This window comes from Propioniferax innocua, from assembly GCF_006716235.1.
In the GTDB taxonomy this organism is placed as follows: Bacteria; Actinomycetota; Actinomycetes; order Propionibacteriales; family Propionibacteriaceae; genus Propioniferax; species Propioniferax innocua.
Genome location: NZ_VFOR01000003.1, coordinates 1 through 57,545 on the forward strand (window position 1 = coordinate 1; position 57,545 = coordinate 57,545).

The following is a 57,545-nucleotide window of genomic DNA, read 5'->3' on the forward strand; positions in this document are numbered from 1 at the left end:
TGGTGATCTGCGGCGTCTGCTCGCGGATGGAGGCGACCACAGAATCGAGGCGTGGATCGCCGTCGGCATCTTGTGCATTCACCTTCTCACCAGAAAGCGGAAGCAACAGCAGAACGCCGCTGCCGTCGTCGGCAGGGATGACCGGGACCACCGCATCTGTGGCCAGGTAGTCACGCAGAGGAATCCCGTCGACATCGATCCCATCGACCACGTCGGAGGCATAGGCGGCCCCGGGCATGCCTCGTGGGGGACCGGCGGGAAGCGCCTCGGAGACGACATCGGCTCCCATGATGGTGACGAAGGCAGGCAGCGCGTCGCTGTCCTGGAATTCCTTCACCGCCTCTCTGGCCTCGATGGATTCCGAAGCCTGCGGCAGGAAGGCGCTCGAGTCGTTCTCGGTGACCTGCGACAGCATGCCGATACTGCGGCCTCCCACAGCGGAAACACCGAGCCAGATGCCCACCAGGGCGATGAGGATGAACGCACGGATGAGCGAGCGACGTGATGGGCGCATGGGGTCTCCTGGAGGGCGTGGACGGCACCATCGACGCTAGGGCCACGATCACCCATGGGCATCAACCAGATGGTTGATGATCAGCCCAGGCTACGGGCGGCGTCTTCGTCGCAGAACCATCGGGTACGCCGCACACCGCGGGCATGTGCACCGGGCAGCTCATCATCGCCGTGATACGAACCTGTCAGGGCCGGAGCCTTGGACGACCCACTGACGATGAACCAGACCTCGTCGCTGGCGGAGATGGTCTGGAGGGTCAGCGAAAGCCGTTCCGGCGGCGGTTTGGGGGAGTTCCGGACCGCAATCACCGGGTCTCCGCTGGCATTCATCGAGGGATGGCCGGGAAATACCGAGGCCACATGCCCATCGGGGCCGAGCCCGAGCAGACAGATATCCATGCGAACACTGCCCAGCTCGGCGGAGTATTGCTGGGCCGCAGCGGTCAGTCCCGGTCCTTCACCTGACGGCATGGGGTGTACCGCGCCGAATCCCATCGGAGCCAACAACTCGAGTGCCGGCTCGGCGTTGCGCTGATCCGAATCGCTCGGAACCCACCGTTCATCGCCCCACCACACTTCGACGCGAGACCAGTCCACCTCGGCGGTTCCGGGGCGGTCGGGCCAGAGACGGTACAGCTCGGTGGCGATGGTTCCACCGGTCAGGGCCACGTGGACGTGACCCTGACCGGCACCGAGGCGGGCAGCGATCGCGTCATTGAATGAATCGGCGACCTTTGCTGCCAGCGCCTTCGGATCGGCGCAACGGACGACGGACATGACTTCCTCCCGAGGGATTACGGGACAACGATGCCATGACCGCGGGCGCAAACGCTCATCGGGCGTCCCGGTGTGCTTCAGGCCTCGTCGAGGGCCGTCCGCACCGTCTCTTCGAGTTCGTTCCAGCTCTTCATGAACTTCTCGACGCCCTCGGTCTCGAGAACCTGCTCCACATCGGAGAAATCGACCCCGGCGTCGGCGACCATCTTCATCGTTCCGTGGGCAGGATCGATCAGGCCGGTCACGCGGTCGCCGCGTACAGTGCCATGATCGGCGAAGGCGTCCATCGTGGCCTGCGGCATGGTGTTGACGGTGTGAGCGGCGATGAGCTCGGTGACGTACAGCGTGTCGGGGTAGGCCGGATTCTTCGTCCCCGTCGACGCCCACAGCGGACGCTGCAGGTTACCGCCGGCCGCGGCGAGAGCCTCCCACCGCGGATCCTCGATCGACTTGAGGAACACCTCGTATGCCAGACGTGCATTGGCGATACCCGAAGCCCCGGTGAGCCCACGCGTCGGCTCGACGCCGAGGGCGGCCAGCCGCTTGTCGACCTCGGTATCCACACGGGAGATGAAGAACGACGCGACCGAGTGGATCGTGGATATATCGATGCCCGCGGCCTTGGCATCCTCCAGGCCGCTGAAGTAGGCGTCGATCACCTCGCCGTAGCGTTTGGTCGAGAAGATCAGGGTGACATTGACGCTGATCCCCGCAGCGATGGTGCGGCGGATGGCAGGGATGCCCGCCTCAGTGGCCGGGATCTTGATCAGGACGTTTTCCCGATCGACGAGCCGATGCAGTTCGGCGGCCTGCGCGACGGTGGCATCGGTGTCATTGGCCAATCCGGGATCGACCTCGATCGAGACCCGGCCGTCCACACCATCGGTGGCCCGGTAGGTCTCCATGAACAGGTCGCAGGCGTCACGGACATCGGTGGTGGTCATGGACGTGATGGCCTCGGCCACCGATGCCCCCGAAGCCTTGAGCTCCTTCATCTGCTGGGCATAGGCCTCACCGTCGGCGAGAGCCGCCGCGAAGATCGTCGGATTGGTGGTGACGCCGGTGACGCTCGAATCGGAGATGAGGGATGCCAGGTTTCCGGAATTGATCCGGTCACGCGACAGATCGTCGAGCCAGATCGAAACACCGGCCCCGGCAAGGGCAGCGAGACGTGTGGTCATGGAATCCTCCTGCGGATGCTGTCTGGGATTGTCGGGGTCGGTGTGTTGATCGGTCCGGTGGATCAGACGGCCGGACCCACCGGGCCGTGGGCATTTCGAGGCAGGGTGGAAGCACTTGTCGAAGCTGCTTCCATCGACTCACGGGCGGCCGAGACCACGGCGTCGGCGTTGAATCCAAAGCGCTCGAAGAGCTCGGTGCCGGGGGCCGAGGCCCCGTAGTGTTCGATGCTCACCGGGCGTCCGGCGCTGCCGAGGAGGTCACGCCAGCTCATGGCGATACCGGCTTCGACGCTCACACGTGCGGTGACAGATGCGGGCAGGACGCTCTCGCGGTACTCGTCGTCCTGGGCGTCGAACCATTCCCGGCAGGGCATGGAGACCACGCGGACCCCGACGCCATCTTCGGCGAGCTTCTCGGCGCCGGCCACGGCGTGCTGGACCTCCGAGCCGGTGGCCATGATGATCACCTGGATGTCGTCGCCGAAATCCTTGAGGACGTAGCCACCACGTGCCACCTGGTCGATGCCGGCGAATCCGTCGGTGTCACGGGGGAGTGTCGGCACGTTCTGGCGTGTAAGCAGCAGGGCTGTGGGGCGGTCGTTGTGCTGCAGCGCCTGTTTCCATGCCGCCACGGTCTCGTTGGCGTCGGCGGGACGCACCACGTCGAGGCCGGGGATGGCGCGCAGTGCGGTGACATGCTCGATCGGCTGGTGCGTCGGGCCGTCTTCGCCGACACCGATGGAGTCGTGTGTCCAGACGTAGACCGCGGGCAGCTTCATCAGCGCGGCGAGACGCGCCGTGGGGCGCATGTAGTCGCTGAAGACTGCGAATGTGCCGCCGTAGACGCGGGTGTTGCCGTGTTGCAGGATGCCGTTCATGATCGCGCCCATGGCGTGCTCGCGGATGCCGAAATGCAACACGCGGCCGTACTCCGAGCCGGAGAACATCGCGCTCTGGCGGTCTTCGGGAAGGAAGCTCGGCTCTCCCTTGGGTGAGGTGTTGTTGGAACCGGCGAGGTCGGCCGAACCGCCCCAGAGTTCGGGGAGTTTCGGTGCGGCAGCGCTCAGGAACTCGCCGCTGGCCTTGCGGGTGGCGACGCCCTTGGCGTCGGCCTCGTACTGCGGGAGGTCGAGATCCCAACCCTGTGGCAGCTCCTGCTTCATCAGGCGATCGAAGAGTGCTGCGTTCTCGGGGTTCGCCGAGCGCCAGGCCTTGGCCGACTCGTTCCAGGCGTCCTCGGCGGCCTGACCGCGATCACGGAGCGAACGGGTGTGCGCGAGAACGTCGTCGGCCACGTCGAAGTGCTTCTCTGGGTCGAAGTTCAGCACACGCTTGGTGGCGGCCACCTCGTCCTCGCCGAGAGCGGCACCGTGGGAGGCCCCGGTTCCCTGCTTGCTGGGAGCAGGCCAGGCGATGATGGTGCGCAGCCGGATGAACGAGGGGCGGTCGGTGACCTTGCGGGCCGCCATCAGGGCGTCGTGGAGGGCTTGGACATCTTCGGTGTAGTCACCGGTACCGACCCAATCAACGGTCTGGACGTGCCAGCCGTAGGCCTCATAGCGGGCGGCGACATCCTCGGTGAAGGCGATGTTGGTGTCATCCTCGATGGAGATGCGGTTGTCATCCCAGATCATCGTGAGGTTGCCCAGACGCTGGGTGCCGGCGAGGGAGGACGCCTCGGCCGAGACGCCTTCCTGCAGGTCGCCGTCGGAGGCGATGGCGTAGATGTGGTGATCGAAGAGGGAGTCCCCGGGGGCGGCGTCGGGGTCGAAGAGGCCGCGCTCACGGCGAGCCGCCATGGCCATGCCCACGGCGTTGCCGACGCCGGTGCCGAGCGGGCCGGTGGTGGTCTCGACGCCGGCGGTGTGGCCGTACTCGGGGTGGCCCGGTGTCGCCGAGCCCCAGGTGCGCAGGGCCTTGAGATCGTCGAGCTCGAGGCCGAAACCGCCGAGGAAGAGCTGGATGTACTGCGTCAGGGAGGAATGCCCGCACGACAGGACGAACCGGTCACGCCCGACCCAGTCGGGGTTGGCCGGGTTGTGCCGCATCACCTTCTGGTACAGCAGGTACGCGGCAGGCGCGAGGCTCATCGCGGTGCCCGGGTGGCCGCTGCCACACTTCTGCACAGCATCCGCAGCGAGGAGTCGCGCGGTGTCGACGGCCCGTTGGTCCAGTTCGGTCCACTCGAGGGCTGCCGTGGTGCTGGGGGTGTCGGTCATCGAGGCGTTCCTTCCGAAAGCAGTGATGGCGGCACACGGACGCGCCGCCGCAGCGGTTCCACTCGCAGGGGCGAGCCTAGCGTGGGAGATCGTCGGCGTCGCGGCTCGGGTGGGTGTTTCCCGACGTGATCGGAACGTGATTGGCGGACATCGAACGAGCGCGTAGACTGTCGGGACGCCGCCCCGAAAGGGGCGCTTTGTCATGTCCCGAGTTTTGTCATGTCCCGATCCGGGCCCGCATCGCGCGTCTGCCCCGGGATTCTGGAACACGCAGGAGTCAGTTTGTCACGCATCGACACCGACACGACGGTGGGGTCTCCCGTGGTGGCCTCTCAGGGTCGGGTTCGGTTCTCCGATGTGGTCAGGGCCTACGTGGCACTGACCAAGCCACGCATCATCGAGCTGCTTCTGGTCACCACGCTGCCCCCCATGTTCATGGCCTCGGGTGGTTGGCCCGACCCTCTGCTCGCGTTGTGGACGCTGATCGGCGGCATGTTCGCGGCGGGTTCGGCCAATGTGTTCAACTGTGTGCTGGACCGCGACATCGATGAGAAGATGCGCCGTACCCGACGCCGACCGATGCCCCGACATCAAGTGGGCCCGGTGGCGGCCACGATCTTCGGGGTCGTGCTGGGGGTCGTCTCCATCCTGATCCTCGGCTTCGGTGCGAACTGGCTCTCGGCGATTCTCGCGACCACGGCGAACGCCTTCTATGTGTTCGTGTACACGATGTGGCTCAAGCGTCGAACCTCACAGAACATCGTGTGGGGTGGCATCGCCGGGTGCTTCCCGCCGCTCATCGGCTGGACGGCGGTGGCCGATGAGGTTGCACTGGCTCCGATCCTCATGTTCGTCATCGTGTTCTTCTGGACGCCTCCGCACACGTGGGCGATGGCTTTCCGGTACCGCGAGGACTACGCGGCGGCCGATGTGCCGATGCTGCCGGTGGTGATGGGGCCGGAACGGGTGGCCGTGCGGATCCTTGTCTACAGCGCGCTGACCGTCGCAACTTCGATATTGCTGTGGCCGGTCGCCGAGACCGGCTGGTTCTATCCGGCGGTGGCCGCAGTCTCGGGGCTGGTGTTCCTTGTCGAGGCCGTGGCCCTGCTGCGTCGCGCACGTGCCGGTCTCACCGACTCGGCGTTGAAGGCCATGCGCCTGTTCCACTACTCGAACAGCTACATCGCGATCTTGTTCCTCGCCATGGCGATCGATCCGTTGCTTCCCCAGGCCTGATCACCTCCCACCCCTGATCACCTCCTACCCCTGATCACCTCCTACACTGCGTGATCGCTGTTCGTCGGAACAGCCGGGCAGGAGGAGAAAAGCATGACAAAGCACATCCTCGCCGTCACAGCATGTCCCACGGGCATCGCTCACACCTTCATGGCGGCCGAGAACCTCGAAAAGGGAGCAAAGGAGCTCGGGTACGAGATATCGGTCGAGACCCATGGGTCCATCGGGGTCGAGAACGAGTTCACCGCCGAGCAGCTCGAGCAGGCCGACGCCGTGGTCATCGCGGCCGACACCCAGATCGACACCTCCCGCTTCGCGGGCATTCCCCTGGTGAGCGCGTCGGTGGCATCGGGCATCAAAGATCCGAAGGGACTGATCAGACGAGCGCTCGAGTCGGCTCCGTCCGCCGGTGAGCACCATGCCGGTGCGGACGCCACCTCCGGGCGAACTGACGCATCGGCTGGTCGGCCGGGTGTCATGCAGGTGGCGTTGAAAGCTCTGCTGAGCGGCGTCTCCCACATGATTCCGTTCGTCGTCGTGGGCGGTCTGCTCATCGCGCTCGCGCTCTCGCTGGGCGGTGAGACCACTGCCGAGGGGATCCAGGTGGCCGAAGGGACCTTCTGGGGACATCTCAATGCGCTGGGCGGGCTGTCGTTCTCGTTGATGGTGCCGATTCTCTCGGCGTACATCGCCTACGCGATCGCCGACCGTCCCGGATTGGCGCCGGGCATGGTGACCGGCATGGTCGCGGTGACCGGTGAACTCTACGGTTCCGAGGCCGGGGCCGGGTTTCTCGGAGGAATCCTGACTGGCTTCCTCTCCGGTGTGGTGGCGCTGGGGATCAAGAAGATCAAGGTGCACAAGTACATCGCGCCGATCATGCCGATCATCATCATCCCGATCCTGACGACGGTGATCGTCGGGCTGTTCTTCATCGTGGTGATCGGTGGGCCGGTGGCGGGCCTGTTCGCGTTCCTCACCGAGTGGCTGTCGGGGATGCAGGGCACCAGCGCCATCGTCCTGGGACTCATCCTCGGTGCCATGGTGGCGTCCGACATGGGAGGCCCGATCAACAAGACCGCCTTCCTCTTCGGCGGCGGGCTCATCGCCACCGGTAACGCGGGCCCCATGGGCATGGTGGCCGCAGCCATCGCTGTTCCGCCCTTGGGGGTGGGGCTCGCGACGATCCTCGGACGGAGCGTCTTCACCAAGCCCGAGAAGGATTCGGGAATCGCGGCCCTGTTCATGGGTTTCTTCGGCATCACCGAAGGGGCCATCCCGTTGGCGGCCGCGCGTCCGCTCCAGGTGATCCCCGCCAACATCCTCGGCGGTGCCGTGGCCGGTGGGCTCGCGGGTGTCCTGGGGGTGGGCGACCATGTCATGCACGGTGGCCCGATCGTCGCGGTGCTGGGTGCGGTCGACAACGTCTTGGGCTTCTTCCTTTCCCTTGCCGTTGGTCTGGTGGTCACCGCCGGGGTGGCGTTGCTGCTCATTCGCCTCTCGGGTCGTGGCCGGGAGCAGGCAGCCGCGACTCCCGAGGCTCCCGAGGCCCCTGTGGCCGAGGATCCGGAACCCGTCACCGCACCGAGCAAGACCATTGCCCTGCGTGAATACATGAAGCCCGAGGCGGTCCTGCTGGACGCAGACGGTCTGGATCGTGATGCCCTGATCCGACGTCTGGCCGAGTGCGGTGTGGGCACCGGGCAGATCGGTGATGTCGACGATGTGGTGACCAGCGCGTTGGCGCGGGAGGCCAAGGGCACCACGGGGGTCGGTGACGGCATCGCGATCCCGCACGCCAAGACCGCCGGGGTCACCGAGCCGTTCATCGCGTTCGCCCGTGTCCCCGCCGGCGTCGAGTGGAACGCACTCGACGGGGAGCCGGTCACCACGATCTTCCTGATCGGGGTTCCCGAGGCGCAGGCGGGCAGCGAGCATCTGCGGATCCTCTCGGCGCTCTCACGGGCGCTGCTGCGCAAGCCGGTCCGGGCGGCCCTGGACGAGGCGACCATGCCGGAGGACGTGATCGACGCGTTGGAGGGCCCCATCGCAAGGCGGTGAGGAACGTCGTGTCGATTCCCCGCTCAGCCTGTTAACGGCGGCTCACTGAGCATGTACAGTGCTGCCCAGGCGAGCGAAGGAGCACACCGACATGGCTGACGCGATCATCTACGATGCGGTCCGCACCCCTCGAGGCAAGGGAAAATCCACCGGTTCACTGCATGAGGTCAAGCCGATCGATCTCGTGACCGGGTTGCTGCATCGGCTGACCGAGCGTAATGAGACGTTCGATCCCGCCGGAGTCGATGACCTGATCATGGGGGTGGTGACGCCGGTCGGCGACCAAGGGGCCGATATTGCACGTACCGCCACCACCGCGGCTGGTTGGCCCGACACCGTGGCAGGCGTGCAGCTGAACAGGTTCTGTGCTTCGGGCCTCGAAGCTGTGAACCAGGCTGCCGCACGGGTGCGTTCGGGATGGGAGGACCTCATCCTCGCCGGCGGCGTCGAATCCATGTCGCGGGTCCCCATGTCCTCCGACGGCGGTGCCTGGGCCAATGATCCGGCCACGGCCTTCGCCAACAGTTTCGTGCCACAGGGCATTGGTGCCGACCTCATCGCGACCCTCGAGGGGTTCACCCGTGATGATGTGGACGCCTATGCCGCTCGTTCCCAGCAGCGTGCCGCCACAGCATGGGCCGAGAAGCGGTTCGCCGCCAGCATCGAGCCGGTCATCGACGCCAACGGTCTCACGATCCTGGACCACGACGAGACCGTGCGCGGGCAGACGACGGCAGAGTCCTTGGCCGCTCTCCCGTCGGCGTTCGAGAAGATCGGCGCGGTCGGATTCGACGCTGTCGCCTTGGAGAAGTACCACTGGGTTGACCGCATCGAGCACGTGCATCATGCCGGCAACTCATCGGGCATCGTCGACGGTGCGGCTGTGATGATGATCGGCAGCCCCGAGGCGGGGGAACGGCATGGGCTGCGTCCGCGCGCGCGGATCCTTGCCACCGCGGTCACCGGTTCCGATCCGGTCATCATGCTCACCGGGCCCACCCCGGCAGTGCACAAGGCCCTCGGCATCGCAGGTCTGCAGGCGTCCGACATCGACCTGTGGGAGATCAACGAGGCCTTCGCAGCCATCCCGATGAAGGTGATGAAGGACTTCGACATCCCCGCCGACCGAGTCAACGTCAACGGCGGAGCGATCGCGATGGGTCACCCACTCGGGGCGACTGGCGCGATGATCCTGGGCACTCTTGTGGACGAGCTCGAACGCACCGGTCAGCGTCTGGGCGTCGTCACCCTGTGCATCGGTGGAGGCATGGGAATCGCCACCGTCGTGGAACGAATCTGACCCGAGCTGACGGAGAACTGAGGAATCATGAACGACACCATCACCGCCACGCACGGCCAGGTGCGCTGGGAGCTCGACGCCGAGCGCATCGTGACCGCCACCATGGATGCCCCCGATGCGGGGGCCAACACGCTGTCGAATGAATGGGCCGCTGACTTCGGCGAATTCGTCGACTGGATCACCGAGCACAAGGACGCCGTCGGGGCCGCCATCCTCACCAGTGCGAAGAAGACGTTCTTCGCGGGGGCGAACCTCAAGGAGTTCTTGAAGTTGGGCCCCGAATCGGCCCAGCAGATCTTTGATGACATCGAGTATCAGAAGAGCGTCATGCGACGCCTGGAGACCTGCGGTGTACCGGTGGTCGCCGCGATCAACGGTGCCGCCATGGGGGGTGGCTGCGAGGTGGCTCTCGCCTGCCACCACCGCATCATCTCCACCCGTGCCCAGATCGGTCTGCCCGAGACGACCCTCGGGCTGCTCCCCGGTGCCGGTGGTGTCACGCGTCTGGTGCGCATGATGGGCATCGAGAAGGCGCTCACCGGAATCATCCTCGAGGGACGCACGATGCGGGCGCAGCAGGCACTGGAGTTCGGCCTGGTGGACGAGGTCTCCGAGCCCGAGAATCTACTCACCGCAGCGCATGCCTGGGCGCTGGCTCACCGGGATGATGCCCGGGCGGCCACGAAACCGTGGGACGTCAAGGGTCACCAGATCCCCGGTGGTACCCCTTCGTCGGCGGAGTTCGCCCGCAACCTGCCCGCGTTCCCCGCGTCGTTGCGCAAGAAGCTCAAGGGTTCGCCCCTGCTGGCGCCGAAGAAGGCGATGGCCGTGGCCGTCGAGGGGGCGCAGGTCGATTTCGACACCGCGCTGCGCATCGAATCGCGTGGCCTGGTGGAACTGGCCGTCCATCCGCAGGCCCGGAACATGATCCAGGCGTTCTTCTTCGACATGCAGGTATCACGATCTGGAGGCCTGCGCCCCGAAGGCGTCGAGCCGCGCCGTTTCACCAAGCTCGGAATGCTCGGAGCCGGGATGATGGGCGCCGGGATCGCCCACGCCTGCGCGAGCGCGGGCATCGAGGTCGTGCTGAAGGATGTGGACACCGAGGCCGCCGAACGCGGCGTCGGGCATGTGCGCAAGTTGCTCGACAAGCAGGTGGAGCGTGGGCGGGCCACCGCCGAGAAGCGCGGCGAGATCCTTGCCCGTATCCACCCCACTGGGGATGCGTCGGATCTGGCCGGCTGCGATCTCATGATCGAGGCCGTCTTCGAGGACGCCGATCTGAAGGCGAAGGTCTATGCCGAGGCCGAGCCGCAGTACGCATCGGATGCACTGCTGTGCTCGAACACCTCGACGCTGCCGATCACCGAGCTCGCCGAACACGTCAGCCGCCCCGAGGACTTCATCGGACTCCATTTCTTCTCCCCGGTCGACAAGATGAAGCTGGTGGAGATCATCCGCGGTGAGCGCACCAGTGACGCCGCACTCGCGGGGGCACTCGATGTGGTCAAGGCCATCGGCAAGCTGCCGATCGTCGTCAACGACGGGCCCGGGTTCTTCACCAGCCGCGTCTGGGCACGGCTCGTCACCGAGGCGCCGGCGCTCCTGGGTGACGGGGTGGACCCGGTGGCGATCGAGCGCGGTGCGCATCTGGCCGGTTTCCCGGGGGCGCCCTTGGCGATGCTCGACGAGGTCTCGCTGACGCTCGTGCAGCACATCAAGGCGGCGAACGAGGGCAAGCTCGATCTGGACACGACCGTCATCGACCGCATGGTGACCGAATTCGGACGCAAGGGTCGTGCTGCCGGCACCGGTGGTTTCTACGACTATGGCGAAGGCCGTGAGAAGCACCTGTGGCCCGGGCTGTACGAGCATTTCGTCCGCGAGGATGCCAAGTCGATCTGTCTGCGTGATGTGAAGGACCGCATGCTCTTCGCGATGGCCCATGAGACGGCCAAATGCTTCGAGGTGGGAGTGCTGACCGACACGGCGTCGGCGAACATCGGCTCGATCTTCGGTATCGGGTTTCCGACCTGGACCGGCGGCGCCGCACAGTTCATGGTCAACTACCACGACGAGGAGGACGCGTCCCTGCCGACCGGTCTGCTCGGCTTCATCGCGCGTGCCGACCAGCTCGCGGACGCCTACGGCGAGCGTTTCCGGCCGTCGCAGTGGCTGCGGGACCGGGCCGAGGCGGGAACAGGGCTGGTGTGACGTCAGTCGATACGGGGGCTGGTCCGGGCGGGTCAGCCCTCTTCGGCGGTGGTACGTTCCACGCATGATCCTGCGCATCAGTGAGGCCGCGGACGTGCTCGGCGTCTCCGACGACACGATTCGACGGTGGATATCCCGGGGCCGGATCGCCCCGGCCACCGACGCATCGGGGCGCCAGGCTGTCGATGGTGCTTCGCTCGCGGTCGTGGCTCAGGAGATCGCGGTGGGCAAGAACCCGTCCGCGCTCGATACCGGTAGCGGACGCCGCTCGGCCCGGAATCATCTGACGGGCCTGGTGACCGACATCGTCTCGGACACGGTGATGAGTCAGGTCGAGCTCCAGTGCGGGCCGTATCGAGTGGTGTCGTTGGTCTCGACCGAGAGTGTGCGGGAGCTGGGGTTGGATGTGGGCTCGGTGGCGACGGCTGTCATCAAGGCCACGAACGTTGCCTTGGAGGGGCGCGCGGACTGACGCTGCGGTGGACTGACGCGGTCGGTCGACTGCTGTTCATCTGGTGTTCACACAAGGCTGGTTCAGTTCGGGCAACCGAACAGCATATTGCAGGAGTGTCATGAACCAGCCCCGCGTCCGTGCCACGGCGACCGCTCTGGTGGCTCTCGGGTTTGCCGCCACATCGGCGCTTCCCGCTGCCGCAGCTTTCCCTGAGCCCGAGCAGCCGGCGTTCAACCGCGTCTCGACCATCCCGGCGTACGAGAACACCGATGTGGGCCAGGAGAGCGTCGCCGAGATCTCCTCGGTGACCAAGGACGGCAACACCGTGGTGTACACCGATGCGGAATCGAAGGTGCTCGGTTTCGTCGACATCTCCGACCCGGCCAACGCGACCGCCGATGGTGTGCTGGAGCTTCCTGGTGAGCCGACATCGGTGTACGTCGCCGACACTCCGCAGGGCGAGTACATCCTTGCGGTGGTCAACACCTCCGAATCCTTCACCGACCCCTCGGGTGTGGTCATGGTGTTCGACGCCGCGACGCGTGAGCAGGTGGGCCAGATCGACCTCGGTGGGCAGCCGGACTCGATCGACGTGAACGCCGATGGCACCCAGGCGGTGATCGCCATCGAGAACGAACGCGACGAGGAGCTCACCCCCGAAGGCGGTGAGGAGGGCGACCTGCCCCAGATGCCCGCGGGTCATGTGGTGCTCATCGACCTCACCGCACCGGTCGCCGACTGGACTCCCGAAACCGTCGATGTCTCGGGTCTGGAAGGACTGGACACTCCGGAGGATCCCGAACCTGAGTACGTGAAGTACTCCCCGAACGGTGAGAAGATCGCGGTCACGCTGCAGGAGAACAACGGCATCGTCATCATCGACGCCGCCTCCGGAACGGTCGAGAACCATTTCTCGGCCGGCGAGGTGACCGTGGACGGCGTCGACACCGTCGACGACGGCCGCATCGACATGTCCGGAAGCATCACGGCGGTCCGCGAGCCGGACGCCATCGGATGGGTGGACGACACCCATGTGGCCACCGCCAACGAGGGCGACTGGAAGGGCGGCAGCCGCGGTTGGTCGATCTTCGACGCCACCACCGGCGAGGTGACCTGGGACGCGGGCAACACCTTCGAGAAGCTTGCCGTCAGCATCGGCCACTACCCGGATGGCCGTTCGGAGAAGAAGGGCACTGAGCCCGAGGGGCTCGCGGTGGGCACCTACAACGGCGTGCCGATGGCCTTCGTCGCCTCCGAACGCGGAAATTTTGTGGCCGTGTACGACGTGAGCGACCCCAGCGAACCGGTGTTCAAGCAGGTGCTGCCCTCCACGATGGGTCCCGAGGGCCTGCTTCCGATCCCGGAGCGGAACCTGCTGGTGGTGTCGTCTGAGGAGGATTCGGCCGATGACGGTGTCCGCGCCACGCTGCAGACCTATGAATTCGGCGACACCCCGGCGTCCTACCCGGAGATCGCCAGCGATCTGGACGATCCGATCGCCTGGAACGCCTTGGGTTCGCTGACCGCCGACCCGGAGGATCCCACGCGGCTGTGGACCTCCAGTGATGACGCGTTGGGTCCCAGCCGCATCCTCGAGATCGACAATTCGGGTGCACCTGCTCAGATCGTGGCGCAGACGCCCATCACCCTGAACGGCTCGGAGGTGACCTTCGACATCGAGGGCATCTGGAAGGACCCGGCCGGTGGTTTCTGGCTGGCCGTCGAAGGTGCCACGGGTGCCGAGAACCAGATCGTGCAGGTCAACGACGACGGAGAGGTGTTGCGTACTTGGCCGCTGCCGTCCGATGTGGCCGAGAAGATGGACAAGTTCGGGATCGAGGGCATCACCGGCCAGGCCGACGGCTCGATCTGGTTCACGCTGCAGCGTGAGCTCGAGGGTGAGGACATCATCCGCATCGGACGCCTGGATCCCGAGTCCGGCGACATGGGCTGGTTCGGTTACACACCCGAGGCTCCCGAGGGTGATGGATGGGTCGGCCTGTCGGAGATCGTGGCCGTCGACGAGGACACCTTCGCCGTCATCGAGCGCGACAACCAGGCCGGCGATCTGGCTGCCATCAAGCGCGTCTACTACGTGCAGGCCACGGGGGAGCCCGGCACATCGGACGCGCCCACCCCGCTGACCAAGGAACTCGCCATCGACGTGCTGCCCATGCTTGGTGACACCAACGGCTGGGAGCAGGAGAAGCTCGAGGGCCTGGCCATCGACGCCGACCGCAACCTGTGGGCCATCACCGACAACGACGCCGTCGACGACAACAGCGGTGAGACCCGGTTCATGAACCTCGGCAATGCCGACGAACTGAACCCCTTCCCCGCAGACGAGCCCACCGCCGAGCCGAGTGACGAGCCCACGGCCGAGCCGAGTGACGAGCCCACGGCCGAGCCGAGCGACGAGCCCACGGCCGAGCCGAGCGACGAGCCCACGGCCGAGCCGAGCGATGAGCCCACCGTCGAGCCGAGTGACGAGCCTTCAGAACCGGAGACCAGCGCGGCACCGACCAGTGACGCTCCGGCGCCGGATCCCGAGCAGGATGAGGGCCGCGGTGGACGCCTGCCTTCGACCGGTTCGGCCCTCGGACTCGGTGCCATCCTCGGTGGTCTGGCAGCGGTGGCCGCCGGTGTCACCATCCTGCGTCGCCGCTGACCTTCCGATGCGTTTCGGTGGTGGCTGAGGCCTCAACCTCAAACCCTCAGCCACCACTGAAAGACTCAAGGTCCGATGGACAGGACCGGCAGGAGCGAAGAGACCCTGTCCAGCCCCGTGCCCTGAGAATGGTGGCTATCACTCGGGCCGTACCGCAGGGATCATCGGTGACGTCGTGCCAGCCGAAGCGTCGGGTCTCGATGCCGAGAGCCGCGCGGAGGTTGTCGATACGCCTGTCGTGGCGAACTCGGTTGCGATGGTAACCCCAGCCATCCAGCTCGATGGCCAGCTTGTATTCCTCGTACCAGACGTCGGCCGCGCAGGTTCCCACCACTACCTGGCGTTGCGGAGTGGGAAGCTCATGCCTTCGTTCCACATCAATGGTGTAGTTGTGTTCGAGCGCTGAATGAACTCCGAGTGCGGCATCTGCGCTCATGTCCGCGAGCAACCGGCGGTGAGTGTGACGGCTCCGTTCGCTCAGAAGCGCCGCGAGGCGAGCGGGATCGGCGAGTCGTTCCTGATGGATCCGTGTGATCAGGGCGATCACTTCAGAGGTCTGAAGTTCCTCGCACACGTCGAGCACTGCGTCGTGACGGTCGATGAGACGTCGCACTTCGGTCGCACGGTCCAGACGGTTGAACTTGTCACGACGGAACAGCCAACGGACGTCGGGGGCTGATGCGGTTGGTGATCGGTGCTCGTCTGCTGGCGTCCAGATCGTGATGTGTGTGGGGGAGACCGGCTGGATGCCGAGTGGTGAGAACGTGGCCATGCCGTGGGCCTCGAGAGCGTGCCAGCCTCCGATGGCAGCTTTCGGCCCGGCGATGAATGCTCCCGCCAAGGCCCATGTGCGGGCCGTGGGTGGTTGAACCGAATAGAGCCCGCGGGTCAGACGTTGGAGCGTTCCGTCCATGATCAGGCGAGCGCGGACCGACTTGGTGACACCTGCGTCTTCGAGTTCCCTGTGGTGGACGATGCCGTGACGCGACATCGCTCGTTGGAACAGTGGATCTGGGACAGTACGTCGGGCGTGCACGCCACACACCATGGACGGGCCGACCATTCATGGTTCCCCCTGCGAAGAATCTGTGGATGAGCGGCCGGACCCGGAGCGCCCTGTGGATATCCGCGGGGTCGGTCTGACGGTGTCCTCTGATGTCGTGGGATTCGTCACGCAGCGGCGCGTTGCCCCTGCAGCCATTGTTGGACGGCGATCTCCCGGGCCGCGGTGGAGTCCAGTGCCCCTGTCATGGGTGGGGCCTGTGCGCCCCGCGAGAGATACCCGGAGAGAAACCCGAGTCGTCCCTGATTCAGGACCCGCTGACCTCGGGGTCGACGCCGAGGGTGAACGCGAGGTTGGCCGACACCGCTGACACCACTGCGACGCCGACGATGTGCAGGGCGATGATCCAGATGGGCAGCCCGGCGAAGTACTGTGCGTAACCGATGCCGGCCTGCCCCAGAACCGTGATGACCAACCACCATGCGGTGCGATGACGGCTGAGTGCCAAGGTCACGATTCCGGCGATCAGCACGGCCCATCCGGACCACGCGTGGAGCTTGGCGACGACCTCCAGGACGAAGCCGGTGCGGATGGCGTCGGCGTCGCCACCATGTGGCGCCGAACCGGTCACGAGAGTGCCCAACACCACCGAGACCATGGTGAGGCCGAAGGTGATGCGGGCCGCCAACCGGGTGCGGTCGTCCACGTCGGCGGGGGCGAGACCGCGGACCCGCCGTACCAGGAGCACCAGGATCACGATGAGGGCCACCGACACGAGCATGTGCATGGCTACGACATAGGGATTGAGCTTCGTCAGCACGGTGATGCCGCCGATGACTCCCTGTGCCGGGATGCCGAGCCCCGCGGCCACCGAGAGCGCGATGAGATCCCGGCGCTTCTCCCCGCTGGCGGTGCGGGCACGGAGGACCGCCACGAAGGTGCCGATCGCGAGGGCGATGAGCACGAAGGTGAGCAGCCGGTTGCCGAACTCGATGGCGCCGTGGAGACCCAGCCCGACGGGGATGATCGACTCGTCGGTGCATTTGGGCCAGGTCGGGCAGCCCAGCCCCGATTTGGTCAACCGGACCAGGGCACCGGTCAGGATGATGCCCATGTTGCCGACCAGGCTCGCGATCGCCCAGCCAGCAGCAGCACCACGACCATGCACCAGTGGGGCCAACCGGGTCGAGGACCCAGAGCGGTTCATGACATCCATCGGAACACCTTTCGTGCCACCAGTACGCCGACGCTCATCCACGCCGCGAGAACCAGAAGTGAGATCCACGGTGCCACGCCGGGGAAGCCAGCGAGTCCACCACGGGTCAGCTCACCGAGCGCAGCGGTCGGCAAGGCGGTGAGAACCGGATGCGCCCAGACGGGGAACACCGCGACCGGAACCACGACACCGGCCACCATTCCCACCAGGTGCAGCAGGTTCGCCACCGCCAACGTCACCTCGGCCCGAGCCACGCCGGCCAGGGCCATGGCCCACGACGCGAAACACGGCACGGCCATCACGATGCCCAGAACGCACGCCAGCGTCGGTATGGGAGACAGCGTCCACCGCATCCCCAGCGCCGAGGCAAGGGCGAGGAGAATGATGACCTGGCCGGTCAGGACCATGGAGGTGGCGCCCGCCTTGCCCAGGACCAGCCCGGTGCGGGTCAGCGGAGTCGCGGCCAGACGCTCCAGCACGCCGTACCGACGCTCGAAGCCCGTGGCGATCGCCAACGAGGTGAACGCCGAGGACCAGATCGCCAGTGCGACCATCGAAGCACCCATGGCGTGGAAGTCCACTCCCATGCGTTCTCCGAGGAATCGTGCACCGACAAGGATCCCCATGGGGATGGCCAGGGCCAACAGGAGTTGTTCACCGTTGCGGATCAGGAGCATTGCCTCGGTGCGGGCCTGACGCCACACGCGTTTCCTCAGCGGGGCGGCGCTCGGAGCGGGGGAGAAGTCCAAGGCGGTCATGCCCCTCCTGCATCGGTGCTGGTCAGGAAGACCGATTCGAGATCACCATCGGTGGTGAGGTCGGAGACGCTGCCGCTGCGCACCACGCGTCCGTGGTTCATGATGTGCACGTCATCGGCGAGATGTTCGGCCTCGTCCATGGCATGGGTGGTGAGCAGCACCGAGACGCCGGCATCGCGCAGCTCGCCGATGAGAGCCCACACCTGGCGTCGGAGATGGGGGTCGAGGCCCGTGGTGGGTTCGTCGAGGTGGACCATCTCAGGGCGGCCGATGAGGGCGCCGGCGAGGTTCAGCACCTGTTGTTGGCCACCGGAGAGTCGGCGGCAGGTGGTGCGTGCGAAGCGGTCGATGCCCAGCCGTTCGGCCAGTGGCGCGACGGGAAGTGGGTTCTGGTGCAGTCCGGCCAGATGGTGGAGGAGTTCCAAGGGCCTGATGCCCGACCACTGGCCCACGGCCTGTGGCATGACGCCGACGCGGCCGCTGGCGATGGCATCGGCCACCGGTTGTCCGAAGACCTCGATGACGCCCGTGTCGGGGCTCATCAACCCGGTGCAGCAACGGATGGTGGTGGTCTTGCCCGCGCCATTGGGGCCAAGCAGGGCGGTGATGCGTCCTGGTCGGGCGGCGAACGTGAGCCCCCGCAGGATCTCGGTGCCGTCCAGAGTCAGGTGCGCATCACGCACGACGAGGGCAGGCGGGGAGGAAGTCACCCGGGCAGTCTACGTCGTCGTGGTGGGTTCCGCCGCCGCAGAGATAGGTGAGCCTCACTTGTGTGGGGAACAAATTACGCAATCATGGCGTTTAAGAAATGGAGATGTTGCCTAAACTGGCAGGGCAAGCCGAAACTGCGAAGGAGTCATGGCTGTGAAGGAGGTGACCGTGTCGCACGAGATTCCCACTCGGGAACTGGTCCAGCGGTCCATTCTGCAGCGGGGCCCGTCGACCGTGGCTGATCTTGCGGAGAGTCTTGATCTGACCCCTGCCGGCGTGCGTCGTCATCTGGCCCAGCTCGTCGAGGACGGCCTGCTCCGTTCGAGGGAGCAGCGCGTCTACGGAGCGCGAGGTCGGGGGCGGCCGGCGAAGGTCTTCGAACTCACCGAAGCGGGCCGTGAGCGATTCCATCAGGCGTACGATGATCTGGCGATCGCCGCACTCGAGCAGTTGGCCGAGTCGGCCGGTGACGTCGCTGTGGAGAAGCTCGCCCAGGAGCGCGTCAGCGTGGTGGAGCAGCGATACCATGCGCTGCGTCACGAGCTTCCCGACGCCGAACCGGCTGAGGTGCTGGCTCGGGCGCTCTCGGCGGACGGTTACGTGGCTTCGACCAGGCCCGCTCCGCGTGGCGTGGGAGGGGCTGGCGTCCAGATCTGCCAGCATCATTGCCCCGTGGCCCATGTAGCCAGCCGTTTCCCGCAGCTCTGCAATGCCGAGACCGAGCTGTTCTCCGAGCTTCTCGGCGTCCATGTGCAACGCTTGGCGACCATCGCCCACGGTGACGGCGTCTGCACCACCCATGTACCCACCGTGATCACCCCATCCGATCAGGAGGCCTGACCATGACCCAGACCGAGCAGACCGCCACTCAGGCCGAGCATCTCGATGCACTCGGCAAGTACGAGTGGGGGTGGCATGACTCCGACGCCGCAGGCGCAGCCGCCAAGCGCGGATTGAACGAAGAGGTGGTCGCTGACATCTCCGACCGCAAGGACGAGCCGGGATGGATGCGCAAGACGCGTATGAAGGGGCTCAAGCTGTTCGAGCGCAAGCCGATGCCCACCTGGGGTGCCGAGCTCGATGACATCGACTTCGACAACATCAAGTACTTCGTGCGTTCCACCGAGAAGCAGGCACAGTCCTGGGAGGACCTGCCCGAGGACATCAAGAACACCTACGACAAGCTCGGTATCCCCGAGGCCGAGAAGGCCCGTCTGGTGGCAGGCGTCGCAGCTCAGTACGAGTCGGAGGTCGTGTACCACCAGATCAACGAGGAGCTCGAGCGTCAGGGTGTGCTTTTCCTCGACACCGACACCGCGCTGCGTGAGCACCCGGAGATCTTCGAGGAGTACTTCGGCACGGTCATTCCGCCCGGCGACAACAAGTTCGCAGCGCTCAACACCGCAGTCTGGTCGGGTGGTTCGTTCATCTATGTGCCGAAGGGTGTGCACGTCGAGATCCCGCTGCAGGCCTACTTCCGCATCAACACCGAGAACATGGGCCAGTTCGAGCGGACACTGATCATCGTCGACGAGGATGCCTACGTCCACTATGTCGAGGGCTGCACCGCGCCGATCTACAAGTCCGACTCGCTGCATTCGGCCGTGGTCGAGATCATCGTGAAGAAGGGCGCTCGCTGCCGCTACACCACGATCCAGAACTGGTCGAGCAATGTGTACAACCTCGTCACCAAGCGCGCCACCTGCGAGGAGGGCGCCACGATGGAATGGATCGACGGCAACATCGGTTCCAAGGTGACCATGAAGTACCCCGCGGTCTACCTGATGGGCGAGCACGCCCGCGGTGAGACGCTCTCGGTCGCCTTCGCCGGAGAGGGGCAGCATCAGGACGCCGGTTCCAAGATGGTGCACTGTGCTCCGCACACGTCGAGCTCGATCGTGTCGAAGTCGGTGGCCCGATCGGGTGGACGATCCTCCTACCGCGGCCTCGTCGAGGTCCAGAAGGGCGCCCGGCACTCGGCGTCGTCGGTGCAGTGTGACGCCCTGCTGGTGGACCAGGTCTCTCGATCCGACACCTACCCCTACGTGGATGTCCGTGAGGACGATGTCTCCATGGCGCACGAGGCCACGGTCTCGAAGGTCTCCGACGACCAGTTGTTCTACCTCATGTCCCGCGGGCTGGAGGAGGACGAGGCGATGGCGATGATCGTGCGCGGCTTCGTCGAGCCGATCGCCAAGGAGCTCCCCATGGAGTACGCGCTGGAGCTGAACCGCCTCATCGAACTCCAGATGGAGGGGTCCGTCGGCTGAGCCGCGGACCCACCTGCTCACGTATCGCAACCTCGCACACCCTGACCATCAGCAAGGAGACCCCGTTGTCAGTGGACACCGACCCCCAGGCGCAGCACGTCGCCGACGCCCTGGAGACCATCGCTTCACATCTTCATCCGGTGCCGTCCTATGACGTGGACCATCACCCGGTGCCCACCGGCCGTGAGGAGGTGTGGCGGTTCACGCCGTTGCAGCGCCTCCGGGGCCTGCTGGAAGCAGAGGGCACCGGTGCGCGTCTCACGTGGGACGTGACCAAGCCTGAGGAAGTGAGCTTGTCACAGGTCGCCACCGAGGAGGCGAGGGAACTTGGCGGGCATGCGCCGGGGGACCGGGTGGCTGCGATGGCGGCTCTCCACGCCCCTGCCGTCGACCTCGTCGAGGTTCCTGCCGATGTCTCGCTCGACGAGCCGGTCGTCATGGACCTGCGGGGGTCCTCGCTGGATGAGGTCGTGCACGGCCACACGGTCGTGCGGATCGGTAACCACGCGAAGGCCACCCTCGTGATGCGACACCGCGGATCGGCCACCCACGCCGCGTTGATGCAGGTGATCGTCGGAGATGGCGCCGATGTCACCTTCGTCGCGGTCGCCGATTGGGAGGACGACGCCGTGCATGCGGGCCAGACATCGTTCACCGTCGGGCGCGATGCGACGGTTCGGACCGTCAGCGTCAGCCTCGGCGGCGACCTGGTGCGGATCGCCGAGACCGCCGAATACGAGGGCCCCGGTGGATCGATCGAGCAGTTCGGGCTGTACTTCGTCGACGCCGGCCAGCACATCGAACATCGCCTGTTCGTGGACCACAACCAGCCACGGACCCGTTCGAACGTTGATTACCGCGGTGCGCTCCAGGGCGAGAAGGCGCACTCGGTGTGGGTCGGTGACGTGCTGATCCGCAAGAACGCCGAGGGCATCGAAACATACGAGTCCAACAAGAACCTGCTCCTCACCGACGGCTGCCAGGCCGATTCGGTGCCGAACCTCGAGATCGAGACCGGTGAGATCGAGGGGGCCGGGCACGCGTCCACCACCGGACGTTTCGACGACGAACAGTTGTTCTACCTGCGAAGCCGAGGAATTCCCGAGAACGAGGCGCGCAAACTCGTCGTGAACGGCTTCTTCCTCGACATCATCCGGCGCATCGGCGTCGCCGAGGTCGAGGAGCCCCTGCGCCGCGCGATCGAAGAGGAGCTGGAAGCCCTCGACACCCCGTCCACCACCGCCGCGACCACGGCGTGAACCCGCCCGAACAATCAGGAGTCTTCACACATGAGCAAGCTTGAGATCAAGAATCTGCACGTCTCGGTCGAGGCCGAGGACGGCCCCAAGGAGATCCTCAAGGGGGTCAACCTCACCATCAACCCCGGCGAGGTGCACGCCGTGATGGGACCCAACGGGTCGGGAAAGTCGACGCTGGCCTACTCGATCGCAGGCCACCCCAAGTACACCGTCACCCAGGGTGAGGTGCTGCTGGACGGCGAGGACATCCTCAGCATGTCGGTGGACGAGCGTGCACGTGCAGGTATGTTCTTGGCCATGCAGTACCCGGTGGAGGTTCCGGGTGTCTCGGTCTCCAACTTCCTGCGTGCCGCCAAGACCGCCATCGACGGCAAGGCCCCGAACCCGCGGCACTTCGTCAAGGAGGTGAACGGTGCCATGGAGGACCTGAACCTCGGTGCATCGTTCACGCGACGCTCGGTCAACGAGGGCTTCTCCGGTGGTGAGAAGAAGCGCAACGAGATTGCCCAGCTGAAATTGTTGGATCCCAAGGTTGCGGTGCTCGACGAGACCGACTCGGGCCTCGACATCGACGCCCTGCGCGTCGTCGCCGACGGCGTCAACCGCTACATGGAGTCCGGCGACCGAGGCCTGCTGCTCATCACGCACTACACGCGCATCCTCAAGCACATCAAGCCGCACTTCGTGCATGTCTTCGTCGACGGACACTTCATCGATGAGGGCGGCCCGGAGCTCGCCGACCAGCTTGAGGCCGAGGGCTATGACAAGTACGTGACCGCCAACAACGCGGCGAAGGCCTGATGTCCACCTTCGACGTCGAGCGTGTCCGCGCCGATTTCCCCATCCTGCAGCGCACGGTGGGGGATCGGCCGCTGGCCTATCTGGATTCGGCGAACACATCGCAGAAACCCCAAGTGGTCATCGACGCGATCGCCGAACACTACGGGCAGCACAATGCCAATGTCGCCCGTGCGATGCACGTGTTGGGCGCCGAGGCGACCGAGGCCTTCGAGAACGGACGTCGACGGGTCGCGCAGTTCCTGGGGGCGGCGCGACCTGAGGAGGTCGTGTTCACCAAGAACGCCTCGGAAGCCCTGAACCTGTGTGCGAACACCCTGGGGTCCCGGTTGGGGCCCGGTGACGAGATCGTCATCTCGGTGATGGAGCATCACTCCAACATCGTTCCGTGGCAGCTGGTGGCCGAACGCACCGGCGCGACGCTGCGGTGGTTCGACATCACCGACGGCTCGGATGGGCGCGAGGCCGGGCGGCTCGATCTCGAGGCTGCCGAGCGTGACGGACTCATCAACGAACGCACCAAGGTCGTCTCGTTGACGCACTGCTCGAACGTGGTCGGCACGATCAATCCGATCAGGAAGATCGCCGACCAGGCCCATGCCGTCGGCGCGATCATGGTGGTCGATGCCTCCCAGAGCGTGCCGCAGATGCCGGTCTCGGTGACCGAACTCGGCGCTGACCTGTTGGTGTTCACCGCGCACAAGGCCGTCGGCCCGACCGGGCTCGGCCTGCTGTGGGGGCGTCATGACCTGCTCAGCGAGTTGCCGCCGTTCCTCGGTGGTGGCGAGATGATCGAGATCGTGCGCATGAGCGGTTCCACCTTCGCGCCGCCGCCGCATCGTTTCGAGGCCGGGACGCCCCCGATCGCGCAGGCCGCGGCCTTCACGACATCGCTGGATTATCTGGATGCTCTCGGCATGGATGCCATCGCCACTCACGAGCGTCAGATCACCGAGTATCTGTTGCAGGGGCTGCAGAGCATCGACGGTGTCCACATCCTCGGTCCGACGCAGATGGTCGATCGCGGGGGAGCGGTGTCGTTCACGATCGCCGATGTCCACCCGCACGATGTCTCGCAGATGATGGACGCCCGCGGCGTCGCGGTGCGGGGCGGGCATCATTGTGCCCGGCCGCTGCACGAGCGTCTGGGCATCCAGAGTTCCACGCGGGCATCGAGTTACCTGTATACGACGCGGGCTGATGTGGACGCCCTGGTCGAGGCACTCACCTGGACCGTCGACTTCTTCACTGGCCGCGCGCGGAAGGGACGAGCATGAACGTCGAAGAGCTGTATCAGGAGATCATCCTCGATCACTACCGCGAGAAGCACCACAGTGGGCTCCGCGAGCCCTACGGCGCAGAGGTTCACCATGTGAACCCCAGCTGTGGGGACGAGCTGACGCTGCGGGTCCACCTCGACGGGGATCAGGTGAAGGACATCTCGTATCACGGCGAGGGCTGTTCGATCTCCCAGGCATCGACCTCGGTGATGACCGATCTGGTGATCGGCCGTGGCGTCGATGATGCCTTCGATCTCTATGAGGACTTCCGTCGCATGATGGACAGCCGCGGCAACTTCGATCCCGACGAGGACCGCTTCGAGGATGCCATCGCGTTCGTCGGCGTGGCCAAGTTCCCCGCACGAATCAAATGCGCGCTCTTGGGTTGGGAGGCGTTCCGCGCCGCCACACTCGAGATCCGGGGCGAGACCGAATCCGATACCACCACAACACAGGAGGCGTGATGACCAACGAGACCGAAACGCCCGAACAGCGCCCGTCCGATCTTGTCCAGGATGACCTTCCGCCCACTCCCGAAGCGGTGCAATCCGATGCACAGCAGTCATCTGCCAAACCCGAGCATGAAGATGTGATCGAGGCGTTGAAGGATGTCGTCGACCCAGAACTCGGTATCAACGTCGTTGACCTCGGCTTGGTGTATGGGGTGCATGTCGACGACGATTCGTCGGTGACGGTCGACATGACACTCACCAGTGCAGCCTGCCCGCTCACCGACGTGATCGAGGATCAGGTGGACAGCAGCCTGGAGGGCCTGGCGACGCGGTCGGCGATCAACTGGGTGTGGATGCCGCCGTGGACCCCGGAGAAGATCACCGACGACGGCCGCGACCAGTTGCGCATGCTCGGTTTCAACGTCTGAGTCGACGAGCTTCCTCTGACCGAGGGAGACCCCCATGACATGGCAGAGCGAACGCATCGAGGTGCCCACCGCCGGTGGCGACGGCGATGAGTACCGGCAGTGGGTTGCCGAGACATCACGGGCCTTCCTCCAGGGCCGACCGAGTGACGGCTGGTTCGACGTCTGGTGTCGGGTGGCTCGCCATGATGGTCAGCGACCGTTCGGAGTCATGGAGGACGGGCGGATCGTCGGCACCTTCTGTGAGTTCCCGTGGACGCTCGATCTGGGTCGTGGCTCAGTGCCTTTCTGGGCGATCACCGACGTGACCGTCCGCCCCACCCATCGGCGTCGGGGCATGCTGCGTGGCATGATGACCGACTCCTTGGAACGAGCGGTCCTTGAGGGAATGCCGCTGGCAGGGCTGACCGTGAGCGAGGGCGGTATCTATCGCCGCTTCGGTTTCGGTATGGCCGGTGACCGATGGAAGGTCGATATCGCGGCCCGTGATTTCCAGTTGGTCAATCCCTGCGGGGGAACCTTTGAGCTCGTCGAGCCGGTGGCTGTGGGCGAGTGGTTCGACGATGTGGCCCGACGCACGCGTGCGGCCTGGCCGGGTGTCCACCCGATGGGGGCCCAACGTGAGATCGCATCGGCCTCCTACGACTTCGACGGGGACAAGGTGCCCACTGACCGTTACGCCGTGGTGCATCGCGCCACTGACGGTGATGTCGACGGGGTTGCGGTGTGGAGGCACGATCGCAGCGCCGATCGTGGAACCCTCGTGGTGGAGAGCCTCTGGGGTGAACCCGGGGCTGTGTTCGGACTGTTGGAATTCTGCTGCCGCATCGACCTGATCGAGGTGGTGAGGCTCGGTTTCGCGCCCCCACCCCAGCAGTTGCGTGCCTCACTCATCGATCCTCGTGCTGTCACCGTCACCCATCAGAGTGACGCGGTGTGGCTGCGCCCGCTGGATGTGCCGGCCTGCGTGGCGGCGCGGCCCTGGGGCGCCGACGGGGTGGTGATGCTGCGCGTCGACGATCCGCTGGGCCATGCCGCCGGCACCTGGCGTATCACCGTCGTCGATGGATGCGGACGAGCCGAACGCGCGGCTGCCGATGAGCCGGCGCTGGGACTCGGCGTCGATGCTCTGGGGTCTCTACTGGGCGAAGGCAGGCTCGCCGATCTGATCATGTCCGGACGCGTCGAGGCCGACGCCGGTGTGGACCGGGCGTCGGCGTCACGGGTATTCGGCTCGGTGCCCTCGACGTGGCACAACGTGTTCTTCTGACAGGTTCCCCCACTGGGTCACAGAAGACGAATGGCTCAGAAGGCGAATATCTTCATGAACGGCAGCAGCGGTGTCATCAGGCCGGTGCTCATGAACCACATGCCGAAGTTCATGGCGAACATCGACAGGGCGCCGAGCCGGAAATCCAGTGGGCCGGTGGGCTTGGCGTGGCACACGGCTTCGCTCGTGTCCCGAGGGCCGCGGACCAACTGGAGGATGTTGCCGATCGCCGCCACGAGCAGGTGGATCATGAACGGGACACCCACGATCGCGGCGGTCCACAGGACACCGTCGTGACCCATGCTTCCGTGATCGTGTTCCATGTGGCCGTGGTGCATCATGGAGTGCTTGACGTGCATCGCCCACAGGTGCCACGTCATCGCCGCGAACATCATTGCGTGACCCAGGTGATGCCAGGGGCCGTGAGGGTCGTCACCTCGAGCGCTGAAGCCCCGGATGCCGAGGAACAGGTACCAGGCGATGCCGACAACCATCGTCACGATGATCACCGGCATCGGGATGATCGACGCGAACGGCATCCACAGGTTCTTGGGAACCATCAAGAGCATGACGATCGCCATCCACAGATGCAGCAGCGTCGATATGAGCTGTGTGGCGGCGGGACGACGAGTCACCTGCACGGTCTCCCACACGGCGCAGAAGGCGAACAGGACGAGCAGGATGAGGAACTTTCCCGGCGTATCGGTGAGCGTGAACATCGGTCTCTTTCATGGCAGCGGGCGTCTCCGCGATGGACGCCTCGGACTCATCGGACCTTAGAACAGCCGATACCCCGGTGGGGTTACGAATTCTTTGATGGTTCGCCGTTTCGTTATAGATCCTCCCGCAAGATTGGCAAGATCCAATAAAATACCCGTACCCTCCAAGGGTATGGGTGGGGCGGTCACGCGAGTGAGATGAGCTCGGCGTAGTCCGGCCCCCAGTGATCCTCATAGCCGTCGGGAAGCATCAGCACACGGTCGGGGTCGAGCGCCTCGGCGGCGCCGTCGTCGTGCGTCACGAGGATGACGGCGCCGGCGTAGGTGCGGATCGCCTCGAGCACCTCGGCCCGTGACGCCGGGTCGAGGTTGTTCGTGGGCTCGTCGAGCAGCAGCACATTGGCCCCCGAGACCACCAGCATCGCAAGGGAGAGCCGCGTCTTCTCGCCTCCGGACAGTACCCGTGCGGGTTTGTCCACATCGTCACCGGAGAACAGGAAGGAGCCAAGGATCTTGCGCACCTCGGTGTCGTTGAGATTCGGCGACGCCGACACCATGTTCTGCAGCACGCTGCGGTCGGGGTCGATCGTGTCGTGTTCCTGGGCGAAGTAGCCGATCTTCAGCCCGTGACCGTGCAGCACCTGGCCGGTGTCGGGCTCCTCGACGCCAGCCAGGATGCGAAGCATCGTGGTCTTTCCGGCGCCGTTGAGGCCGATGATCATCACCTTGTTGCCTTTGTCGATCGCGAGATCGACGCCGGTGAACACCTCCAGCGACCCATAGGACTTGGACAGGTTCTCAGCCGTGAGGGGTGTCTTGCCGCAGGGCTGGGGCGCCGGGAAACGGATCCTGGCCACCTTGTCCTGTGCCCGCTCACCCTCGACGCCGGCCAACAGTTTCTCCGCACGGGCAGCCATCTGGTGGGCGGCGGCGGCCTTGGTGGCTTTCGCGCCCAGCTTGGCCGCCTGCAGCTTCAGCTGTTCGGCCTTGCGTTCGGCGTTGACGCGTTCACGGTGGCGACGCTTCTCGTCGGTGGCGCGCTGGTCCAGGTACTTCTTCCAACCCATCGAGTAGACATCGAGTTCGCCGCGGTTGGCATCCAGGTGGAAGACCTTGTTGACCGTTGCCTCGATCAGATTCACATCGTGGGAGATCAGCAGGACCGCGCCGGAGTAGGACTGCAGGAAGCCGCGCAGCCAGTGGATGGAGTCTGCATCCAGGTGGTTGGTCGGCTCGTCCAGCAACAGTGATTCGGCATCGGAGAACAGGATCCGGGCCAGCTCCACGCGTCGACGTTGGCCGCCCGAAAGTGTGTGCAGGGGCTGGTCGAGCACGCGTTGGGGGAGCGCGAGGTTCGCAGCGATGCGTGCAGCCTCTGCTTCGGCCGCGTACCCGCCGGCGCCGGTGAGTTGGGCCTCTGCGCGTGCGTAGCGGTCCATCGCCTGGTGCCGCACATCGTCATCGGTGGAGGCCATCTCATCCTCGGCGTTGCGCATCCGCCTCAGGATCTGGTCCAGGCCGCGGGCGGCGAGGATGCGGTCACGGGCCAGTTGGTCCAGGTCGCCGGACTTGGTGTCCTGCGGTAGGTAGCCGATCTTGCCGTGACGCGACACCTTCCCGCCCTCGGGCTCGGCCTCACCGGCCAGGATCTTGGTCGTGGTGGTCTTGCCGGCGCCGTTGCGTCCGACGAGTGCCACCTTGTCCCCGGGGTTGACGATGAAGTTGGCATCCTGGAGCAGGACGCGGGCACCGGCACGGACCTCAAGATGGGAGACGCTCAACACAACGAACCATCATCGGGCAAGTCCGGCCCGGCAACCAAACCGCCCGGGCGCCGACATGGGCCGTGGACGGGCTCAGATCGAGGCAGCGTACTGATGGACCCAGTACTCGGTGTCGCTGGTCCACTGGCTGACGATCACATGGAAGTTGTCGAAGGTCGAACCGGGCACGATGAAGCCGCCGTACGGGTTCTTCTGCTGCGCGCCCCCTCGCGGGAAGTGCGAGACGAGCGGGGTGGCCGAGCCCATGGCGTCGAAGATGTTGGAGGTCGGCAGTGCCAGTCGTGCGGCTTTGACCGTGTATCCGGAGGATTTGCGGGTGTCGAACCACGAGAGCGCATAGGCGCCGTTCATGGCGCGCCACTGAATCTCGCCCCATGGCTGGACGGGGCCGACGCTGGTCGCGGCGACTCCCCACCCCCACTGATGGCCGTTCCATCCCCACGGTTCGTAGGCGGCCGGTTCCCCCAGACGCTCCAGCGGGACGCGGTGCAGCAGCAGCTGCGAATCGACACTGCGATTGAAGCGGGAGGAGAGCACGTAGGCGTAGCCATCATCGGCCACAGCGTAGGTCTTCTGCTGGAAGGCGCCGCCCAACATGTCACCAGGCCACTGGCACAGGTAGTGCCACGTCTCACCCTGGTCATCGGATCGCCAGAAGTCGGTGTGATGGGTGTCGTGCAGTCGACCACGCATGAGATGCATGTACAGGGTGTCGCCGACGCGGAACACATCCGAAGGCAGGGCGGTCATGCCGTTGTGGTGGGGCTCATGGACAAGGCCGCGGGCGTGATTGCCGCCGACGGCCGAGTCGATGCGCAGGTTGTACAGATCGGTGCTGGAGGAGCGCAGGCCGATCGGGGAACGCCACGAGCCCTCGAACAGCTTGGCGCCGTCGAAAGTGTCGCCGCCGATGAAGAGCATGCCGCGGTTGGTGTCGACAGGGATGCACAGGTCTGTCCAGGCGGCCCCGAGGTGGCCGGTCTGCTCGGGGCCGGTGAGGCGGCCCAGATGCCGGACGCCGGCGGCCCGGGCTTCTGGGGCCTCCGAGACCGAGACGCCGATGGCGGCGGCTGCGGCTCCCAGTCCGAGGCCGGTCAGCAGAGAACGACGTGACAACTGCATGTTGAGGCTCCTGGGGGTGGTGCTTGTGTGTGCAGTCCCACACTGGCGAATCACACCGGGGCCCGCCACCGCGATGGCCCGGAAGCCTCCGCATCACGACCGGTAGAATCACGCGGGTGACCTTGGAATATCGAACGATCAACTGCTCGCCCGAGGACATCACCATGTCCGCATACCCCGGTGCGCCCGGGCCCGGAGACGTCCCTGATGATTTCCGGCGGTGGCGGCAGGCGGTACAGATCGGTTTTCATCAAAATCGATCCAATGCCCGCTCGCTGCAGCTCTACTACGAAGAGGCCTGCGCAGATGGATGGACTCTGCGGGGGTTCCATGACTCCGAGCAGCCGGCGTCGGCGCTGGGCGCGGATTATCCGGTGGCCACGTACGCCTCCTTGGAGAAGGACATGAACATCGGGGCGCCCGAGCTCATGCCCGCCCACCTGATCACCGAGGTGACGGTGCGCCCCACGCACCGACGCCGCGGCATCCTCCGGCGAATGATGACCGACGACCTCACCGATGCCAAGGAGCGCGGCATTCCGCTGGCGGCGCTCACGGCCACCGAGGCGACCATCTACGGACGTTTCGGATTCGGCCCGACGACGTTCATCAACCGCATTCAGGTCAAGACCGATATTCGCTTCCGGCTCCGCGAGCAGCCCAGCGGCACCATCCACATGACGAGCCGTGACCAGCTCGTGCGGTTGGCTCCCAAGTTCTTCCAGCGGGTCCACGAACGCAATGTGGGTTCGGTGGGACGCTCCCGCAACGACGCCTACATGAGTGCCGGGCACTGGAGCTACAGCGATCAAACAAGTGATGAGACCGTCCGCAACATCGTCCACATGGACGAGAACGGCCAGGTGGACGGGTATGCCAGTTACATGGTGACCGACGACATCACGCGTGCACGGACTCTGACCATCCGTGATCTCTGCGCAGCCAATTCCAACGCCCACATCGCTTTGTTCGCTTATCTGGCGTCCATCGATCTGGTGGAGAAGGTCGAGTGGGACCGGGCTCCGGTCAACGATCCTCTGGAGTGGGCGTTGGTGGACCGCCGCTGCTACCGCGTCACCGAGCGCACCGACCTCATCTGGTGCCGCATCCTCGATCCGGTCCGCATCTTGTCGGCACGTGCCTACCCGGGGGTCGACTCCGAGCTGATCCTGGGCGTGGAGGATCCGATGGGTTTCGCTGATGGTGTCTTTCACCTACGGGCTGTGGATGGAACGGGTACCGTTGAGAGAACCGACTCTCCGGCCGAGATCACCATGGGGGCTGATGCTCTGGCATCGTTGTTCCTGGGTGGCGTCGATGCGCGGACGTTGGAGGCATCAGGACGTTTGTCGGGCTCACCTGAGGCGATCAGCCGCGCACAGCAGCTGTTCACCAGCCTCGGCCAGCCCTATTCGAATACATACTTCTAAGGAGAGGGCATGCCGTCACCGCTGCATCCGGCCAAGCCTTTGGCTGCTGGAGTTCGGATCGTGGGGGACCAACGTGAATCCCTCGCCATGGAGCTTTCACTGCGCTATGCCGCCGGTGAGTCGATCCGCTCTCTGGCCGACAGCACCGGGCGTTCCTACGGGTTCATCCAGTCGCTGTTGAAGGAGTCCGGGGTGGAGTTTCGGCCTCGCGGCGGGGCGACCCGCGGTGAGGCTGCGAGAGCCAGGCAGCAGGCGCACCGTGAGGCTGCGGCAGCGGTGCCACGCATCGCCACGGGGCTGGCCGTCGGCGGTCAGCCTGCGATCGTGGATCCCGAGTCGGCGGTCAAGGCCCGCAAACGAGCCACCAAGGCGGTGAAGCGGACGCCCGGGCTGAGCAGGGCGGCCATCCCGAAGCCGACGCCCGCCGAGGAGGCTGCGATGGCCAAGGACGGCAAGAAGAAGTCCAAGAAGTCCAAGAAGAAGGGCAAGTAGGCCCAGCGGGTGAACAGGCCCACCGGATGAACAGGGGGAGGAACGCATGTCCATGATGGGCGGCGGAGGTGGCCCCCTCCTCAGCGGACTTCGCAAGGATCGCAGCGTCGTTCGCGAGTCCTTGCCGAAGGGTCTCGTGCGTCGCGTCGCGGGCTACGGGCGGCCCTACCGGGGGCTCATTCTTGGATTCCTCGTGGTGCTTGCGGCCTCAAGCGCCGTCGGCGTCGTGCCGCCACTGCTGTTGCAGCGAATCATCGACCGTGGCGTCATCGGCGGAGACCAGCGCCTGGTCATCACCTTGGCCATCGTGGTGGCCGTGATCGCGTTCGTGGACGCTGCCCTCAATCTCGTTGGACGTTGGTGCTCTTCACATCTGGGCGAGAGCCTGATCCGTGACCTGCGTACCCAGGTGTTCGCCCACGTGCAGTCCATGCCGCTGGCATTCTTCACTCGCGCCCAGACCGGAAAACTCGTCTCGCGACTCAACACCGACGTGATCGGTGCACAGCAGGCGTTCACCTCCACCCTCACCAATTCGGTGGCCAACATCCTCACCGTCGGTCTGACACTGGCGGCGATGTTCACACTCTCGATCCGCCTGACGATCGCGGCTCTGGTCATCGTCCCGATCTTTCTCATTCCGGCGAAGATCATGGGGGCACGGTTGGCTGAGCTGACCCGCCAGCAGATGAACCTCAATGCCGAGGTGTCTGGACTGATGACCGAGCGGTTCAGCGTCTCTGGAGCTCTGCTGGTGAAGCTGTTCGGTGATGCCCGCGTCGAGGAGGAGCGTTTCGCCGAGAGCGCCGGGCAGTTGCGCAGTGTCGCGGTGCGGATCGCGATGAACATCCGCTTCTTCATGGTGTCCCTGACGCTGCTCGCGGCCCTGGCCACGGCGCTGGTCTACGGGCTCGGTGGCGTCTGGGCCATTCGTGGAACGTTGACGATCGGGACCCTCACCGCGATGGCCGGATTGTTGGCGCGTCTCTACGCTCCGCTCACGCAGCTCACCAACCTGCGAGTCGACATCATGACGGCTCTGGTGAGTTTCGACCGTGTCTTCGAGGTCCTCGACACCAAGCCGGCCATCACCGATGCCCCTGGCGCCAAGGAGGCCTCCGGGCTGGGGAAGGTGGAGTTCGATCACGTCTCGTTCGGCTATCCCGACACCGTGACGCTGGCGTCCCTGGAGGTCACTGGGAGCGAGGACCAAGCCGAAACCGAGCAGGTCCTCCATGACGTGTCGTTCTCGGTGGAGCCGGGGCGGACGCTTGCGATCGTGGGGCCGTCAGGAGCCGGTAAGACCACGGTCACGCATCTGGTGGCGCGGTTGTACGACGTCGATTCCGGAGCAGTGCGCGTCGGTGGTGACGATGTGCGTGACCTGACGCAGGCGTCATTGCGCCACAGCGTCGGCTATGTGACCCAGGACGCGCACATGTTCCACGACACGGTGCGCCACAATCTCCTGTATGCCAAGCCCGACGCCACCGATGCCGAGCTCTGGAAGGCGCTGGAGTCGGCCCGGATCGACGACCTCGTCCGGCACCTGCCCGACGGTCTTGACACCCTCATCGGCGAGCGCGGCTACCGCCTCTCCGGCGGGGAACGTCAACGACTGGCCATCGCACGACTGCTGCTGAAGTCACCTCCGATCGTGGTGCTCGATGAGGCGACCGCCCACCTGGATGCCGAATCCGAGGCCCGCGTCCAGCAGGCTCTCGACCTGGCCGCGCAGGGCCGTACCGCCATCGTGATCGCGCACCGGCTCTCGACCGTGCGCCGCGCCGATGAGATCTGTGTGCTGGAGAAGGGCCGCGTCACCGAACGGGGGCGGCACGAGGAACTCCTCGCCCTCGACGGGACATACGCGCAGCTGTATCGCACACAGTTCGCAGAATGACCGGTCATCGGCAGAACACCGCCACGCGCACCGCGATCTGAAGTTCCTGAACGTCGGCGTCGTCGATCCGTCCATGGTCGTGGAACGCGTTCGGCCCCATGCCGACGACCGCTGCGGCGATGTCGGCCGGCACGGTGCGTCGGTCGGTGGCCTCAAACACCTGTTTCCGATGCCACCCGGCGTCGGCGGCGCGGGCGTCGATGTCGGAGGACTTGTCATCGTCGATGCCGAGCAGACCGAACCGCGTCCGTAATTCCGCCAGATGCTCCGGCAGGGGAGAGGCCACGATCGCGGTGGACGCGAACCGTGCGAAATCGCCCCAGTTCCGGGGTGCGAATACCGACATGACCACATCGGCCGCCCCTGTGCGTACCGGGAGTCCTGCCCAGGTGTCGGCCACCACCGCGCCGACACCTGGCTTTTTCGCCGCACGTCGACACGCATAGGGGCTCACATCGCACGCGATCCCGCGCCCACCGGTTCGCTCCACCACGGCTGCCAGATGATGTCCCGGGCCGGCACCGGCATCGACGATCGTCGCGGGGTCGACGCGGGCGGCGACCTCGGCCAGAGCGTCGGTGAGCGTGTCGAACAGCCCGGCGCGAAGCACATCGACACGTCGGGCGACCATTTCGGCGGTGTCGGCGTTCCTCCCCGGAGCGTGGCCCAACAGATTCACATGCCCCTGCCGGGCCACGTCGAACACATGCCCTGACGTGCACCGCAGGGAACCGGATGTGAGGGTGAAGGGCTGTCTGCAGTGCGGGCATTGCAGACAGTCGACCACGTGGGTCAGGGTCACGGCATCGGGATGAGGCCGCCGTCGACGGGGATCACGCAGCCGGAGACGTAGGAGGCCGCCGGTGAGAGCAGGAAGGTCGCGATGCGGCCGAACTCCTCGGGTGTGCCGATACGGCCCAACGGGATCTCGTCCTCGGTGGCCTCCTTGGCCGCAGCCGGATCATCGGACAGGCTCCAGAGCTGCTGCATGCGATCGGTGCCGATCTTGCCGGGCATCAGGCCGAACACGCGTGCACCGATCGGCCCAAACGTCGTGGAGTACTGGCTGATGAGTGAGGCCAGCCCAGGGCGCAGGCCGTTGGAGATCGTGAGGTCGTTGATCGGCAGCTTCGCGGACGATGAGAGGACCAAGCCGATCGCTGGGCCGCTGACGCCACGGGGGCCGGCGGTCTCGGGGTATTTGGCGTACCGCAGCACTGCGTCCATGGTTCGGACTGCAGCCAGGAACACCGATTCGAACGCGCCGCGCCATTCGTCGTCGGTATTGGTCGCGGCGGTGCCGGCCGGGGGGCCACCGACGCTGATGAACGCTCCATCGAGGCGGTCCCACGTCTCCATGGCGACCTCACAGGCTCGCACCGGCGTCAGGGGTTCGGCGAGATCGCCCACGACCGCGACGGCTCGGTCCGTGCCGAGCTTGCGGGCGCGCTCCACCAGAACCTCTTCACGTCGGGCGACCAGGACCACGCGTGCACCTTCGGCCACCAGGCTCCTGGCGGTGGCATATCCGAGTCCGCTGCTGGCGGCGGTGACGACGAACACGCGGTCGGTCAGATTGAGGTCCATGGCTCTTCCTATCGGTTGTGGGCGGCTGGCCCCGGCTTCTCGGTCCGCCTCAGCATCTCAGTCAGTGCGGTTGGTGTCGGGCTCGGGGGCCGGATTCGTACTGGTGTCCCGGCCCCTGCGTCGTTCGCGGATATCACCGCGGATGAACACCACCAGTCCAACCAGCGCGATGCCGGTGAACATGAACCACTGCACGGCGTACCAGAAGTGCGGGCCTTCGGAGAGCTCTGGCAGTGCGACCGGCACGAATCCACCCTCCTGCGGAGGCGTCATCTCCAGGACGCTCACGTACCCGTCCTGTACCGGATGGGGGAGAGCCTCGGCCAGGGCGTCGCTGTTGATGAGGCGGATCTGACCGTTGACCGGTTCCAGCGCGTTGCGTCGCCCGTTCTCGGATGGACGCAGGTGCGCGGTGATCGTCACCTCACCGGTCGGTGGTGCAGGGGCGGTCTCGGGCATCGGTTGACCGCGTTCGACGGGGATGAAGCCACGGTCGACCAGCAAGGCCCGCCCGTCGCCGAGCTCCAGGGGAGTGACCACCTCGATGCCGGGGGTCTCGTCGTTGACGCGGTAGCGCGCGATGAACTGGTGCTCGGCATCGAAGGTGCCGGTCACCGTGACGCGTTGCCACTCGTCCTCATCGGTGATGGGCTGATCGGCGACGTCGGAATAGGGGATCGGTGGACGGTTCTGGTTCGCGATCACCACGGCGTTGGCGCTCTGACGCTGCTCGAGCCGACGCAGCTGCCATTGTCCGAGGTTGACGAAGGCGATGCCCAGAACCAGCACGAAGACCAGCAGGCCCAGCCAGCGGAGATAGAGACGTCGCACCACTCCACTCTAGGCGGTCGGTCTTCGGGGCGGTCACTGCTCGATGCTGGCGTCCTGGCCTTCGGTGTCGCCGGAACCCTCGTCACCGGAGCCTTCGGGGGTGGCGTCGTGCATGAGTTGGGTGAGATTGGCCGCGGCCTGACCGAGCGTGGCTCCTTGTCCGACGAGCACTCCAAGGGTGAACACCGTCAGCGGTGAAGCAGGTCGGGTCACGTTGTTCGCGGCATCGCGGGCGAGGTCGAGGATGATGTGCATGGTGTCCTCATCGAGCACGCTTCCGCTCGTCTCCGTCTCGAGGGCCAGCTCCGAATCCAGGGTCTCCAACCAAGATTGAAGGCGGATCTGTTCGGCCATCTTCGTCCTTCCATGCCGGGGTGGGGTTCTTCCCGATGATTGCACGCCGCTTTCCTGACCCTTCGGCGGGGCGGTGCCTGAGCGTCGGAAAAGGTGGGTCGTACACTGGCGCGCATGTCTGATCCGGTCCCCACGCGCCTTCCCCTGGCTGACACTCACGGACGGATCGCCACAGATCTCCGGGTGTCGCTCACCGATAGGTGCAACCTGCGCTGTACCTACTGCATGCCTGCCGAGGGCGTGCCGTGGCAGCCGATCTCCGAGCAGCTCACCTTCGATGAACTGGTGCGTCTGATCGGCATCGGTGTGCGACGCCTTGGTATCCGCACGGTGCGTCTCACCGGTGGGGAGCCTCTGCTGCGCAAGGACCTGGAGGAACTCATCGGTGCCATCGCGGGCCTCGAACCACGCCCGCAGGTGGCCCTGACGACCAACGGCATCGGGCTCGACCGGCGCGCCGAGAAGATCGCCGCAGCCGGACTCGATCGCATCAACATCTCGATCGACACACTCGATCGCCAACGATTCAAGGAACTCACGCGACGCGATCGGCTCGCCGATGTCCTCGCCGGTATCGACGCCGCCGTCGCAGCAGGGCTGCATCCGGTGAAGATCAACACCGTGCCGATGCGAGGCATCAATGATGGCGAGTTCGTTGATCTCGTGCGCTGGGCGATGCGCACCGGCGTCCAACTCCGTTTCATCGAGCAGATGCCGCTCGACGCCCAGCACGGCTGGACACGGGACGGCATGATCACCGCCAACGAGGTGCAGGGCGCGCTGGAGGAGGTCTTCACCCTCACGCCGTTCGGTCAGCGTGGCAGCGCTCCGGCCGAGCGCTTCCGCATCGACGACACCGAGCATGTCGTCGGCATCATCGCCTCGGTGACGCGTCCGTTCTGCGGAGCGTGCGATCGTGTCCGGCTCACCGCCGACGGGCAGATCCGCAACTGCCTGTTCGCGCGAACCGAATCGGACCTCCGGGAGTTGCTGCGCGGGGGAGCCGATGAGGACGCCATCGTGGAACGCTGGGTGGGCGCCGTGCGCGCCAAACTGCCCGGCCACGGCATCAACGACCCCTCGTTCCTCCAGCCGGATCGGCCGATGTCGGCGATCGGTGGCTGACGTCCCGAACACGAGAGGGGTCAGTCGTCGACGGTGATCGTCCGGTGGTCGGTGAGGGCCGGACGCTCCTGAGGGAATCCCTGTTCCACCGGCGCGGTGGCCTGGCGTCGACGATCGACCGCATTGGCGGCCAGTACCGCCATGCCGGGGACGAAACCGGCGATCGCGATCAACACGATGCGCGCCACGGTGTCGTCGATGACGATCATCAGGATGAAACAGACCACGCGCAGGGCCATCGCCAACAGGTAGTTGCGCATGCGGTTGCGGCGGTCGGCCGAACGGCTCCTGCGAGCCGTGGTGATGACCGCCGTACCTGCGGAACCGTTGCGAGTGGGCACTCGATCAGCATAGGTCGGGAGATCTAGTAGCGTGACGCCAACTCCCGGGGCGTGGGCCCGGGGTGGAGTCGAGGAGTGATCAGTGGCAGAACAGACCCGCACCATCGTCGTCACCGGAGCCAGCCGGGGAATCGGTCATGCTCTGGCCGCCCGGTTCGCCGCGGCGGGCCACCGTGTGGCCGGACTGTCCCGCTCGGGGACCGCCCCCGAAGGTGTTCTGGCGATCGCCTGTGACATCACCGACGCCGACGCCATCGATGCCGCCTTCACCCGCGTCGAGGAAGAGCTCGGCAAGGTGGAGGTTCTGGTGGCCAATGCCGGTGTCACCGATGACACCCTGCTGCTGCGGATGACCGATGAACAGTTCGAGAAGGTTCTCGATACCAATCTCACCAGTGGCTTCCGCCTCGCCCGTCGGGCTGCCCGCCCCATGGTGCGGGCGCGTTGGGGGCGCATGATCTTCCTGTCGTCGGTGGTGGGCATGCTCGGCTCCGGTGGCCAGGTGAACTACGCCGCGGCCAAGTCCGGTCTGGTCGGGATGGCCCGGTCGCTGACCCGTGAGCTCGGATCGCGCGGCATCACCGCCAATGTCGTGGCGCCGGGCTTCATCGAGACAGACATGACCGATGCCCTCTCCGAGGATCAGGTCAAGGACTACAAGGCCCGCATCCCCGCCGGGCGTCTCGGCGGTGTCGACGATGTGGCCGGTGCCGTGGAGTTCCTGGCGTCGGACGCCGCCTCCTACATCAGCGGTGCGATCATCCCCGTCGATGGCGGCCTCGGCATGGGCCACTGACCCCTCCAACCCCTCCCGCGAAAGGCAGACCATGGGCATCCTCGAAGGCAAGAACATCCTCGTGGCAGGCGTCACGATGAACACCTCCATCGGTTACGTCGTGGCGAAGATCGCCCAAGAGGAGGGGGCCAACGTGGTCGTCTCCAACTTCGGGCGCGCCATGAGCCTCACCAACCGAGTGATCAAGAAGCTCGATCCCGTGCCGCCGCTGATCGAGCTCGACGTGACCGATGAGGAACATCTGGCTCGACTGCCCGAACAGCTCGGGGAACACATGGACCACCTCGACGGCATCGTCCACTCGATCGCCTTCGCCAACCCCGAGACCGCGCTCGGTGGCAAATTCATGTCGACGCCGTGGGAGGACGTCGGCCCGGCGGTGCAGGTCTCGGCGTATTCACTGGTGAGCCTGACGCGCGCGGTTCAGCCCATGCTCGCCGAGAAATCCTCGGTCGTGGGGCTCACCTTCGATGCGTCCTTCTCCTGGCCCGCCTACGACTGGATGGGCGTGGCGAAGGCCGCCCTCGAATCCACCAACCGTTACCTGGCCCGCTACATGGGGCCCGAGGGCGTCCGCTCCAACCTCGTGGCCGCCGGGCCGCTCGACACCCTCGCGAAGAAGGCCATCCCCGGCGCGGAGGCCTTCAACGAGGTCTGGGGAGAGCGCGCCCCGCTCGGCTGGAACTCCAAGGACGCCGAGCCCACCGCGCGTGCCGTCGTCGCCCTGCTCAGCGACTGGTTCCCCGCCACCACCGGCGAGATCATCCACGTGGACGGTGGATTGCACGCGATGGGGGCGTGACGCCGCCCGGTCATGAATCGTCCTGGCCGGTGGTCGTTTCCGGAGTCATGATCAGGCCCAAGTGGTGTGGAGTCGCTCCTTCATGCGGGTGAAGTAACGGCGTCAGCGCTTCGGTGAGGGCCTTGCTCAACTCGTCAAGCTCCTGGGGCGTCGCGTAGATCTCCGTACGGGTGAGCGTCAGACCGGCTGGGTCGGGGTCGAGTGGTGTCTTGAGATAGGCGAGGACATCGGCTTGGAGAAGGCCGAGCACCAACGCGGCTTGATTCCTGCGACTCTCGGGGGATGGGTCGGAGTCATCGAGGAGGCCGGCCAGAGTGTATGTCTTCTCGACCGCTCCGCGAACGGGTTTCTCATCGGTCACGGCGATCAGGTCGGCGGTGAGGAGCGCCTGCAGGTGCCGGTAGAGCGTGGCGGGCGCGACGTCGGTCAGCTTGGCATTGATTTCTCCGGCTGTGGAAGGGCCACCGGCCAATTGCTGGATGATCCGCCAGCGCAGAGGGTGCATCAGTGCTTTCAGGGACTCTTCCACGACCAACCTTTCTCAATAGTGATAATGTTCGCGTCGGCGATATCAATCCTAGCTGAGGAGTGTCATGACCGAATGGCGAGAAGGCGAAGCTGGCACTGGTGAAGGGGTGTGCGTGGATCGGCTGACCAAGACGTTCAGGCGGCACCATGCATTGCGTGGGGTCTGCCTGGAGGCGCGTCCGGGCAGGGTCACCGGCTTCCTGGGCCCCAATGGGTCCGGTAAGAGCACGACGCTTCGATGCCTTTTAGGACTGCAGCGTCCCGATTCGGGGACCGCCACGATCGAGGGGGTCCGGTATGAACGCCACGAGAACCCCACGTCCGTCGTGGGCGCGGTGTTGGACTCGAGCACCGTGGACCCCGCCATGAGCGGATACGCCCACCTCAAGGTGTATGCGGCGTTCGGCGGTCACCGGGCCGAACGCGTCGATCGTTGTGTCGAAGAGCTGGAGATGGAGTCGTATGTACATCGCTGTGCTGGCGGTTACTCGACCGGTATGCGACAGCGTCTGGGTATCGCCACCGCACTGTTGGGGAATCCCCGCATCGTCGTACTGGATGAACCCACCAACGGTCTTGACCCCGATGGAATCGCTTGGATCCGTGAGCTGGTGCGTGACTTCGCCGCCTCCGGGCGCACAGTGCTGGTCTCGACCCATGTGCTCTCGGAGTTCGAAGGGGTGCTGGACGATGTGGTGATCGTTCGGGAGGGCCGGACTCTGGTGGCCGGGGCTGTCGAGCGGCTCAAGGAAGATCTGGGCGTCGATTCACTCGAAGCGGTCTATGCAAAGGCCGGTGGACGGCGATGAGAAAAGCGATCAGCGCGGAGTTTCTTCGGGCCGCGAGCACCAGGGCCTGGGGGCTCCACGTATTGGCGGGGCTCGCCGTCGGGCTCTTCCTGACCGGCGGCTTGATCGTCATGGGGCCCGACAACATGAATCCGCCCATGCCCGGGCCGGACACCGTGGAAGGTGTGCGTGGGCTCCTCGGCATTCTGGTGCTGAGCGCTCCCATCCCGTTGTTGTTGGGAACGCAACTGATGACCAGGGAGTTCGAGCATCGGACCAGCGTCCCCACATTCCTGGCGGAGCCTCGTCGACACCGCGTCGTGATGGCGAAACTGGTGGTCGGGGTGGCCTTGGGAGCGTCATACGGGCTTGTTCTGGCAGGGGCCGCCACGGTCGGTGTGTTCGCGGGGTGCGCTGTGGCTGGGTTCGATCCTGCTCTTGGATGGCGGCCGGTTTCACTGGCTGCTCTGCGGATGGGGGGAGCCATGGCGATGTACACGCTGGTCGGGGTGGGGATCGGTTCCCTGATCCCTCGGGCAAAGGTCTGCATCGGGATCGCTGTGCTGTGGTTCTATCTGCTGGAGTCGATGCTGACGGCGGCTCCCGGAGTGCAGAACCTGTACCCGTGGCTCCCCGGGGGAGCGGCGAGTGCCATCGCGGGGCAGAGTTTCGTGCTCGATGCGATCTCCCGGACAGCCGGGTCAGGGGCAGTGGTGTTGCTGCCGGTCTGGGCCGGTGGGCTGGTACTGGTCGGATACGCGGCGCTGGCTGCCTCATCGGCGATGGTGACCACTCTGCGGCGTGGGATCACCTGAGGTCAGATCGTGTTCATGGTGTGACACCCGACCCCCACGAGACGGTGGCGCAGATCGCGTCGATCGCGGCGGCGCGCACGGGCGTCAGGGCGGTGATGCGCTGGTGGACCCCGTGGGCATGGAGGATTTCGCTGTGATCATCGAGAGCCGCGTCGCAGGCGGTGAGGATGTTCAGACCGCGCACGACGGCCTTCTGCGAGCGGGCGCCGAATCCCGGCGGAAGCGGCATCTCGGTGGCGTCGGGTCGAGTGCCCGAAGTGAGATCGAGGCCCTCCAACAGGTTCGCGGCCTCGAGGATGGCATGACGCAGCAACTGGTCGGCCTCGGCGGCGCTGGGGAGAAGGCCCGGAGCGGCCGCGTCGAACACCTCCCACTGGAGGGCGGGGCCGACGCGGTGCGGAACGAGCGCCGTGCCGCCGCTGACGCTGATCACCGCCGCGCCGGCGTCCATGGCGGCCCGACTCAGGGGCAGTGGGCCGCGCAGTGGGCCGAGTGCGCCGGGTCGGGGGAGAGCCAGGACCCAACCATCGTCGGGGAGCCTGGCGGTCCGCAGTGCGATCGTGAGTTCGGTGGAGCCGATCCCGTCGGCGTCGATGACGTGATGGGCCACGTCGTCGGCCATGATCCAATCGGTGCTCAGATGCGGGTCGGTGCCATGGACCACTGCATGATTCAGGGTGGCGGTCAGGCGAATGGCGGCGAGTACGGGCACCTCGCCACGGTACCGGTTGATAGTTTGGCAGCCATGGAAACTGTGGTGGATCTTTCGGGCGTCACGGTGCGGCGAGGCACCGCAACCTTGGTCGACAACGTCGACTGGCGCATCGATGCCGCGGACCGGTGGGTCGTCATCGGCCCCAACGGGGCGGGCAAGACCACGCTGCTGCAGGTGCTCGCCGCGCAGATCCATCCCACCGACGGGATCGCCGAGATCCTCGGCGAGATCATGGGCATCGTCGACGTCTTCGAGCTGCGTCCACGCATCGGTGTCACCTCCGCGGCTCTGGCCGATCGCATCCCCAAACGCGAACGTGTCGCCGACGCCGTGGTCTCGGCCGCCTACGCCGTGACCGGGCGGTGGAAGGAGGAATACGACGAGCTCGACCATGAGCGCGCCGTGGAGCTCCTGACGTCGTTGGGCGTCGAGCACTTGGCCGACCGCACGTTCGGCACCCTGAGCGAGGGCGAGAAGAAGCGCGTTCAGATCGCACGGGCACTCATGACCGACCCCGAGCTGCTCCTGCTCGACGAGCCCGCAGCGGGCCTGGACCTGGCCGGACGCGAACTGCTGGTGCGGAGCCTCGCACAGCTGGCGGCAGATGAATTCTCCCCGGCGATGGTCATGATCACCCACCATGTCGAGGAGATCCCTCCGGGTATGACGCATGTTCTGCTGATGTCGGAGGGCCGCGTCGTTGCGGCCGGACCGTTGGAGGAGACACTCACCGCAGCCAACATGTCTGCCACGTTCGGGCTTCCCCTGGAGTTGGAACGTCGTGGCGGACGCTGGACCGCGCGCGCCGTGGGCTGATCTGTGTCTGTGAACCTCGTCGACTGGCTCGGCGACAACGCGTGGGCGTGGTGGCTCACGGCTGTGCTCATGTTCGGTTCGGTCGGGATCCTGACCCGGTCGCGGTGGGCCCATGTGCTCGCGGCAGCCGCTCTGGTGGCTTCTGGGTCCGGTACCGTGGCGATGCTCGGTGACCGGGGCATCGAGATCGCTGTTCCCGCGGTGGTGTTCCTGGTGTCGGCGTCGGTGCTCGTGTGGTGGGTGAAGCCTTGGAAGGGCCAGGCTGAAAGCCCGATCGATGTTCCTTACGACGATCTCGACGACGTGGTGTCCGCCCCTCCGAGGCGGGCACTGTGACGCTGATCGAGATCGACGACCCCGAGGATGACCGGCTGGCCGACTACGTGCGACTACGCGATGTCTCCCTGCGGCGTCGACTCGAGACCGAGAACGGCCTGTTCATCGCCGAGGGGGAGAAAGTCATCCACCGAGCGGTGGCGGCCGGCTACCGACCGAGGTCCTTCCTGCTCGCGGAGCGCTGGCTCGCATCGTTGGAGGATGTGCTGTCCACTCACCCCGGTGTGCCGGTCTATGTGGTGTCCGAGGCGATGGCCGAGCAGGTCACCGGCTTTCACGTGCATCGGGGCGCGTTGGCGTCACTTCATCGCGAGGTGCGCCATGGCGTCGATGACCTGCTGGCGATGAACCGTCTGGTGGTGTGTGAGGACATCGTCGATCACACCAACGTCGGCGCGATCCTGCGTTGCACGGCCGGGCTCGGATGGGACGGTGTGCTCCTGGCGCCCCGTGCCGCCGATCCGTTGTACCGGAGGTCGATCAAGGTGGCCATGGGCGCGGTGTTCGATCTGCCGTGGGCTCGTCTGCCCGATTGGGCCGACGCCGTGCCGACGCTGCAACGGGCCGGATTCACCGTGCTGGCCCTGGCCCTGTCGGACGATGCCCGTGACCTGCCGGAGGTGGCTGCATCGCTCCCCGCCGATGTGAAGGTCGCGCTGTTGCTGGGGACCGAGGGGGCCGGGCTGTCGAGCACGTGGATCGATCAGGCCGATCACGTGGTGAAGATCCCCATGTTCGCGGGCATCGATTCGTTGAACGTCGCGGCTGCTGCGGCGGTGGCGTGTTACTCGCTGGGTCCGGCAGGGCGCCGATCGGCGTAGGTATCTCCTTACGGATTTCCATCCTGCTTGGCACTCACCGGCCAGTCCTCGAGGTAACGGTCAGCGACCTCCTCGTGGCGTCGGTAGAGGTTCTTGCGGGCTCGTGCGGAGAGGCGATCGCCGAAGACCATGCCGTTGAGGTGGTCGGTCTCGTGCTGAAGGCAGCGGGCGAAGTAGCCGGTGCCGTGGATCTCCACGGGATCGCCGTTGAAGTCCTGGCCCACGCAGGTGGCGGTGTCGGGGCGAGCGAGGGCCTGGAACGCGCCGGGCAGTGACAGGCACCCCTCGTCGACGGATTCCAACACACGGTCGCGGCCGGTGGGCAGGGTCACTTCAGGGTTGCAGACGACGCCCACGTGACGCTGGTCATCGGCGTCGGTGCAGTCGTAGACGAAGACCGCAAGGTCGACGCCGACCTGGGTCGCGGCGAGGCCGACACCCTGGGCGGCGCGCATGGTCGCGAACATGTCCCGCAGCAGGGTGTGCAGATCGTCATCGAACTCGGTGACCGGCCGGGTCTTGGCATGCATCACCGGCGTTCCCCAACGAGTGATCGGGCGGACATCTCCGCCGGTGGTGAGGTCATCGAGAGTCGTCATGGCGCTCCAGTGCAGGTGTTGGTCAGGTGGCGTCGGCCGATGATTGTATATCGGTCACGGCGTGGCCACGGTGGCATGCGAGGCCACTGGGCGACCATGGTGGCGTGTCCACTGATCCAAGTCCTGCCACGATGTCGCCTGCCGCCTCTGCGCTGTTGGAGGAATGGGTGCGTCACCTGGAGGTCGAGCGTGGACTCTCATCCAACACGGTGCGGGGTTACCGGAACGATCTCCGGGCAATGCTGGAGCACCTTCATGGGGTGGGTGTCGACGATCTGCAACAGGTTCGGCTTCCCATGGTGCGTGGTTGGTTGGCCCGTGAACAGTCCGCAGGAGCATCGCGTCGGACCGTTCATCGCCGGGCCGCGGCCGCCCGGGGCTTCTTCGCCTGGTGCCGCAGGACCGGCATCATCGACCATGACCCGACCGCCGGATTGCAGACCCCCAAGCTTCCCCGCAGACTGCCCGAGACCATCAGTACCGGTGACGCGATCGAGATGCTCGACGCCGCCCTGGCCGCGGCGGCCGAGGACGAGGGCCCGGGCGGACGCCGGGATGTGGCCATCCTCGAGGTGCTCTACGGCGCAGGCATCCGCGTCGGCGAGTTGACCGCACTCGATCTGGCGGACCTCGACCATGATCGCCGCTCCCTGCGCGTGACCGGCAAGGGCGACAAACAACGCACGGTGCCGCTGGGGGCCCCGGCCTGGCGAGCTCTTGACGCATGGCTCGCGGTGCGGGGCGAACTCGTCGCCGAGACCACCGATGCCGTCTTCATCGGCGACCGGGGCCGCCGGATCGACCCGCGCGTCGTACGTCGCATCGTTCACCGCTGCCTCGCCGCCGTCCCCGACGCCCCCGACCTCGGCCCGCACGGGCTGCGACATGCGATGGCGACCCACCTGCTGGAAGGCGGCGCCGACCTCCGAAGCGTTCAGGAGATGCTCGGGCACGCCTCTGTCGCGACCACGCAGATCTACACCCATGTGACCACCGACCGACTGCGTGCTGCGTTCAACCAGGCCCACCCGCGGGCCTGACCCACGCTCAGAACGGTGGCGGGGGCTCGTCTGGAGACTGGTCCGGGGGCCGCTGTCTGGGGCGACCGCCGGGTGTGGCCGCCGTGGCCCAAGCGTGGTGGTGAGCGTGGCTGGTGGTCTGTTCGATGGCGGGATCGGGTGGATCGGCGTCGAGAAGGTGCGCCACACGCATCGATGTGGACGTGGCAACCCGGTCGATATCGGGGTTGGCGTCGAAATAGCTGCCTGGCTGCGGTGGCGGGTGATCGGTGGTGCCATGGGCGTGGGTCCACCAGGTCTGACCAGCGGGGGTCCGCCACCGGAAGACGCCCGAGCGGACCTGATCGACCCTGTAGCCACCATGGGTGACGGCCCGGTGGGTGGTGCGTGACAACAGCCCCAGATTGTCCAGTTGCGTGGGGCCGATGGGCCAGGCCGTGGTGTGGTCGAGGTCAAGATTGTCGCTCCGCTGATGACGGCCGGTTGTGTCTTTGCAGAGTGTTGCGGCGGCCCGGCGGCTGGACCAGGGGAACACCTCCGCGCCATCGCGGAGTCGGACGGCCAGCCCGAGGCGTTCGCTGGGCCGGTAGGTGGTCACGGCGATGGGCTGATTGAGATCGATGACCGGTTGGATCCGCACCTGCGCGGTCGATTCCCGCCCCAGCAGTTCTTGCAACGCCTGGCGGGTCTGCGGCCCATGGCGTTCCCAGACACCGCCGCTGGCGTGAGGGCCGCCGGCGAAGTCGGAGGCCTTGAGATGGACGACCATCGTCACGGTCGTGGTCGGCGCGCAGATGGTGGATGGCGCAGGGTCGGCGTTGTGGGCGTTGCCCGGCGACCCGGGTGCCTTGTCACTCGACGCTGCTCCTGTCCTGCTCGACTCTGCTCCTGTGCGGACCTGACCGGTAAGGAGACGTGCTGCTGCGGCGGGGTCTGCGAGCAGGCCGAGGGCGCGGGCGCGGCGCACATCACGTGGGACATGCTCCTGGTGGGTGGCGTCGGTGGCCAGGTATTCGGCGAGCGCGTCGAGGGTCCCATCGAGCTGGATCGCATCAATGGTGTCGAGACGGGCGAAGACATCGGTGACACCGGTGGTGGTTCCCTCATTGGAGATCACGGGAGCCAGTTCGACGCGGCGTGCGGCCAGAGCCTCTTGACGCTTGCGTTCGGCGAGTTCGGCATCGGCACGGATGGTCAGGTCTTCGGCAGTGGTGATGAGTTTCCAGGCCGAAGCGCGGTGAGCGACCAGGGGAGCCAGCTGGGCGTCGAGCCAACGGCAGGGCTCGCAGTCCAGAGCGCTGGTTCTGCGAGCGATGGTGCGGGCGGTCCTGACCTCGACGCCATCGTCGAGCACGGCTGCCCACAGCAGTGGTAGACGATGGCGCAGATTCAGGACGTCACGGATCAGGGCGCGGGCGGCGTCGGGGGACATGCGTAGGGCGGGGCCGACCTCGAGACAGATGAACTCGGCCACTTCCGGAGTTCCGTCGGCTCCGAACCTGAGGAGCTGCTCGCCGTGCAGTACCGAGGGGGAACCCGGATCGGCCGCTGGATCGGTGTCGACCCACCCATAGGCATCGGCGGCGGTGGCGATGAGCGCGACCTGATCGATCTCGGCGCGACGTTGGCGCAGACGGGCCTCGGTGAGAGCGGCCATGACATCGGCCCGAGACGGCAGATCGATGACGGACATGGCGAACACCTCCTCACATGAGATGAAACCGGCGATCCAAGAGGGAGACACAGGAGACGGGCTGATGAGAGACGGGCTGAGAGATCGAGCCTGGCTGGATTCGACTCTGGCTGGATTTCGGTGGGGTGAAACCTCCCCTTCAGTATATCGAAACTTTGTTCGTATCCTCAAGGGGTGTTGGCAAGATGTTTGGCTCGCCGTCATGTGTCGTTCTGGGGCAGGGGCGGGCTCTGTCGCTCTGGCCTGGGATCGGATGGCTCACAGCCAGCTCGCCGGGTCGACCAGTTGCCCATCGACCCAGACCATGAAGTGCAGATGGCAGCCGGTGGAATAGCCGGTGGATCCGACGCGGCCGATGACCTGCCCCATGCGGACCTGGTCACCCGGGTTCACCGAGAAGTCGATCGCGTGTGTGTACCTGGTGCGGACCTTTCGGCCGTCCAGGTCATGCTCGATCGTGGCGAGATTGCCGTACCCGGCGTTGAAGTGGGTCTCGATGACCACTCCATCGGCCGACGCGCGGATGGGTGCTCCGCACGGTGCGCCGAAATCGAGGCCGTCGTGCAGCTTCCATACGTTGAGCACCGGGTGGAGCCGCATGCCGAACGGTGACGTGCGCGTCCCCGTCGATGGTGGGGCCAGCTTGCCCGGGGCCGCCGGTGGTGCGGCGCCATCCAGTTCTGGTGGGGCCTGGGCCACCCGTTCGTCCGCCCGCTCGTTCGCCACGACCATGGCGTTCTCGGGCAGCAGGCGCACCCGGGTGTTGGCGCCTTCGGTGGCGTCACCCAGCAGGCTGGTCGGGTCCAGGTAGGTGTCGCCGCGTTTGAGCCCCCAGTGCAGACAGGCTTCGGCGGGGCAGCCGGGGTGTCCTGCCTCAAGCTCTCCGATCACCTGCCCGAGCTCCACGCTTTGGCCGGCATCCACGAGTGAGCGAACCGGTTGGTAGGTGGTGCGCACATCACCGTGGTCGATGGTGACGATGGGAACCCCGTCGATCACCCCGACGAACGCGACGGTGCCAGCGGCTGCGGCCTCGATGCGTTGCCCGGGGTCGCCGGCGATGTCGATGCCTCGGTGCCCCGGTAGCCAATCCGGGTCGGGGGCGCTGAAGCCGCGCACCGGGGATCCGGGGATGGGTGCTGTGGCCGGGTTCGGCAGGGCAGGGTTCGCGCTGGCAGAAGGGGCCGGAGTGATGAGGGCGAGCAGGGTCGTGAGGATGGCGACCGCGCCGATCCGGTGCGGCCGGATGGAGGGAGCGTCGCCGGGGTGGTGGTGGCCCAGGGCCCCACGAATCATGTGGAATGTGGCCGGGCGTGAGCCGAGGAGGGCGCGCAGACAGAACGAGGTAGAGCGAGGAAGGTCCACGTCGTTCACTCTGGAAGGGGTGCGTCGAAAACGAACCGATGGATCCGGGGCCTGTGGATGGAGCTTGGTGACGCGTCGACCCTGTGGACGAAGCCGTGGGTGGATGACGCCGTGGATGGATGACGCCATGAACGGCGTCCACGGGATTCAGCGGTGAGTCGTGTCATCGGCGTGTTGGCGGCGGCGTGAGGTCCGGCATACAATGCCGTCAGCAGTTCTGGATGAACTGACTTCGCATGTGGTCGCTCCGGGGAGCCGGATGGCCGCACCGGGTCCAATGCGTTCACCACGATGTGACGCCACACCTGCGGGTGTTGGAGTTGCGGATGGGTGAGCCGATGGCGTGCGGGCATGGCCACATCAGGAGTGCTTCCCTCACCGGAGGCACATGAACCAAACGGTGCGCATCCGCGTGCCCGAACCAAGGAGGAACGGCCATGGCCGTCGTCACAGCCCGTCAGCTGCTCGAAAATGGTGTCCACTTCGGGCACCAGACGCGTCGGTGGAACCCGAAGATGAAGCGCTTCATCTTCACCGAGCGCAATGGCATCTACATCATCGACCTTCAGCAGTCGCTCCAGTACATCGACCAGGCCTACGCCTTCGTGCGTGAGACCGTCGCCGCGGGAGGGCAGGTCCTGTTCGTCGGCACCAAGAAGCAGGCTCAGGAGTCGATTGCCGAGCAGGCCACCCGCGTCGGCATGCCGTACGTGAATCACCGCTGGCTCGGTGGCATGCTCACCAACTTCCAGACCATCTCGCGACGCATCGCTCGTCTCAAGGAACTCGCGGCCACCGACTTCGACGACGTCGCCGGATCGGGGCTCACGAAGAAGGAGCTCCTCATGCTCCGCCGTGAGAAGGACAAGCTCGAGAAGGATCTCGGTGGCATCCGTGACATGCCGAAGGTCCCCCAGGCGGTGTGGGTCGTCGACACCAAGAAGGAGCATCTCGCAGTCGATGAGGCGCGCAAGCTGCGCATTCCGGTGATCGGCATCCTCGACACCAACTGCGACCCCGACGAGGTCGACTTCGCCATCCCCGGCAACGATGACGCGATTCGTTCGGTCTCGTTGCTCACCCGTGTGATCGCTGACGCCGTTGCCGACGGTCTGCTTGCCCGCTCCGGTGGTGCAGCAGGTGCCGAGGGTGCCGCTGAGGCCGAGCCGATGCCCGACTGGGAACGAGACCTGCTCGCCGGTGGTGAGAAGGCTGAGGCACCTGCAGCCGACCAGGCTGCGAAGCCGACCGAGGGCTCGGTAGAGTCCGACGCGTCCGCCAACTGAGCACGTTCACCAACCCAGAGCACCACACACAGAGAAGGACCTGAAATTCATGGCCAATTTCAAAGCTGCTGACGTCAAGAAGCTCCGAGACGCCACGGGTGCCGGCATGATGGACGCCAAGAAGGCCCTCGTGGAGGCCGATGGCGACTTCGACAAGGCCATCGAGGTGCTCCGCGTCTCGGGCCAGGCCAAAGCCGCCAAGCGTGCCGACCGTGAGGCCTCCAACGGTCTTGTCGCCACCCACGGTGGTGCCCTGATCCAGCTGGGCGCCGAAACCGACTTCGTCGCCAAGAACGCCGAGTTCATGGAGCTCGCCGATGAGGTGGCCAAGGCTGTCGACGCGGCCCGGGCCAACGATCTCGAGTCCGCCAAGGCTGCCCCGCTGGGCGACAGCACCGTTGGCGAGAAGGTCGCCGATCTCGCTGTGAAGATCGGCGAGAAGCTCGAGCTCAAGGAGGCTGCCTGGGTCTCCGGTGAGCCGACTGTCTACCTGCACCGTCGCGCAGCTGACCTGCCCCCGCAGGTCGGCGTCCTCATCGACGCCGAGGGTGACGAGGCTGTGTTGAAGAGCACGGCGATGCACATCGCGGCCATGAGCCCGCAGTACCTCACGCGCGATGATGTTCCGGCCGAGGTCATCGAGCAGGAGCGTCACGTCGCCGAGGAGAAGGCCAAGGAGGAGGGCAAGCCCGAGCAGGCGCTGCCCAAGATCGTGGAGGGGCGCGTCAATGCCTTCTTCAAGGATGTCTGCCTCCTTGACCAGATGTCGGTGTCGGAGGACAAGAAGACCGTCGGTCAGGTGCTCAAGGATGCTGGAGTCGAGATCAAGGGCTTCAAGCGCTTCGAGGCCGGCGAGGCCTGATCCACTCATTGAAGCAAGTGTCCGGCTGACCTGACGTCGAGCGAGACACGAAAAGCCGGGGCGGTGTGAACCGCCCCGGCTTTTTCATGTCCGGATCTGCTTTCTTACCCGGATCTGCTGGGTGACGACGCCTTCGGTGACGCCGTGGGTCAGCGGGTCATCCGTGGGCCGGTTCCGGTTCGACGCGTGCTGGTTCGGCGCCCGGTCGGTCGTCATCGAGGTAGTTGCTCCGGGGCGCGTCGTAGGCTTCCTGGTCGAGGATCCCGTGGCGCTTGGCGACGATGGCGGGGACCAGTGCTTGGCCGGCCACGTTCACGGCGGTGCGCCCCATGTCGACGATCGGCTCGATCGCCAGGAGCAGCCCGACGCCTTCCAGGGGCAGGCCGAGCGTCGAGAGAGTCAGCGTCAACATGACCGTGGCGCCTGTGGTTCCAGCGGTCGCTGCCGAGCCGATCACGGCCACGAAGACGATGAGCACGTAGTGCAGGAGGTTGAGTTCGACGCCGAAGAACTGTGCGACGAATATCGCGGCGATCGACGGGTAGATGGCCGCGCACCCGTCCATCTTCGACGTGGCGCCGAAGGGAACTGCGAAGGACGCGTAACTACGCGGTACGCCGAAATTCCGTTCGGCCACGCGCTGCGTGACCGGCATGGTGCCCATCGACGAGCGGGAGACGAACCCGAGCTGGAAGGCCGGCCACACGCCGTTGAAGTACTGCTTCACCGAGAGTCCATTGAGGCGCGCGAGCACCGGGTACTCGACGGCGAACACCAGAGCAAGACCCACGTAGACTGCAGCCACGAACCAGGCGAGGGACCCCATGGTCGACCACCCGTAGGAGTAGACGGCATTGCCGATGAGTCCCAGGGTGCCGATGGGGGCGATGCGGACGATCCACCACACGAGCTTCTGCACCACGGCGAGGGCAGAATCGACGAAGGCGAGGAACGGTTCGGCCGGCTTCCCGACCTTCACCGCGGCGATGCCCACGGCGCCGGAGGCGACGATCAACTGCAGGATGTTGAACCCGACCTCCGACTCGGCCTGGCCGCTGTCGATCTCGGTGGACACCTCGAGTCCGAGGATGTTCTCCGGCACCAAGCCGGTGAGGAAGGCCAGCCAGCTGCCTTGGCTCGCAGGAGCGGCGGCCTCCACGGCGTTGGCGTCCACGTGGTTACCCGGCTGGACGATCAGCCCCAGAACGATGCCGATCAGGACGGCGATCAGTGCGGTGAACGCGAACCACAGCAGCGTCGACACCGCGAGGCGTGCGGCATTGGTGACCTTCCGAAGATTCCCGACGCTGGCGATGATCGCGGTGATGACCAGGGGGACGACGGCGGTCTTCAGCAGCGTCACATAGGACGAGCCGATCGTGGACAGGGTGGTTCCGAGCCAGTTGTCGGCTCCCTCGTCGCCGGAGTTCATGGCACGCGCGATCAGGCCCAATGCGAGGCCCAGGATCAGCGCGGCGCTCACCTGGACGCCGAAAGAGGATGCCCAGCGGCGCAGCGGTGAGCTGTCCGTGGTGTCGGTGGTGTGTGGGGTGGTCATGGTTTCCTTTCCGGCCACAGCGGCTGGTCGAATCGATCTGACGCTGAGAACAACAAGGCTTATGGTGCCATAATTCCCGCCTATGGGTCGCGTTTGTTGTGACGGTGGCCGGAGTCCATGCGCCGCCGATGCCGAATTGTGCCCACGAAGGTGCTGCGGGATGATGTGTGTCGGTGCCCTGTCCACATCCTGATGAGGAGATCCATGCCTGCATACAAGCGCGTCCTGTTGAAGCTTTCGGGGGAGGCCTTCGGAGGTGGCCAGGTGGGTGTCGATCCCGATGTCGTCATCCAGGTCGCGCAGCAGATCGCGGAGGTGGTCTCGCGAGGCGTTCAGGTGGCGATCGTCGTGGGCGGTGGCAACTTTTTCCGCGGTGCCGAGCTGCAGCAGCGTGGAATGGATCGTGACCGGGCCGATTACATGGGCATGCTCGGAACGGTCATGAACTGTCTGGCCCTGCAGGATTTCTGCGAGAAGGCCGGGCTGGAGACGCGTGTGCAGACCGCGATCTCCATGCAGCAGGTGGCTGAACCATATATTCCGCGCAAGGCCGAGCGTCATCTGGAGAAGGGGCGTGTGGTCATCTTCGGTGCCGGCTCGGGTATGCCGTACTTCTCGACCGACACCGTTGCGGCGCAGCGTGCGTTGGAGATCGGTGCCGAGGTCCTGCTCATGGCCAAGCAGGGTGTGGATGGTGTCTATGATTCCGACCCGCGGATCAATCCGGACGCCAAACTGTTCGATGAACTCAGCTACAACGAATTCCTGGCACGTGGGCTCAAGGTTGCCGACGCGACGGCAATCTCGATGGCCCGGGACTATGATCTGCCCATGATTTTCTTCAAGCTCGACAGTGAGGGCAGCATCGCCCGCGCGGTTTCGGGTGAGAAGATGGGCACGACCGTGCACCGGTGAATCCGGAGCGACCAGACGCCGGCGGAACCAGTCGATGGGCCGAGAAACGGCCACGCAGTGGGCTTCATCAGCCCAGGGAAAGGGACGAAACGTGATTGACGAGATCCTCGCTGAGGGCGAGCTGAAGATGGATGCCGCGGTGGAGCACGTCAAGGAGGAGTTCGCCGCCATCCGTACCGGACGCGCACACCCCGGGATGTTCAACAGCATCATGGCCGAGGTCTACGGGCAGTCGATGCCGATCCAGCAGATTGCGACGGTGCAGATCGTCGATGCGCGGATGGTGACGGTCCAGCCCTATGACGTGTCGACGATGGCTGCCATCGAGAAGGCCATCCGTGATTCCGAGCTGGGCAATCCTGCCTCGGACGGTCATCAGATTCGTGTGGGGCTGCCGCAGCTCACCGAGCAGCGCCGCAAGGACTACATCAAGGTCGCCAAGACCAAGGCCGAGGAAGCGCACATCTCGGTGCGCAATGCCCGACGCGTCACCCGTGATGCGCTCGACAAGCTCGTCAAGGACAAGCAGACCGGCGAGGACGAGGTCCATCACGCCGAGAAGGTTCTCGACGCCGAGACCAAGAAGCGGACTGATGCCATCGACGAACTCCTGAAGAACAAGGAAGCCGAGCTCCTCGAGGTCTGATGACCGAAGGTGGTGAGACCGGAATCGGTCCCAAGGGCTCCACACCCCCCGACTACGGACGCGCTGGACGCAATCTTCCGGTGGCGATCGGAGTCGGGGTGGTTCTTGGTGGCACTTTCTTGGTCACCCTGTTCTGGCTCCAGTGGGCTTTTGCGTTGATGGTGGGTGCCGCTCTTGCGGTGGGGGCGGTCGAAGTCAGCCACGCGCTGCGCCGCGTCGGTATGAACGCGGCCACCGTTCCCATCGTCATCGGGACCGTTGCGATCGTGACGGGGTCGTATTTCGCGGGTCTGCGAGACGTCACGGCGTCGATCCCGTCGAACACACTCATGCTCGCGACGCTGGGTGCCACGGTTCTTGCGGCATTGGTGTGGCGTATGCGCGGTGGCGCCGAAGGGTATGTGAAGGACGCTGCTGCCAGTCTTTTCATCATCGGCTACCTACCCCTGCTGGGAGCATTCGCCGGCCTGATGCTCGCGGGGGAGTCCGGTGGGCAGCGCGTGTTGGCGTTCGTCGCGGTCGTCGCCGCCAGCGACACCGGTGGATATGCCGCCGGCATCCTGTTCGGCACACATCAGATGGCGCCTCGGATCAGCCCCAAGAAGACGTGGGAAGGCTTTGCCGGCTCGTTGTTGAGCGGAGTCGTGGTGGCGACGGCCCTGAGCGTCTTCCTGCTGGATGTGTCGTTCTGGGTCGGTCTCATACTGGGGCCGGCGCTGGTCATCACCGGTGCCTGCGGAGACCTGATCGAATCGCTCATCAAACGTGATGTGGGGATCAAGGACATGTCGTCGGTGCTCCCCGGGCACGGTGGTGTCATGGATCGGCTCGATTCGCTTCTCGTGGCCGCTCCGATCGCGTGGATGGTGATGTATCTGTTCGTGCCGGGAGGTTGATATGTCTGGTGACCGTTCCGATGACATCCGAGTCATCCGTCGTGGGGCCGGGGCGCTGCCGGTGCCAGATGTTTCTCCCGAGGATGGGCGCGGCAAACTGCCGTTGGTGTTCGAAGCGCCTCGTCGGGGCAAGCCTCCGCGGCACTGGTCGGACCTCGATCCCGATGGCCGCGTGGAGGCGATGAAAGAGAACGGTCTTCCGTCGTTCCGCGCCAAACAGATCTCCACCCACTGGTACGAGCATCTTTCCGAGGACCCCGCAGCTTGGACAGATCTGCCCACGAACCTGCGGAACCGCGTTGCGGAAACCTTCTTCCCACAGCTCCTCGAGCCGGTCCGCGCGCTGACCTGTGACGGGGACGCCACCATCAAGGACCTGTGGCGGTTGCACGACGGCACGCTGGTGGAGTCGGTGCTGATGCGTTACGGGCACCACAACCGGGAAGCCCGCACCCGAACGACGATCTGCATCAGCTCCCAGGCCGGTTGCGGTATGGCATGCCCGTTCTGCGCCACTGGGCAAGGAGGGCTGAACCGCAATCTTTCACAGGCGGAGATCGTGGAGCAGGTGCTCGCCGGTGCTCGCCGGACCGCACGTGGTGACCTTCCCGGCGGGCCCGGGCGCATCTCCAATGTGGTTTTCATGGGGATGGGCGAGCCGATGGCGAACTACAAGGCGGTGCTCGGCGCGGTGCGGACGCTTCTGGCCGAGACCCCGAACGGGTACGGCATGTCTGCCCGTGGCATCACCATCTCGACCGTGGGGCTCGTGCCGCAGATCCTCCGGCTCACCGAGGAAGAGCTACCGGTCACACTCGCGGTGAGCCTGCACGCCCCAGATGACGAGCTCCGAGACAACCTCGTGCCGATCAACCAGCGGTACAAGGTTGGAGAACTGCTGGACGCGGCGTGGGGCTATGCCCAGCGGACGAAGCGGCGTGTCTCCATCGAATACGCCCTCATCAAGGACATCAACGATCAGGCACACCGCGCCGACCTCCTCGCCGATGTGTTGACCGCACGTGGCGACTGGGGTTGGGTCCACGTGAACCTCATCCCGCTCAATCCGACCCCCGGTTCCAAATGGACCGCCTCACGGCCCGAGGACGAACGCGAATTCGTGCGGCGTCTCGAAGCCAGAGGCGTGCCGGTGACCGTCCGTGACACCCGTGGCCAGGAGATCGATGGTGCATGCGGTCAGCTGGCCGCTTCGGAGAGCTGACTCGACACCGCAAGCACAAGAGGTGAAGACGCCAGGAAGGCCGCCTCGGGGATCTGCTCCCCGAGGCGGCCTTCTTCATGCGTGAACATGCACGTCAGTCACGGCGACGCAGCAACATCGTTCCTGCTGCCAGGGCCGTGATGCTGAGCACAGCCAGACCCATCACGTCGGCTGCACCGGTGCTCGGCAGCTTGCCGCCGGAAGGCGGATCGGCCTGCACCGGCCCAGTCGATGGGGTGGGGTCCTGCGCCGGAGCACTGGGGTCCTCCGGTGCCGGGTCGCTGGGGTCCTGCGCTGGAGCGCTGGGATCTTCCGGTGCCGGGTCGCTGGGCTTCACCGTCGGGTCAGCACTTGGCGTGGGTTCCGGTGTCGGTTCCGGGGTGGGCTCGGGCGTCGGTTCCGGGGTTGGCTCGGGCGTGGGTTCCGGGGTTGGCTCCGGGGTGGGCTCGGGCGTGGGCTCCGGGGTCGGAGTTGGCGTCGGCTTGGGGAACGTCAGACCCACGACGACGGGGTCGTGGTCCGAGGAGGCGAAGGCGTTGTCCTCGTGGAAGTCGGTGACGTTGTAGTTGCGACGCGAGTACTGGTGGGCGATCGACTCGTCACCGTTGATGTTCCAGACGGCGGCCTGCGTGCCCTCGGTGGCGTTGATCAGATCCATCGCGCTGCCATTGCCGAAGATGTGGTCCAGCGAGCCGAGGCGGCCGCTGAACTGGTACGACGCGTCGTCGGCACCGACGGACTTGGGCGCGTTGACCCAACCGGCGTCCTCCAGCGTCTTCAGCGGGTCCTCCATGGTGTAGGCGTTGAAGTCACCGAGAAGCAGCTGCGGCTTGTCGGTGAACTCATCCATTTCATCCATCCAGGCGGCGAGCGCCTCGGCCTGCGCGATGCGATCGGGGTTCGCATTGCCCTGCCCCGTTCCATCGTCCTCACCGGAACCCTTCGACTTGAAGTGATTCACCACGGCGACGAATTCGTGTTCGGGATCGTCCACGCGTGCGAAGGTCTGAGCCAGCGGATGACGAGCGTTCGAGAACGCGGGGTCCGCGAGCATCAGGGCAGGACCGGTCGGCTCGACGACGTCCTTTTTGTAGATGAAGGCCGTGCGGATCACATCGGTATTGGTCCAGACATCGGGTGAGGGCGAATACGCCCACACCTCGGAACCGGCAGCGGCGTTGAGGGCGTCGACCAGTGCGGCCAACGCCAGATCGGGATTCTTCTTGTGCCCCTGCGACTGCGGCACGTTGAAGGTGTCCTCGATCTCCATCAGACCGACGACGTCGGCGTCGAGCTCGTTGATCGCCTTGACGA

At 65.8% G+C, this 57,545-nt stretch carries 55 protein-coding genes (1 of these 55 running past the window's edge); 32 read left to right on the plus strand and 23 right to left on the minus strand.

What is annotated here, in order from left to right; translation table 11 throughout:
* The 4 genes from FB460_RS11480 to tkt all read right to left on the minus strand — a co-directional run.
* Nucleotides 1-514, minus strand: a 514-nt coding sequence (locus FB460_RS11480) for a hypothetical protein (protein WP_211345983.1), incomplete at its 3' end; no start/stop codon positions are given.
* Nucleotides 515-594: 80 nt separating this feature from the next.
* A complete protein-coding gene (gene pgl / locus FB460_RS11485) occupies nt 595-1,290 on the minus strand; it encodes a 6-phosphogluconolactonase (RefSeq protein ID WP_142094346.1) in 696 nt (231 codons plus the stop codon).
* Nucleotides 1,291-1,367: 77 nt separating this feature from the next.
* Nucleotides 1,368-2,471: a transaldolase gene (gene tal, locus FB460_RS11490; RefSeq protein WP_142094347.1), complete on the minus strand. Its 1,104-nt coding sequence runs from the start codon at nt 2,469-2,471 to the stop codon at nt 1,368-1,370.
* A gap of 62 nt (nt 2,472-2,533) precedes the next feature.
* On the minus strand, nt 2,534-4,690 hold the full coding sequence (gene tkt, locus FB460_RS11495) for a transketolase (protein ID WP_142094348.1): 2,157 nt from the start codon (nt 4,688-4,690) through the stop codon (nt 2,534-2,536).
* Nucleotides 4,691-4,972: 282 nt separating this feature from the next.
* On the opposite strand from tkt, the gene FB460_RS11500 reads away from it, so the two are divergent.
* From FB460_RS11500 to FB460_RS13210, 6 genes are all read left to right on the plus strand, one after another.
* Nucleotides 4,973-5,926: a heme o synthase gene (locus FB460_RS11500; protein ID WP_342775229.1), complete on the plus strand. Its 954-nt coding sequence runs from the start codon at nt 4,973-4,975 to the stop codon at nt 5,924-5,926.
* Nucleotides 5,927-6,019: 93 nt separating this feature from the next.
* Complete coding sequence (locus FB460_RS11505) at nt 6,020-7,987, plus strand: fructose-specific PTS transporter subunit EIIC (RefSeq protein ID WP_142094350.1); 1,968 nt, start codon at nt 6,020-6,022, stop codon at nt 7,985-7,987.
* A 91-nt stretch (nt 7,988-8,078) separates the two neighbouring features.
* Nucleotides 8,079-9,287 carry an acetyl-CoA C-acetyltransferase gene (locus tag FB460_RS11510; RefSeq protein ID WP_142094351.1) on the plus strand — a complete coding sequence of 403 codons (1,209 nt, stop codon included), beginning with the start codon at nt 8,079-8,081 and terminating at the stop codon, nt 9,285-9,287.
* A gap of 27 nt (nt 9,288-9,314) precedes the next feature.
* Complete coding sequence (locus FB460_RS11515; protein WP_142094352.1) at nt 9,315-11,501, plus strand: 3-hydroxyacyl-CoA dehydrogenase NAD-binding domain-containing protein; 2,187 nt, start codon at nt 9,315-9,317, stop codon at nt 11,499-11,501.
* Nucleotides 11,502-11,565: 64 nt separating this feature from the next.
* The gene (locus tag FB460_RS11520; protein ID WP_142094353.1) at nt 11,566-11,973 is read left to right on the plus strand and encodes a TOBE domain-containing protein; all 408 of its coding nucleotides are present in this window, start codon (nt 11,566-11,568) and stop codon (nt 11,971-11,973) included.
* A gap of 100 nt (nt 11,974-12,073) precedes the next feature.
* Entirely contained in the window at nt 12,074-14,623 is a 2,550-nt protein-coding gene (locus tag FB460_RS13210) for an esterase-like activity of phytase family protein (protein ID WP_142094354.1), read from the plus strand.
* A 46-nt stretch (nt 14,624-14,669) separates the two neighbouring features.
* On the opposite strand, the gene FB460_RS11530 is transcribed toward FB460_RS13210, so the two are convergent.
* The 4 genes from FB460_RS11530 to FB460_RS11545 all read right to left on the minus strand — a co-directional run bounded on the left by FB460_RS11530 (nt 14,670) and on the right by FB460_RS11545 (nt 18,310).
* The gene (locus FB460_RS11530) at nt 14,670-15,659 is read right to left on the minus strand and encodes a DUF559 domain-containing protein (RefSeq protein WP_170210075.1); all 990 of its coding nucleotides are present in this window, start codon (nt 15,657-15,659) and stop codon (nt 14,670-14,672) included.
* A gap of 274 nt (nt 15,660-15,933) precedes the next feature.
* Entirely contained in the window at nt 15,934-16,842 is a 909-nt protein-coding gene (locus FB460_RS11535; protein WP_246044399.1) for a COX15/CtaA family protein, read from the minus strand.
* The gene (locus FB460_RS11540; RefSeq protein ID WP_142094356.1) at nt 16,830-17,600 is read right to left on the minus strand and encodes an ABC transporter permease; all 771 of its coding nucleotides are present in this window, start codon (nt 17,598-17,600) and stop codon (nt 16,830-16,832) included. Before FB460_RS11540 ends, FB460_RS11535 begins: the two co-directional genes overlap by 13 nt.
* Nucleotides 17,597-18,310: an ABC transporter ATP-binding protein gene (locus tag FB460_RS11545; RefSeq protein WP_246044400.1), complete on the minus strand. Its 714-nt coding sequence runs from the start codon at nt 18,308-18,310 to the stop codon at nt 17,597-17,599. The genes FB460_RS11540 and FB460_RS11545 overlap by 4 nt, the downstream gene beginning before the upstream one ends.
* Nucleotides 18,311-18,458: 148 nt before the next feature.
* On the opposite strand from FB460_RS11545, the gene FB460_RS11550 reads away from it, so the two are divergent.
* From FB460_RS11550 to FB460_RS11585, 8 genes are all read left to right on the plus strand, one after another.
* Nucleotides 18,459-19,151: a helix-turn-helix transcriptional regulator gene (locus tag FB460_RS11550; protein ID WP_142094357.1), complete on the plus strand. Its 693-nt coding sequence runs from the start codon at nt 18,459-18,461 to the stop codon at nt 19,149-19,151.
* 2 nt (nt 19,152-19,153) lie between these two features.
* Nucleotides 19,154-20,581, plus strand: coding sequence for a Fe-S cluster assembly protein SufB (gene sufB, locus FB460_RS11555; protein ID WP_142094358.1), 1,428 nt, complete (start codon nt 19,154-19,156; stop codon nt 20,579-20,581).
* Between the two features lie 65 nt (nt 20,582-20,646).
* Nucleotides 20,647-21,840, plus strand: a complete 1,194-nt coding sequence (gene sufD / locus FB460_RS11560; RefSeq protein WP_246044401.1) for a Fe-S cluster assembly protein SufD — start codon at nt 20,647-20,649, stop codon at nt 21,838-21,840.
* 30 nt (nt 21,841-21,870) lie between these two features.
* Nucleotides 21,871-22,641, plus strand: a complete 771-nt coding sequence (gene sufC, locus FB460_RS11565; RefSeq protein WP_142094360.1) for a Fe-S cluster assembly ATPase SufC — start codon at nt 21,871-21,873, stop codon at nt 22,639-22,641.
* On the plus strand, nt 22,641-23,915 hold the full coding sequence (locus tag FB460_RS11570; protein WP_142094361.1) for a cysteine desulfurase: 1,275 nt from the start codon (nt 22,641-22,643) through the stop codon (nt 23,913-23,915). Before sufC ends, FB460_RS11570 begins: the two co-directional genes overlap by 1 nt.
* Nucleotides 23,912-24,382 (plus strand): Fe-S cluster assembly sulfur transfer protein SufU, encoded by a 471-nt coding sequence (gene sufU / locus FB460_RS11575; protein ID WP_142094362.1) that lies wholly within the window; start codon nt 23,912-23,914, stop codon nt 24,380-24,382. Before FB460_RS11570 ends, sufU begins: the two co-directional genes overlap by 4 nt.
* Nucleotides 24,382-24,798: a metal-sulfur cluster assembly factor gene (locus FB460_RS11580; protein ID WP_142094363.1), complete on the plus strand. Its 417-nt coding sequence runs from the start codon at nt 24,382-24,384 to the stop codon at nt 24,796-24,798. The genes sufU and FB460_RS11580 overlap by 1 nt, the downstream gene beginning before the upstream one ends.
* A 34-nt stretch (nt 24,799-24,832) precedes the next feature.
* A complete protein-coding gene (locus FB460_RS11585; protein ID WP_142094364.1) occupies nt 24,833-26,065 on the plus strand; it encodes a GNAT family N-acetyltransferase in 1,233 nt (410 codons plus the stop codon).
* Between the two features lie 35 nt (nt 26,066-26,100).
* On the opposite strand, the gene FB460_RS11590 is transcribed toward FB460_RS11585, so the two are convergent.
* The 3 genes from FB460_RS11590 to FB460_RS11600 all read right to left on the minus strand — a co-directional run bounded on the left by FB460_RS11590 (nt 26,101) and on the right by FB460_RS11600 (nt 29,690).
* Nucleotides 26,101-26,784 (minus strand): DUF5134 domain-containing protein, encoded by a 684-nt coding sequence (locus FB460_RS11590; protein ID WP_142094365.1) that lies wholly within the window; start codon nt 26,782-26,784, stop codon nt 26,101-26,103.
* A 185-nt stretch (nt 26,785-26,969) separates the two neighbouring features.
* Nucleotides 26,970-28,568: a ribosomal protection-like ABC-F family protein gene (gene abc-f, locus FB460_RS11595; RefSeq protein ID WP_142094366.1), complete on the minus strand. Its 1,599-nt coding sequence runs from the start codon at nt 28,566-28,568 to the stop codon at nt 26,970-26,972.
* A gap of 72 nt (nt 28,569-28,640) precedes the next feature.
* Nucleotides 28,641-29,690 carry a DUF4185 domain-containing protein gene (locus FB460_RS11600; protein WP_142094367.1) on the minus strand — a complete coding sequence of 350 codons (1,050 nt, stop codon included), beginning with the start codon at nt 29,688-29,690 and terminating at the stop codon, nt 28,641-28,643.
* A gap of 116 nt (nt 29,691-29,806) precedes the next feature.
* Here FB460_RS11600 and FB460_RS11605 point away from each other — a divergent pair, with 116 nt between their 5' ends.
* The 3 genes from FB460_RS11605 to FB460_RS11615 are packed head-to-tail and all read left to right on the plus strand — an operon-like array spanning nt 29,807 to nt 33,515.
* A complete protein-coding gene (locus tag FB460_RS11605; protein ID WP_142094368.1) occupies nt 29,807-31,120 on the plus strand; it encodes a GNAT family N-acetyltransferase in 1,314 nt (437 codons plus the stop codon).
* 9 nt (nt 31,121-31,129) lie between these two features.
* Nucleotides 31,130-31,612, plus strand: coding sequence for a helix-turn-helix domain-containing protein (locus tag FB460_RS13355; RefSeq protein WP_246044402.1), 483 nt, complete (start codon nt 31,130-31,132; stop codon nt 31,610-31,612).
* A gap of 46 nt (nt 31,613-31,658) precedes the next feature.
* Nucleotides 31,659-33,515 carry an ABC transporter ATP-binding protein gene (locus tag FB460_RS11615; protein ID WP_142094369.1) on the plus strand — a complete coding sequence of 619 codons (1,857 nt, stop codon included), beginning with the start codon at nt 31,659-31,661 and terminating at the stop codon, nt 33,513-33,515.
* 4 nt (nt 33,516-33,519) lie between these two features.
* Here the strand turns inward: FB460_RS11615 and FB460_RS11620 are convergent, their stop codons facing one another.
* From FB460_RS11620 to FB460_RS11635, 4 genes are read right to left on the minus strand one after another with little or no spacing between them, the layout of a single operon-like run.
* Nucleotides 33,520-34,317, minus strand: coding sequence for a putative RNA methyltransferase (locus tag FB460_RS11620; protein ID WP_142094370.1), 798 nt, complete (start codon nt 34,315-34,317; stop codon nt 33,520-33,522).
* Nucleotides 34,314-35,102, minus strand: a complete 789-nt coding sequence (locus FB460_RS11625; protein ID WP_142094371.1) for an SDR family oxidoreductase — start codon at nt 35,100-35,102, stop codon at nt 34,314-34,316. Before FB460_RS11625 ends, FB460_RS11620 begins: the two co-directional genes overlap by 4 nt.
* A gap of 57 nt (nt 35,103-35,159) precedes the next feature.
* Nucleotides 35,160-35,933, minus strand: a complete 774-nt coding sequence (locus FB460_RS11630; RefSeq protein ID WP_170210076.1) for an SURF1 family cytochrome oxidase biogenesis protein — start codon at nt 35,931-35,933, stop codon at nt 35,160-35,162.
* A 33-nt stretch (nt 35,934-35,966) separates the two neighbouring features.
* Nucleotides 35,967-36,287, minus strand: coding sequence for a DUF6457 domain-containing protein (locus FB460_RS11635; RefSeq protein ID WP_211345984.1), 321 nt, complete (start codon nt 36,285-36,287; stop codon nt 35,967-35,969).
* Nucleotides 36,288-36,401: 114 nt separating this feature from the next.
* Here FB460_RS11635 and moaA point away from each other — a divergent pair, with 114 nt between their 5' ends.
* A complete protein-coding gene (moaA, locus tag FB460_RS11640) occupies nt 36,402-37,412 on the plus strand; it encodes a GTP 3',8-cyclase MoaA (protein WP_142094373.1) in 1,011 nt (336 codons plus the stop codon).
* A gap of 20 nt (nt 37,413-37,432) precedes the next feature.
* Here the strand turns inward: moaA and FB460_RS11645 are convergent, their stop codons facing one another.
* Complete coding sequence (locus FB460_RS11645; protein ID WP_170210077.1) at nt 37,433-37,753, minus strand: DUF3099 domain-containing protein; 321 nt, start codon at nt 37,751-37,753, stop codon at nt 37,433-37,435.
* A gap of 82 nt (nt 37,754-37,835) precedes the next feature.
* Here FB460_RS11645 and fabG point away from each other — a divergent pair, with 82 nt between their 5' ends.
* Together fabG and fabI are read left to right on the plus strand one after the other, a co-directional pair.
* A complete protein-coding gene (gene fabG, locus FB460_RS11650; protein WP_211345985.1) occupies nt 37,836-38,549 on the plus strand; it encodes a 3-oxoacyl-ACP reductase FabG in 714 nt (237 codons plus the stop codon).
* Nucleotides 38,550-38,580: 31 nt separating this feature from the next.
* Nucleotides 38,581-39,351, plus strand: coding sequence for an enoyl-ACP reductase FabI (gene fabI, locus FB460_RS11655; RefSeq protein WP_142094445.1), 771 nt, complete (start codon nt 38,581-38,583; stop codon nt 39,349-39,351).
* 10 nt (nt 39,352-39,361) lie between these two features.
* Here fabI and FB460_RS11660 read toward each other — a convergent pair whose 3' ends face one another.
* Nucleotides 39,362-39,880, minus strand: a complete 519-nt coding sequence (locus FB460_RS11660) for a helix-turn-helix domain-containing protein (RefSeq protein ID WP_142094375.1) — start codon at nt 39,878-39,880, stop codon at nt 39,362-39,364.
* A gap of 64 nt (nt 39,881-39,944) precedes the next feature.
* Between FB460_RS11660 and FB460_RS11665 the strand changes: the two genes are divergently transcribed.
* Nucleotides 39,945-40,688: an ABC transporter ATP-binding protein gene (locus FB460_RS11665; protein ID WP_142094376.1), complete on the plus strand. Its 744-nt coding sequence runs from the start codon at nt 39,945-39,947 to the stop codon at nt 40,686-40,688.
* Nucleotides 40,685-41,482 (plus strand): ABC transporter permease, encoded by a 798-nt coding sequence (locus FB460_RS11670; protein ID WP_142094377.1) that lies wholly within the window; start codon nt 40,685-40,687, stop codon nt 41,480-41,482. Before FB460_RS11665 ends, FB460_RS11670 begins: the two co-directional genes overlap by 4 nt.
* 13 nt (nt 41,483-41,495) lie before the next feature.
* Here FB460_RS11670 and FB460_RS11675 read toward each other — a convergent pair whose 3' ends face one another.
* Nucleotides 41,496-42,194 (minus strand): hypothetical protein, encoded by a 699-nt coding sequence (locus FB460_RS11675; protein ID WP_142094378.1) that lies wholly within the window; start codon nt 42,192-42,194, stop codon nt 41,496-41,498.
* A gap of 33 nt (nt 42,195-42,227) precedes the next feature.
* On the opposite strand from FB460_RS11675, the gene FB460_RS11680 reads away from it, so the two are divergent.
* The 3 genes from FB460_RS11680 to FB460_RS11690 are packed head-to-tail and all read left to right on the plus strand — an operon-like array spanning nt 42,228 to nt 44,170.
* Nucleotides 42,228-43,013 (plus strand): ABC transporter ATP-binding protein, encoded by a 786-nt coding sequence (locus FB460_RS11680; RefSeq protein WP_142094379.1) that lies wholly within the window; start codon nt 42,228-42,230, stop codon nt 43,011-43,013.
* Between the two features lie 3 nt (nt 43,014-43,016).
* Nucleotides 43,017-43,349: a hypothetical protein gene (locus FB460_RS11685; RefSeq protein ID WP_142094380.1), complete on the plus strand. Its 333-nt coding sequence runs from the start codon at nt 43,017-43,019 to the stop codon at nt 43,347-43,349.
* Entirely contained in the window at nt 43,346-44,170 is an 825-nt protein-coding gene (locus FB460_RS11690; RefSeq protein WP_142094381.1) for a TrmH family RNA methyltransferase, read from the plus strand. Before FB460_RS11685 ends, FB460_RS11690 begins: the two co-directional genes overlap by 4 nt.
* 8 nt (nt 44,171-44,178) lie before the next feature.
* On the opposite strand, the gene def is transcribed toward FB460_RS11690, so the two are convergent.
* Entirely contained in the window at nt 44,179-44,769 is a 591-nt protein-coding gene (gene def / locus FB460_RS11695; protein ID WP_142094382.1) for a peptide deformylase, read from the minus strand.
* 131 nt (nt 44,770-44,900) lie between these two features.
* On the opposite strand from def, the gene FB460_RS11700 reads away from it, so the two are divergent.
* On the plus strand, nt 44,901-45,809 hold the full coding sequence (locus FB460_RS11700) for a tyrosine recombinase XerC (protein WP_142094446.1): 909 nt from the start codon (nt 44,901-44,903) through the stop codon (nt 45,807-45,809).
* 7 nt (nt 45,810-45,816) lie between these two features.
* On the opposite strand, the gene FB460_RS11705 is transcribed toward FB460_RS11700, so the two are convergent.
* Nucleotides 45,817-47,481 (minus strand): DUF222 domain-containing protein, encoded by a 1,665-nt coding sequence (locus FB460_RS11705; protein ID WP_170210078.1) that lies wholly within the window; start codon nt 47,479-47,481, stop codon nt 45,817-45,819.
* A gap of 258 nt (nt 47,482-47,739) precedes the next feature.
* Entirely contained in the window at nt 47,740-48,846 is a 1,107-nt protein-coding gene (locus FB460_RS11710; protein ID WP_142094384.1) for a peptidoglycan DD-metalloendopeptidase family protein, read from the minus strand.
* 437 nt (nt 48,847-49,283) lie between these two features.
* Between FB460_RS11710 and rpsB the strand changes: the two genes are divergently transcribed.
* Entirely contained in the window at nt 49,284-50,132 is an 849-nt protein-coding gene (gene rpsB / locus FB460_RS11715; RefSeq protein WP_142094385.1) for a 30S ribosomal protein S2, read from the plus strand.
* A 49-nt stretch (nt 50,133-50,181) separates the two neighbouring features.
* On the plus strand, nt 50,182-50,994 hold the full coding sequence (tsf, locus tag FB460_RS11720) for a translation elongation factor Ts (protein WP_142094386.1): 813 nt from the start codon (nt 50,182-50,184) through the stop codon (nt 50,992-50,994).
* A gap of 157 nt (nt 50,995-51,151) precedes the next feature.
* Here tsf and FB460_RS11725 read toward each other — a convergent pair whose 3' ends face one another.
* Nucleotides 51,152-52,552, minus strand: coding sequence for a dicarboxylate/amino acid:cation symporter (locus FB460_RS11725; protein ID WP_142094387.1), 1,401 nt, complete (start codon nt 52,550-52,552; stop codon nt 51,152-51,154).
* Between the two features lie 204 nt (nt 52,553-52,756).
* On the opposite strand from FB460_RS11725, the gene pyrH reads away from it, so the two are divergent.
* The 4 genes from pyrH (at nt 52,757) to rlmN (ending at nt 56,231) form a co-directional block, all read left to right on the plus strand.
* On the plus strand, nt 52,757-53,467 hold the full coding sequence (gene pyrH, locus FB460_RS11730; RefSeq protein WP_142094388.1) for a UMP kinase: 711 nt from the start codon (nt 52,757-52,759) through the stop codon (nt 53,465-53,467).
* Nucleotides 53,468-53,561: 94 nt separating this feature from the next.
* Nucleotides 53,562-54,113, plus strand: a complete 552-nt coding sequence (gene frr, locus FB460_RS11735) for a ribosome recycling factor (protein WP_211345989.1) — start codon at nt 53,562-53,564, stop codon at nt 54,111-54,113.
* Nucleotides 54,113-55,009, plus strand: a complete 897-nt coding sequence (locus FB460_RS11740; RefSeq protein WP_142094390.1) for a phosphatidate cytidylyltransferase — start codon at nt 54,113-54,115, stop codon at nt 55,007-55,009. Before frr ends, FB460_RS11740 begins: the two co-directional genes overlap by 1 nt.
* A gap of 1 nt (nt 55,010) precedes the next feature.
* Nucleotides 55,011-56,231, plus strand: a complete 1,221-nt coding sequence (rlmN, locus tag FB460_RS11745) for a dual-specificity RNA methyltransferase RlmN (protein WP_142094391.1) — start codon at nt 55,011-55,013, stop codon at nt 56,229-56,231.
* A gap of 94 nt (nt 56,232-56,325) precedes the next feature.
* On the opposite strand, the gene FB460_RS11750 is transcribed toward rlmN, so the two are convergent.
* On the minus strand, nt 56,326-57,545 hold the end of the coding sequence (locus FB460_RS11750; protein WP_142094392.1) for an ExeM/NucH family extracellular endonuclease. It continues 1,612 nt past the right edge of the window; 1,220 of the gene's 2,832 nt are visible here — the last part of the coding sequence; its start codon lies off the right edge, out of view — the gene reads right to left on this strand; it ends in the stop codon at nt 56,326-56,328.

Bases quoted from the DNA above. Each gene is read 5' to 3' on its own strand.
- sufB (WP_142094358.1), top strand. From the start codon at position 19,154: ATGACCCAGACCGAGCAGACCGCCACTCAGGCCGAGCATCTCGATGCA.
- FB460_RS11680 (WP_142094379.1), top strand. From the start codon at position 42,228: ATGGAAACTGTGGTGGATCTTTCGGGCGTCACGGTGCGGCGAGGCACC.
- tsf (WP_142094386.1), top strand. From the start codon at position 50,182: ATGGCCAATTTCAAAGCTGCTGACGTCAAGAAGCTCCGAGACGCCACG.
- sufC (WP_142094360.1), top strand. From the start codon at position 21,871: ATGAGCAAGCTTGAGATCAAGAATCTGCACGTCTCGGTCGAGGCCGAG.
- sufU (WP_142094362.1), top strand. From the start codon at position 23,912: ATGAACGTCGAAGAGCTGTATCAGGAGATCATCCTCGATCACTACCGC.
- pgl (WP_142094346.1), bottom strand. From the start codon at position 1,290: ATGTCCGTCGTCCGTTGCGCCGATCCGAAGGCGCTGGCAGCAAAGGTC.
- FB460_RS11535 (WP_246044399.1), bottom strand. From the start codon at position 16,842: ATGGATGTCATGAACCGCTCTGGGTCCTCGACCCGGTTGGCCCCACTG.
- FB460_RS11520 (WP_142094353.1), top strand. From the start codon at position 11,566: ATGATCCTGCGCATCAGTGAGGCCGCGGACGTGCTCGGCGTCTCCGAC.
- FB460_RS11585 (WP_142094364.1), top strand. From the start codon at position 24,833: ATGACATGGCAGAGCGAACGCATCGAGGTGCCCACCGCCGGTGGCGAC.
- rpsB (WP_142094385.1), top strand. From the start codon at position 49,284: ATGGCCGTCGTCACAGCCCGTCAGCTGCTCGAAAATGGTGTCCACTTC.
- FB460_RS11515 (WP_142094352.1), top strand. From the start codon at position 9,315: ATGAACGACACCATCACCGCCACGCACGGCCAGGTGCGCTGGGAGCTC.
- FB460_RS11635 (WP_211345984.1), bottom strand. From the start codon at position 36,287: ATGGCCGAACAGATCCGCCTTCAATCTTGGTTGGAGACCCTGGATTCG.
- FB460_RS11625 (WP_142094371.1), bottom strand. From the start codon at position 35,102: ATGGACCTCAATCTGACCGACCGCGTGTTCGTCGTCACCGCCGCCAGC.
- FB460_RS11670 (WP_142094377.1), top strand. From the start codon at position 40,685: ATGAGAAAAGCGATCAGCGCGGAGTTTCTTCGGGCCGCGAGCACCAGG.
- FB460_RS11580 (WP_142094363.1), top strand. From the start codon at position 24,382: ATGACCAACGAGACCGAAACGCCCGAACAGCGCCCGTCCGATCTTGTC.
- FB460_RS11700 (WP_142094446.1), top strand. From the start codon at position 44,901: ATGTCGCCTGCCGCCTCTGCGCTGTTGGAGGAATGGGTGCGTCACCTG.
- FB460_RS13210 (WP_142094354.1), top strand. From the start codon at position 12,074: ATGAACCAGCCCCGCGTCCGTGCCACGGCGACCGCTCTGGTGGCTCTC.
- FB460_RS11705 (WP_170210078.1), bottom strand. From the start codon at position 47,481: ATGTCCGTCATCGATCTGCCGTCTCGGGCCGATGTCATGGCCGCTCTC.
- FB460_RS11725 (WP_142094387.1), bottom strand. From the start codon at position 52,552: ATGACCACCCCACACACCACCGACACCACGGACAGCTCACCGCTGCGC.
- tal (WP_142094347.1), bottom strand. From the start codon at position 2,471: ATGACCACACGTCTCGCTGCCCTTGCCGGGGCCGGTGTTTCGATCTGG.
- FB460_RS11600 (WP_142094367.1), bottom strand. From the start codon at position 29,690: ATGCAGTTGTCACGTCGTTCTCTGCTGACCGGCCTCGGACTGGGAGCC.
- FB460_RS11550 (WP_142094357.1), top strand. From the start codon at position 18,459: ATGGCTGTGAAGGAGGTGACCGTGTCGCACGAGATTCCCACTCGGGAA.
- fabI (WP_142094445.1), top strand. From the start codon at position 38,581: ATGGGCATCCTCGAAGGCAAGAACATCCTCGTGGCAGGCGTCACGATG.
- FB460_RS11740 (WP_142094390.1), top strand. From the start codon at position 54,113: ATGACCGAAGGTGGTGAGACCGGAATCGGTCCCAAGGGCTCCACACCC.
- moaA (WP_142094373.1), top strand. From the start codon at position 36,402: ATGTCTGATCCGGTCCCCACGCGCCTTCCCCTGGCTGACACTCACGGA.
- FB460_RS11505 (WP_142094350.1), top strand. From the start codon at position 6,020: ATGACAAAGCACATCCTCGCCGTCACAGCATGTCCCACGGGCATCGCT.
- pyrH (WP_142094388.1), top strand. From the start codon at position 52,757: ATGCCTGCATACAAGCGCGTCCTGTTGAAGCTTTCGGGGGAGGCCTTC.
- tkt (WP_142094348.1), bottom strand. From the start codon at position 4,690: ATGACCGACACCCCCAGCACCACGGCAGCCCTCGAGTGGACCGAACTG.
- FB460_RS11665 (WP_142094376.1), top strand. From the start codon at position 39,945: ATGACCGAATGGCGAGAAGGCGAAGCTGGCACTGGTGAAGGGGTGTGC.
- FB460_RS11590 (WP_142094365.1), bottom strand. From the start codon at position 26,784: ATGTTCACGCTCACCGATACGCCGGGAAAGTTCCTCATCCTGCTCGTC.
- FB460_RS13355 (WP_246044402.1), top strand. From the start codon at position 31,130: ATGCCGTCACCGCTGCATCCGGCCAAGCCTTTGGCTGCTGGAGTTCGG.
- FB460_RS11510 (WP_142094351.1), top strand. From the start codon at position 8,079: ATGGCTGACGCGATCATCTACGATGCGGTCCGCACCCCTCGAGGCAAG.
- def (WP_142094382.1), bottom strand. From the start codon at position 44,769: ATGACGACTCTCGATGACCTCACCACCGGCGGAGATGTCCGCCCGATC.
- FB460_RS11540 (WP_142094356.1), bottom strand. From the start codon at position 17,600: ATGACCGCCTTGGACTTCTCCCCCGCTCCGAGCGCCGCCCCGCTGAGG.
- rlmN (WP_142094391.1), top strand. From the start codon at position 55,011: ATGTCTGGTGACCGTTCCGATGACATCCGAGTCATCCGTCGTGGGGCC.
- FB460_RS11615 (WP_142094369.1), top strand. From the start codon at position 31,659: ATGTCCATGATGGGCGGCGGAGGTGGCCCCCTCCTCAGCGGACTTCGC.
- FB460_RS11570 (WP_142094361.1), top strand. From the start codon at position 22,641: ATGTCCACCTTCGACGTCGAGCGTGTCCGCGCCGATTTCCCCATCCTG.